At 56.3% G+C, this 57,671-nt stretch carries 50 protein-coding genes and 2 tRNA genes (1 of these 52 running past the window's edge); 33 read left to right on the top strand and 19 right to left on the bottom strand.

Features of this window, described 5'->3' with window-relative positions; all coding sequences use genetic code 11:
* The 3 genes in view from carB to CJF39_RS09320 are tightly spaced (at most 28 nt apart) and all read left to right on the top strand, a layout consistent with a single transcriptional unit that may run on beyond the window.
* Positions 1-2,994, top strand: partial view of a carbamoyl-phosphate synthase large subunit gene (gene carB / locus CJF39_RS09330; protein ID WP_094993151.1) — the 3' portion only. Its footprint begins 228 nt before the window's first position; the window shows 2,994 of its 3,222 coding nt (coding positions 229-3,222); its start codon lies off the left edge, out of view; its stop codon occupies positions 2,992-2,994.
* A gap of 2 nt (positions 2,995-2,996) precedes the next feature.
* The gene (greA, locus tag CJF39_RS09325; protein WP_047277680.1) at positions 2,997-3,473 is read left to right on the top strand and encodes a transcription elongation factor GreA; all 477 of its coding nucleotides are present in this window, start codon (positions 2,997-2,999) and stop codon (positions 3,471-3,473) included.
* Between the two features lie 28 nt (positions 3,474-3,501).
* Positions 3,502-3,906 carry an MFS transporter gene (locus CJF39_RS09320; protein WP_094993203.1) on the top strand — a complete coding sequence of 135 codons (405 nt, stop codon included), beginning with the start codon at positions 3,502-3,504 and terminating at the stop codon, positions 3,904-3,906.
* Between the two features lie 12 nt (positions 3,907-3,918).
* Here the strand turns inward: CJF39_RS09320 and yhbY are convergent, their stop codons facing one another.
* Positions 3,919-4,227 (bottom strand): ribosome assembly RNA-binding protein YhbY, encoded by a 309-nt coding sequence (gene yhbY / locus CJF39_RS09315; RefSeq protein ID WP_094993150.1) that lies wholly within the window; start codon positions 4,225-4,227, stop codon positions 3,919-3,921.
* Between the two features lie 107 nt (positions 4,228-4,334).
* Between yhbY and rlmE the strand changes: the two genes are divergently transcribed.
* From rlmE to CJF39_RS09235, 16 genes are all read left to right on the top strand, one after another.
* Entirely contained in the window at positions 4,335-4,985 is a 651-nt protein-coding gene (gene rlmE / locus CJF39_RS09310) for a 23S rRNA (uridine(2552)-2'-O)-methyltransferase RlmE (RefSeq protein WP_047277544.1), read from the top strand.
* Positions 4,986-5,177: 192 nt separating this feature from the next.
* Positions 5,178-7,085: an ATP-dependent zinc metalloprotease FtsH gene (gene ftsH, locus CJF39_RS09305; protein ID WP_047295573.1), complete on the top strand. Its 1,908-nt coding sequence runs from the start codon at positions 5,178-5,180 to the stop codon at positions 7,083-7,085.
* A gap of 8 nt (positions 7,086-7,093) precedes the next feature.
* The gene (gene folP, locus CJF39_RS09300; RefSeq protein WP_094993149.1) at positions 7,094-7,951 is read left to right on the top strand and encodes a dihydropteroate synthase; all 858 of its coding nucleotides are present in this window, start codon (positions 7,094-7,096) and stop codon (positions 7,949-7,951) included.
* 10 nt (positions 7,952-7,961) lie between these two features.
* A complete protein-coding gene (gene glmM / locus CJF39_RS09295; RefSeq protein WP_094993148.1) occupies positions 7,962-9,299 on the top strand; it encodes a phosphoglucosamine mutase in 1,338 nt (445 codons plus the stop codon).
* Between the two features lie 66 nt (positions 9,300-9,365).
* On the top strand, positions 9,366-10,121 hold the full coding sequence (tpiA, locus tag CJF39_RS09290; protein ID WP_094993147.1) for a triose-phosphate isomerase: 756 nt from the start codon (positions 9,366-9,368) through the stop codon (positions 10,119-10,121).
* Between the two features lie 4 nt (positions 10,122-10,125).
* Entirely contained in the window at positions 10,126-10,509 is a 384-nt protein-coding gene (gene secG, locus CJF39_RS09285) for a preprotein translocase subunit SecG (RefSeq protein ID WP_094993146.1), read from the top strand.
* Between the two features lie 28 nt (positions 10,510-10,537).
* Positions 10,538-10,623 (top strand) — tRNA-Leu (locus CJF39_RS09280).
* Positions 10,624-10,719: 96 nt separating this feature from the next.
* A tRNA-Met gene (locus tag CJF39_RS09275) sits at positions 10,720-10,796 on the top strand.
* Between the two features lie 142 nt (positions 10,797-10,938).
* Positions 10,939-11,397 (top strand): ribosome maturation factor RimP, encoded by a 459-nt coding sequence (gene rimP / locus CJF39_RS09270; protein WP_094993145.1) that lies wholly within the window; start codon positions 10,939-10,941, stop codon positions 11,395-11,397.
* Between the two features lie 47 nt (positions 11,398-11,444).
* Positions 11,445-12,926: a transcription termination factor NusA gene (nusA, locus tag CJF39_RS09265; protein WP_047277528.1), complete on the top strand. Its 1,482-nt coding sequence runs from the start codon at positions 11,445-11,447 to the stop codon at positions 12,924-12,926.
* A gap of 27 nt (positions 12,927-12,953) precedes the next feature.
* A complete protein-coding gene (infB, locus tag CJF39_RS09260) occupies positions 12,954-15,446 on the top strand; it encodes a translation initiation factor IF-2 (RefSeq protein WP_094993144.1) in 2,493 nt (830 codons plus the stop codon).
* A 158-nt stretch (positions 15,447-15,604) separates the two neighbouring features.
* Positions 15,605-16,006 (top strand): 30S ribosome-binding factor RbfA, encoded by a 402-nt coding sequence (rbfA, locus tag CJF39_RS09255; protein ID WP_047277524.1) that lies wholly within the window; start codon positions 15,605-15,607, stop codon positions 16,004-16,006.
* Positions 16,007-16,009: 3 nt separating this feature from the next.
* Complete coding sequence (truB, locus tag CJF39_RS09250) at positions 16,010-16,927, top strand: tRNA pseudouridine(55) synthase TruB (RefSeq protein WP_094993143.1); 918 nt, start codon at positions 16,010-16,012, stop codon at positions 16,925-16,927.
* Positions 16,928-17,082: 155 nt separating this feature from the next.
* A complete protein-coding gene (gene rpsO, locus CJF39_RS09245; RefSeq protein ID WP_094993142.1) occupies positions 17,083-17,352 on the top strand; it encodes a 30S ribosomal protein S15 in 270 nt (89 codons plus the stop codon).
* Between the two features lie 225 nt (positions 17,353-17,577).
* A complete protein-coding gene (gene pnp / locus CJF39_RS09240) occupies positions 17,578-19,683 on the top strand; it encodes a polyribonucleotide nucleotidyltransferase (RefSeq protein ID WP_094993141.1) in 2,106 nt (701 codons plus the stop codon).
* A 291-nt stretch (positions 19,684-19,974) separates the two neighbouring features.
* Entirely contained in the window at positions 19,975-20,328 is a 354-nt protein-coding gene (locus tag CJF39_RS09235) for a BON domain-containing protein (RefSeq protein ID WP_094993140.1), read from the top strand.
* A 239-nt stretch (positions 20,329-20,567) separates the two neighbouring features.
* On the opposite strand, the gene CJF39_RS09230 is transcribed toward CJF39_RS09235, so the two are convergent.
* The 14 genes from CJF39_RS09230 to dksA all read right to left on the bottom strand — a co-directional run bounded on the left by CJF39_RS09230 (position 20,568) and on the right by dksA (position 39,541).
* Positions 20,568-23,495, bottom strand: coding sequence for a DUF748 domain-containing protein (locus CJF39_RS09230; RefSeq protein WP_094993139.1), 2,928 nt, complete (start codon positions 23,493-23,495; stop codon positions 20,568-20,570).
* Between the two features lie 111 nt (positions 23,496-23,606).
* Positions 23,607-24,620, bottom strand: coding sequence for a class I SAM-dependent rRNA methyltransferase (locus CJF39_RS09225; protein ID WP_094993138.1), 1,014 nt, complete (start codon positions 24,618-24,620; stop codon positions 23,607-23,609).
* 102 nt (positions 24,621-24,722) lie between these two features.
* On the bottom strand, positions 24,723-25,904 hold the full coding sequence (locus CJF39_RS09220; RefSeq protein WP_094993137.1) for an acetyl-CoA C-acetyltransferase: 1,182 nt from the start codon (positions 25,902-25,904) through the stop codon (positions 24,723-24,725).
* 148 nt (positions 25,905-26,052) lie between these two features.
* Complete coding sequence (locus CJF39_RS09215) at positions 26,053-26,925, bottom strand: oxygenase MpaB family protein (protein ID WP_094993136.1); 873 nt, start codon at positions 26,923-26,925, stop codon at positions 26,053-26,055.
* A gap of 47 nt (positions 26,926-26,972) precedes the next feature.
* Complete coding sequence (gene pgi / locus CJF39_RS09210; RefSeq protein WP_094993135.1) at positions 26,973-28,637, bottom strand: glucose-6-phosphate isomerase; 1,665 nt, start codon at positions 28,635-28,637, stop codon at positions 26,973-26,975.
* A gap of 256 nt (positions 28,638-28,893) precedes the next feature.
* Positions 28,894-29,754 carry a pantoate--beta-alanine ligase gene (panC, locus tag CJF39_RS09205; RefSeq protein WP_094993134.1) on the bottom strand — a complete coding sequence of 287 codons (861 nt, stop codon included), beginning with the start codon at positions 29,752-29,754 and terminating at the stop codon, positions 28,894-28,896.
* Positions 29,751-30,551 carry a 3-methyl-2-oxobutanoate hydroxymethyltransferase gene (gene panB / locus CJF39_RS09200; protein ID WP_094993133.1) on the bottom strand — a complete coding sequence of 267 codons (801 nt, stop codon included), beginning with the start codon at positions 30,549-30,551 and terminating at the stop codon, positions 29,751-29,753. The genes panC and panB overlap by 4 nt, the downstream gene beginning before the upstream one ends.
* Positions 30,552-30,755: 204 nt before the next feature.
* On the bottom strand, positions 30,756-31,256 hold the full coding sequence (folK, locus tag CJF39_RS09195) for a 2-amino-4-hydroxy-6-hydroxymethyldihydropteridine diphosphokinase (RefSeq protein WP_094993132.1): 501 nt from the start codon (positions 31,254-31,256) through the stop codon (positions 30,756-30,758).
* A 3-nt stretch (positions 31,257-31,259) separates the two neighbouring features.
* Complete coding sequence (locus CJF39_RS09190; protein WP_094993131.1) at positions 31,260-32,654, bottom strand: polynucleotide adenylyltransferase PcnB; 1,395 nt, start codon at positions 32,652-32,654, stop codon at positions 31,260-31,262.
* 731 nt (positions 32,655-33,385) lie between these two features.
* Positions 33,386-34,819: a sigma-54-dependent transcriptional regulator gene (locus CJF39_RS09185; RefSeq protein ID WP_094993130.1), complete on the bottom strand. Its 1,434-nt coding sequence runs from the start codon at positions 34,817-34,819 to the stop codon at positions 33,386-33,388.
* A 22-nt stretch (positions 34,820-34,841) separates the two neighbouring features.
* A complete protein-coding gene (locus CJF39_RS09180; RefSeq protein ID WP_169965388.1) occupies positions 34,842-37,796 on the bottom strand; it encodes a sensor histidine kinase in 2,955 nt (984 codons plus the stop codon).
* On the bottom strand, positions 37,780-37,956 hold the full coding sequence (locus tag CJF39_RS09175) for a hypothetical protein (protein WP_047277492.1): 177 nt from the start codon (positions 37,954-37,956) through the stop codon (positions 37,780-37,782). The genes CJF39_RS09180 and CJF39_RS09175 overlap by 17 nt, the downstream gene beginning before the upstream one ends.
* 79 nt (positions 37,957-38,035) lie before the next feature.
* Positions 38,036-38,932, bottom strand: a complete 897-nt coding sequence (gene gluQRS / locus CJF39_RS09170; RefSeq protein WP_094993128.1) for a tRNA glutamyl-Q(34) synthetase GluQRS — start codon at positions 38,930-38,932, stop codon at positions 38,036-38,038.
* A 165-nt stretch (positions 38,933-39,097) separates the two neighbouring features.
* Positions 39,098-39,541, bottom strand: coding sequence for an RNA polymerase-binding protein DksA (gene dksA / locus CJF39_RS09165; RefSeq protein WP_047278406.1), 444 nt, complete (start codon positions 39,539-39,541; stop codon positions 39,098-39,100).
* Positions 39,542-39,863: 322 nt separating this feature from the next.
* On the opposite strand from dksA, the gene CJF39_RS09160 reads away from it, so the two are divergent.
* Positions 39,864-41,036 carry a pyridoxal phosphate-dependent aminotransferase gene (locus tag CJF39_RS09160; RefSeq protein WP_094993127.1) on the top strand — a complete coding sequence of 391 codons (1,173 nt, stop codon included), beginning with the start codon at positions 39,864-39,866 and terminating at the stop codon, positions 41,034-41,036.
* Positions 41,036-41,743: a DNA/RNA nuclease SfsA gene (gene sfsA, locus CJF39_RS09155; protein ID WP_094993126.1), complete on the top strand. Its 708-nt coding sequence runs from the start codon at positions 41,036-41,038 to the stop codon at positions 41,741-41,743. Before CJF39_RS09160 ends, sfsA begins: the two co-directional genes overlap by 1 nt.
* Here sfsA and CJF39_RS09150 read toward each other — a convergent pair.
* The gene (locus CJF39_RS09150; RefSeq protein ID WP_094993125.1) at positions 41,726-42,064 is read right to left on the bottom strand and encodes a Rieske (2Fe-2S) protein; all 339 of its coding nucleotides are present in this window, start codon (positions 42,062-42,064) and stop codon (positions 41,726-41,728) included. The genes sfsA and CJF39_RS09150 overlap by 18 nt on opposite strands.
* Positions 42,065-42,238: 174 nt before the next feature.
* On the opposite strand from CJF39_RS09150, the gene CJF39_RS09145 reads away from it, so the two are divergent.
* The 3 genes from CJF39_RS09145 to CJF39_RS09135 are packed head-to-tail and all read left to right on the top strand — an operon-like array spanning position 42,239 to position 44,915.
* Positions 42,239-43,114: a heme/hemin ABC transporter substrate-binding protein gene (locus CJF39_RS09145; RefSeq protein ID WP_094993124.1), complete on the top strand. Its 876-nt coding sequence runs from the start codon at positions 42,239-42,241 to the stop codon at positions 43,112-43,114.
* A gap of 50 nt (positions 43,115-43,164) precedes the next feature.
* Positions 43,165-44,148 carry a FecCD family ABC transporter permease gene (locus CJF39_RS09140; RefSeq protein WP_170942664.1) on the top strand — a complete coding sequence of 328 codons (984 nt, stop codon included), beginning with the start codon at positions 43,165-43,167 and terminating at the stop codon, positions 44,146-44,148.
* Positions 44,148-44,915: a heme ABC transporter ATP-binding protein gene (locus CJF39_RS09135; protein WP_094993122.1), complete on the top strand. Its 768-nt coding sequence runs from the start codon at positions 44,148-44,150 to the stop codon at positions 44,913-44,915. The genes CJF39_RS09140 and CJF39_RS09135 overlap by 1 nt, the downstream gene beginning before the upstream one ends.
* Positions 44,916-45,140: 225 nt before the next feature.
* On the opposite strand, the gene CJF39_RS09130 is transcribed toward CJF39_RS09135, so the two are convergent.
* The 3 genes from CJF39_RS09130 to CJF39_RS09120 form a co-directional block, all read right to left on the bottom strand.
* Positions 45,141-45,413, bottom strand: a complete 273-nt coding sequence (locus CJF39_RS09130; protein ID WP_094993121.1) for a TfoX/Sxy family protein — start codon at positions 45,411-45,413, stop codon at positions 45,141-45,143.
* A gap of 249 nt (positions 45,414-45,662) precedes the next feature.
* Positions 45,663-46,004, bottom strand: coding sequence for a pentapeptide repeat-containing protein (locus CJF39_RS09125; protein WP_094993120.1), 342 nt, complete (start codon positions 46,002-46,004; stop codon positions 45,663-45,665).
* An 89-nt stretch (positions 46,005-46,093) separates the two neighbouring features.
* Positions 46,094-47,650 carry an AAA family ATPase gene (locus tag CJF39_RS09120; protein ID WP_094993119.1) on the bottom strand — a complete coding sequence of 519 codons (1,557 nt, stop codon included), beginning with the start codon at positions 47,648-47,650 and terminating at the stop codon, positions 46,094-46,096.
* A gap of 116 nt (positions 47,651-47,766) precedes the next feature.
* On the opposite strand from CJF39_RS09120, the gene mrcB reads away from it, so the two are divergent.
* The 9 genes from mrcB to msrQ all read left to right on the top strand — a co-directional run bounded on the left by mrcB (position 47,767) and on the right by msrQ (position 57,583).
* Positions 47,767-50,094, top strand: a complete 2,328-nt coding sequence (gene mrcB, locus CJF39_RS09115; RefSeq protein ID WP_094993118.1) for a penicillin-binding protein 1B — start codon at positions 47,767-47,769, stop codon at positions 50,092-50,094.
* 16 nt (positions 50,095-50,110) lie between these two features.
* Positions 50,111-50,848: a tetratricopeptide repeat protein gene (locus CJF39_RS09110; protein ID WP_094993117.1), complete on the top strand. Its 738-nt coding sequence runs from the start codon at positions 50,111-50,113 to the stop codon at positions 50,846-50,848.
* Positions 50,848-51,177, top strand: coding sequence for a YqcC family protein (locus CJF39_RS09105; protein WP_094993116.1), 330 nt, complete (start codon positions 50,848-50,850; stop codon positions 51,175-51,177). Before CJF39_RS09110 ends, CJF39_RS09105 begins: the two co-directional genes overlap by 1 nt.
* A 431-nt stretch (positions 51,178-51,608) precedes the next feature.
* Complete coding sequence (locus CJF39_RS09100) at positions 51,609-53,333, top strand: acetolactate synthase 3 large subunit (protein WP_094993202.1); 1,725 nt, start codon at positions 51,609-51,611, stop codon at positions 53,331-53,333.
* Positions 53,334-53,335: 2 nt separating this feature from the next.
* Positions 53,336-53,827, top strand: a complete 492-nt coding sequence (ilvN, locus tag CJF39_RS09095) for an acetolactate synthase small subunit (protein ID WP_018609360.1) — start codon at positions 53,336-53,338, stop codon at positions 53,825-53,827.
* 48 nt (positions 53,828-53,875) lie between these two features.
* Positions 53,876-54,892: a ketol-acid reductoisomerase gene (gene ilvC, locus CJF39_RS09090; RefSeq protein WP_094993115.1), complete on the top strand. Its 1,017-nt coding sequence runs from the start codon at positions 53,876-53,878 to the stop codon at positions 54,890-54,892.
* A 143-nt stretch (positions 54,893-55,035) separates the two neighbouring features.
* Positions 55,036-55,893 carry a CDP-diacylglycerol--serine O-phosphatidyltransferase gene (gene pssA / locus CJF39_RS09085; protein WP_094993114.1) on the top strand — a complete coding sequence of 286 codons (858 nt, stop codon included), beginning with the start codon at positions 55,036-55,038 and terminating at the stop codon, positions 55,891-55,893.
* A gap of 62 nt (positions 55,894-55,955) precedes the next feature.
* The gene (gene msrP, locus CJF39_RS09080) at positions 55,956-56,969 is read left to right on the top strand and encodes a protein-methionine-sulfoxide reductase catalytic subunit MsrP (protein WP_094993113.1); all 1,014 of its coding nucleotides are present in this window, start codon (positions 55,956-55,958) and stop codon (positions 56,967-56,969) included.
* Complete coding sequence (msrQ, locus tag CJF39_RS09075) at positions 56,969-57,583, top strand: protein-methionine-sulfoxide reductase heme-binding subunit MsrQ (RefSeq protein ID WP_094993112.1); 615 nt, start codon at positions 56,969-56,971, stop codon at positions 57,581-57,583. Before msrP ends, msrQ begins: the two co-directional genes overlap by 1 nt.
* Positions 57,584-57,671 lie beyond the last annotated feature (88 nt).

Below are 57,671 nucleotides of genomic sequence, written 5' to 3'. Positions count from 1 at the left end.
ATCATCGAAAAAGAGCGTCCTGATGCTCTGTTGCCCACCATGGGTGGGCAGACGGCGCTTAACTGTGCATTGGACCTGGAGCGCGAAGGTGTTCTGGAGAAATTCAATGTAGAGATGATCGGTGCCAATGCGGACACCATTGACAAGGCGGAAGACCGTTCGCGTTTCGATAAGGCGATGAAGTCCATCGGCCTTGATTGCCCGCGTTCCGGCATCGCCCATAGCATGGAAGAAGCTAACGCTGTTCTCGAGAAGCTGGGCTTCCCGTGCATCATTCGTCCGTCCTTCACCATGGGCGGCACCGGTGGCGGTATTGCTTATAACCGTGAAGAGTTTGAGGAGATCTGCTCCCGTGGCCTGGACTTGTCCCCAACCAAGGAGCTGCTGATCGACGAGTCGTTGATCGGCTGGAAAGAGTACGAGATGGAAGTTGTCCGCGATAAAAAGGACAACTGCATCATCGTGTGCTCGATCGAGAACTTTGACCCGATGGGTGTGCACACCGGAGACTCGATCACTGTTGCGCCTGCGCAGACCTTGACGGACAAGGAATACCAGATCATGCGTAACGCCTCGCTGGCGGTGCTGCGTGAGATCGGTGTTGAAACTGGCGGCTCCAACGTGCAGTTCGGTATTTGCCCAGACACTGGCCGCATGGTCGTGATCGAAATGAACCCGCGCGTATCCCGTTCGTCGGCGCTGGCCTCAAAAGCCACGGGCTTTCCGATTGCGCGTATCGCCGCCAAGCTGGCAATTGGTTACACCCTCGATGAGCTGCAAAACGAAATCACGGGCGGCAAAACCCCTGCATCTTTCGAGCCTTCCATCGACTACGTCGTGACCAAGATGCCTCGCTTCGCATTCGAGAAGTTTGCCAAGGCTGATGCTCGACTCACCACTCAGATGAAGTCCGTGGGTGAAGTGATGGCTATTGGTCGGACCTTCCAGGAGTCGCTGCAAAAAGCATTGCGCGGTCTTGAAGTGGGCGTTTGCGGCTTGGATGAAAAGCTCGATTTGAGCAACCCGGAAAGCATGGCCGTGCTCAAGCGCGAGCTGACAGTGCCTGGTGCCGAGCGTATCTGGTATGTGGCTGATGCGTTCCGTGCGGGCATGACGGTCGAAGACATCTTCGGCATGAACATGATTGATCCCTGGTTCCTGGTGCAGATCGAGGACCTGATCAAGGACGAAGAGAAGATCAAGACGCTGGGTCTGGCCAGTATCGATCGCGACATGATGTATCGTCTCAAGCGCAAAGGGTTCTCCGATCAGCGTCTGGCCAAACTGCTGGGTGTTACCGAGAAAAACCTGCGTCGCCATCGTCACAAGCTGGAAGTGTTCCCGGTCTACAAGCGCGTTGATACCTGCGCGGCCGAGTTTGCAACTGACACCGCGTACATGTACTCGACCTATGAGGAAGAGTGCGAAGCGAATCCTTCGGGTCGCGACAAAATCATCATTCTGGGTGGTGGCCCGAATCGTATCGGTCAAGGTATCGAGTTCGACTACTGCTGTGTGCATGCGGCACTTGCGCTGCGCGCAGATGGTTACGAAACCATCATGGTGAACTGCAACCCAGAAACTGTTTCCACGGACTACGACACTTCGGATCGTCTGTATTTCGAATCCGTCACGCTAGAGGACGTGCTGGAAATCGTACGGGTCGAGAAGCCAAAAGGCGTGATTGTTCAGTACGGCGGCCAGACTCCACTGAAACTGGCACGAGCCCTTGAAGAAGCTGGCGTCCCGATCATTGGCACCAGTCCGGATGCTATCGACCGCGCTGAAGATCGCGAGCGCTTCCAGCAAATGGTTGAGCGCTTGAACCTGCGTCAGCCGCCAAACGCAACCGTACGCAGTGAAGATGAAGCCATTCGTGCTGCCAGCAAGATTGGTTACCCTCTGGTGGTTCGTCCTTCCTACGTGTTGGGCGGTCGTGCGATGGAAATCGTTTACGAAGAAGAAGAGCTCAAGCGTTACCTGCGTGACGCCGTGAAAGTGTCCAACGACAGCCCTGTGCTGCTCGATCACTTCCTCAACTGTGCCATCGAGATGGATGTCGATGCAGTGTGCGACGGTACTGATGTAGTGATCGGCGCGATCATGCAGCACATTGAGCAGGCAGGTGTTCACTCGGGTGACTCCGCTTGCTCGTTGCCTCCCTATTCGCTGCCGCTGCACATCCAAGATGAGATGCGCGAACAGGTCAAGAAGATGGCGCTGGAATTGGGTGTTGTCGGCCTGATGAACGTTCAGCTGGCGTTGCAAGGCGAAGATATCTATGTGATTGAAGTGAACCCGCGCGCTTCGCGTACCGTTCCTTTCGTCTCCAAGTGCATCGGTGTTTCGTTGGCAATGATTGCTGCGCGCGTCATGGCAGGTAAGACCCTGAAGGAAATCGGCTTCACCAAAGAAATCATTCCTAACTTCTACAGTGTGAAGGAGGCGGTATTCCCATTCGCCAAATTCCCGGGTGTAGACCCGATTCTTGGCCCTGAGATGAAGTCCACCGGTGAAGTGATGGGTGTGGGTGATACATTCGGCGAAGCATTTGCCAAAGCTCAAATGGGCGCGAGCGAAGTATTGCCGACTGGCGGTACCGCTTTCATCAGCGTTCGTGACGACGACAAGCCTTTGGTGGCAGGCGTTGCGCGTGACTTGATCGCGCTGGGTTTTGAAGTGGTTTCGACAGCTGGCACCGCTAAATTTATCGAGGCCGCGGGCTTGAAAGTACGCCGCGTCAATAAGGTGACCGAAGGTCGCCCTCACGTTGTCGATATGATCAAAAATGACGAAGTCACGTTGATCATCAATACGACTGAAGGCCGTCAGTCGATTGCTGACTCTTATTCCATTCGTCGTAACGCCTTGCAGCACAAGATTTATTGCACCACGACTATTGCTGCTGGCGAAGCGATCTGTGAAGCGCTTAAATTCGGCCCTGAAAAAACCGTACGTCGCTTGCAGGATCTACACGCAGGATTGAAGGCATGAGCATAACCAAGTACCCAATGACGGTTCAGGGCGCTAAGGCTCTGGAAGAAGAGCATGCGCACCTCACCAAGGTTGTTCGTCCCAAGCTGAGCCAGGATATTGGCACGGCGCGTGAGCTGGGCGACCTGAAGGAAAATGCTGAATACCATGCTGCTCGTGAGCAGCAAGGTATGGTTGAGGCGCGTATTCGTGACATCGAAGGCCGCATGCAGAACGCGGTCATCATCGATGTGACGACTATTCCGCATACCGGGAAGGTGATTTTCGGTACGACGGTGGAGATTGCTAACGTTGAAACTGATGAAAGCGTGACCTACCAGATCGTTGGCGAAGATGAAGCTGACTTCAAACTCGGAAAAATCTCTGTCGGGTCGCCGCTTGCTCGCGCCTTGATCGCCAAGGAGGAGGGGGATGTGGTGGCTGTAAAGACACCAAGCGGTGTGATTGAGTACGAGATTGTTGAAGTACGCCACATCTGAAAACAGGCGCCCGCTTCAAGCGGGCGCACTGGTTTGGCAGCTAGCCCAGGTATTCTGGGTTGGCGGCTTGTGGTTGATGCATTTAGGATTATTGCCGGTGCTGATCCGAATCGGATTGGCACCGCTGCTGGTCGAGGAGATCGGCAATACGCTGGGAGTGCTGCTGGTGATATTTGCAGCTGTCTGTGCAATCGTGCAGGCGTTGGTATTGGCCGGGGTGGAAGGCGTAGAAAGTGTGTGGCGCGACTTGCGTGGGCAATTATTACTGATGGTATTGCTCGGTTGCGCGTTTTACTTGGCAGGATATTTATGGCTGCCTGAGGCATTGCGCTGGCAATCGTTTTTTTACTGGGTGGTGGGTTTTTCGGGTTTGATTCTGGTGCTGCAGCCTGTTCCGGGCAAGAGTATCAGGGCGCGCGTTGCACGCCCTTGACCCTTGTCGGCATCACTTAAAGCGATGGATGTTCGACAGTTGCTTGTTTACATTGGCATTCTTGCGGTACAGAAGCGCCATTTTGCCAATTACCTGAACCAGCTCTGCCTTGCCGCTTTTGCAGAGTTCTGCAATGGCAGCCAGGCGAGATTCGCGATCCAGGATGTTGACTTTGATTTTAATCAGCTCGTGATCGCCCAATGCGCGTTCGAGTTCGGCTAAAACACCTTCAGTCAAACCATTGTCAGCCACAGTCAATACTGGTTTCAGATGGTGGCCAATGGATTTGTACTGTTTCTTCTGCTCTTGAGTGAGCGGCATAATCTGACCCCTGTGTCTGATCTTGTAAAAAGCGGCGGCCAGTTTACCCGAGCGAGTCCCAGACCGCCCAGTTAATCACGACCCGTTTATATTTTTTGAGGTGGCCCGTGGCCCGTTCCAAAACTAGCCTGAATTGGCTGAAAGAACATTTCAACGATCCTTACGTAAAAATGGCGCAGAAAGACGGATACCGTTCGCGCGCCAGCTATAAATTGCTGGAAATCCAGGAGCGGGATCGGTTGATTCGTCCTGGTATGACGGTGATTGATCTGGGCGCAGCTCCAGGGGGATGGTCACAAGTGACCAGTCGTCTGATAGGCGGTCAGGGGCGCTTGATCGCATCAGATATTCTTGAAATGGACAGCATCCCTGATGTGACCTTTATTCAGGGTGACTTCACTCAAGACGATGTGCTTGCCCAAATACTTGAGGCCGTCGGAAATACGCAGGTAGACCTTGTGATTTCAGATATGGCCCCCAATATGAGTGGATTGGCAGCTGTTGATATGCCTCGCGCTATGTTCCTGTGTGAGTTGGCACTGGATCTGGCAGGGCGCGTACTGCGTCCGGGTGGTGATTTTCTGATTAAGGTCTTCCAGGGGGAAGGCTTCGACCAGTACCACAAAGACATCCGAAAGCTGTTCGAAAAAGTACAGATGCGTAAGCCATTGTCGTCGCGTGACAGGTCCCGTGAGCAGTATTTGCTGGGCCGTGGCTTCCGCGGTATCGAAGGTTCTGCCAGCGATGAGCGTCTCTGACCAGGGCGATAGTTTTATTTGTATCGCTTTACAGATCTGGCATAACGAATATTGTGTAGTCAAAGTTTCACAAAGGGTTACAGACGGAGCCTGCAAGCCTTGTAGGCAATGTAGTAAGTTATGCCGGTGAATATCATGCGAAGCACGCTTTCAGTAGCGGAGCTTGCTTCAGAGGGTAGCTAATTGAACGATATGGCAAAGAATCTGATCCTGTGGTTGATCATCGCAGCTGTCCTTGTGACCGTGATGAACAACTTCTCCAGTCCAAACGAGCCACAAACCCTCAACTATTCCGACTTCATCCAGCAAGTTAAGGATGGCAAGGTCGAGCGCGTAGCGGTTGATGGCTACGTGATTACCGGCAAGCGCAGCGATGGCGATACCTTCAAGACCATTCGTCCGGCGATTCAGGACAATGGTTTGATCGGTGATCTGGTGGATAACCACGTCACCGTTGAAGGCAAGCTGCCCGAGCAACAAAGCATCTGGACGCAGCTCCTGGTTGCAAGCTTCCCGATTCTTGTGATTATTGCGGTCTTCATGTTCTTCATGCGCCAGATGCAAGGCGGTGCCGGCGGTAAAGGCGGCCCGATGAGCTTTGGCAAGAGCAAGGCGCGGCTGTTGTCCGAAGATCAAGTCAAAACCACGTTGGCTGACGTAGCGGGTTGTGACGAAGCCAAGGAAGAAGTGGGTGAACTGGTCGAGTTCCTGCGCGATCCGGGGAAATTCCAGCGTTTAGGTGGCCGAATTCCTCGCGGTGTGCTGATGGTTGGTCCTCCAGGTACTGGTAAAACGCTGATCGCCAAAGCGATCGCCGGTGAAGCCAAGGTTCCGTTCTTTACGATTTCGGGCTCGGACTTTGTCGAAATGTTTGTGGGTGTTGGTGCAAGTCGTGTTCGCGACATGTTCGAGCAGGCTAAAAAGCATGCACCTTGCATTATCTTTATTGACGAAATCGATGCAGTGGGCCGCCATCGTGGCGCGGGCATGGGTGGTGGTCACGACGAACGTGAGCAGACGCTTAACCAGTTGCTGGTTGAGATGGACGGTTTCGAAATGAACGATGGCATCATCGTGATCGCCGCGACCAACCGTCCTGACGTTCTCGATCCGGCCTTGCTGCGTCCCGGTCGTTTTGACCGTCAGGTTGTAGTAGGGCTGCCGGATATCCGCGGCCGTGAACAAATCCTCAAAGTCCACATGCGTAAAGTGCCTATTGGTGATGATGTTCAGCCTGCAGTCATTGCACGTGGTACACCCGGCTTTTCAGGTGCTGACTTGGCCAACCTGGTGAACGAGGCCTCTTTGTTTGCGGCGCGCACCGGTAAGCGTGTTGTTGAGATGAAAGAGTTTGAGTTGGCCAAAGACAAAATCATGATGGGCGCTGAGCGCAAATCCATGGTTATGTCGGACAAGGAGAAGCGTAATACGGCGTATCACGAAGCGGGTCACGCTATTGTCGGCCGTGTAGTGCCTGAGCATGACCCTGTGTACAAGGTTTCGATCATTCCTCGCGGTCGCGCGTTGGGTGTGACTATGTTCCTGCCTGAAGAGGATCGTTATAGCCTTTCCAAGCGGGCGTTGATCAGCCAGATTTGCTCTCTCTATGGCGGTCGTATCGCAGAAGAAATGACGTTGGGTTTTGACGGTGTCACTACCGGCGCGTCCAACGACATCATGCGTGCCAGCCAGATTGCCCGGAACATGGTTACCAAATGGGGTCTTTCCGAAAAGCTGGGTCCATTGATGTATGCCGAAGACGATGAGTCCTACCTGGGGCGTGGCGGCGGCGGTCAAGGCGCTAATGTTTCGGGTGAAACCGCCAAGTTGATCGATTCGGAAGTGCGCAGCATCATTGATCAATGTTATGGCACGGCCAAGCAGATTCTGACCGACAATCGGGACAAGCTGGAAGCCATGGCTGATGCCCTGATGAAATACGAGACGATCGATGCCGATCAGATTGACGACATCATGGCGGGTCGCCCTCCGCGTGAGCCGCGCGACTGGGGTGATGGTTCGGGGACACCGACAGCACCGACGCTGGATAAGACCGAGCGACCGGAAACACCTATCGGTGGTCCGGCAGCAGATCACTAAGGCTTGAAATGACTTCTGTTCAGTCCTCGACCCGGTTGCCTTGTGGCAACCGGGTTCTTGATTTGGCTCACACGCATGTGATGGGCATTCTCAACGTAACCCCGGATTCTTTCTCGGACGGTGGCCGGTTTGCTCGCCTGGAAGAGGCCTTGCGTCATGCGCAGGCAATGGTTCAGGCGGGGGCAACGTTAATCGATGTTGGGGGCGAGTCAACTCGGCCCGGTGCGCGTGCAGTGACTGCGCAGGAAGAGCTGGAACGCGTTGCGCCTGTTGTTGAGCTCATCAATCGTGAGCTTGATGTCATTATTTCTGTCGATACTTCTACGCCACTGGTGATGACAGAGTCAGCGCGGCTGGGTGCTGGCTTGATCAATGATGTGCGTTCACTACGTCGTGAGGGTGCTCTACAAGCGGCAGCAGCAAGTGGATTGCCTGTCTGTCTGATGCATATGCTGGGCGAGCCCGGCGACATGCAAAATGATCCGCAGTATCGGGATCTCCTGGGTGAAGTCTCAGCGTTTCTTGCGAATCGAATGATGGTTTGCGCTGCTGCCGGGATTGAGCCTGAACGGATCATTCTTGATCCGGGATTTGGCTTCGCCAAAACCCTTCAGCACAATTTGAGCCTGTTCAAGCATATGGAAGCCTTGCATGCGTTGGGGCAACCATTGTTAGTGGGTGTCTCGCGCAAAAGCATGATCGGTCAGGTCCTGAACAAGCCAGTTACTGATCGTCTGTCCGGCAGTCTGGCACTGGCAGCATTGGCAGTGACCAAAGGTGCGCGTATCTTGCGTGTCCATGATGTTGCCGAAACGGTTGATGTGGTACGGATGATCGCAGCGGTAGAGTCTGCCGACCAAGAATGATGGAGCAAGTATGACGAAGAAGTATTTTGGCACCGACGGCATTCGCGGTCGGGTCGGCGTTTATCCCATTACCCCTGACTTCATGCTCAAGCTGGGCTGGGCTGCGGGTATGGCGTTTCGTAGCATGGGCGCTTGCCGGATTCTGGTTGGTAAGGACACCCGAATCTCAGGTTACATGTTTGAGTCCGCCCTGGAGGCCGGGTTGTCTGCTGCAGGGGCGGATGTCATGTTGCTGGGTCCAATGCCAACCCCTGCGATTGCCTACCTGACACGGACTTTTCATGCGCAGGCAGGGATCGTGATCAGTGCATCACACAATCCTCATGATGATAATGGCATCAAGTTCTTCTCTGGTGAGGGCACCAAGCTCCCGGATGAAGTCGAGCTGATGATCGAAGAGTTGCTGGATGCACCGATGACAGTCGTTGACTCCGGCAAGTTGGGTAAGGTCTCGCGCATCAATGACGCATCTGGTCGCTATATCGAATTTTGTAAAAGCAGTGTCCCGAGCAGCACCAATTTCAATGGCCTGAAGATCGTTGTCGACTGCGCGCATGGTGCGACCTATAAGGTTGCGCCAAGTGTCTTTAAAGAGTTGGGTGCCGAGGTGACGGTGCTATCGGCACAACCGAACGGCCTCAATATCAATGACAATTGCGGCTCGACCCATATGGGTCAATTGCAAGCGGCTGTACTTGCTGAGCACGCTGACTTGGGTATCGCCTTTGATGGTGATGGCGACCGGGTGCTGATGGTCGATCATACGGGGGCGATAGTGGATGGTGATGAGCTGCTATTCATCATTGCTCGCGATCTGCATGAGCGCGGCAAGTTGCAAGGCGGTGTGGTCGGGACGCTAATGAGTAATCTCGGGCTTGAGCTTGCCTTGGCTGATCTGGGTATTCCATTTGTGCGCGCCAATGTTGGGGACCGTTACGTCATAGCGGGTCTACAAGAGCGCGATTGGCAAGTTGGTGGCGAAAACTCGGGCCATATTGTCTGCTTTCAGCACACAACTACCGGTGATGCGATCATTGCTGCGCTTCAGGTATTGCTGTCTTTGCGTCGTCGTGAAGAAAGCCTTGCCCAGTCCCGTCAGGCGGTCCGCAAATGTCCTCAGGTTCTGCTGAATGTTCGATTCTCGGGAGGTGTTAACCCTGTTGAGCATCCGGCCGTCAAGGACGCGTGCGCGCAAGTTACGCAAGCGATGCAGGGTCGTGGTCGTGTGCTTTTGCGTAAGTCGGGTACAGAGCCTTTGGTGCGTGTCATGGTCGAAGGTGATGACGAAACCATGGTCCGTGGGTATGCAGAAGAACTGGCAAAACTTGTAAGTGAAGTTTGTGCTTGAATTCGGCTTGCCAGCGCGGATGTGGTTGGGTAACATCTGCGCCCACTTTGACCGACGAGGTAAAGCATGCGCCGCAAGATGGTAGCTGGTAACTGGAAAATGCACGGTACCCGCGCCAGCGTCGCTGAGCTGATCGAAGGTCTGTGTAAGCTGGGCTTGCAGAGCGATGTCGAGATTGCAGTATTCCCATCTGACTTGTTTATTGATCGAGTAATCAATGGCTTGAAAGATACGCCAATAATGGTTGGTGCTCAGGATGCAGCGGTAGAGGCGGAGCAGGGTGCGCTGACTGGTGAGATATCTTCTGCCCAGCTAGCAGATGCAGGTTGCAGACTGGTCTTGGTGGGGCATTCGGAGCGACGCCTGATTCTGGGTGAATCGAACGAGACGCTCAATCGCAAGTTTGCAGCCGCTCAAGCTTCGGGCTTAAAGCCGGTGTTGTGTGTTGGGGAGACCCTGGAGCAGCGCGAAGCGGGGCAAACCCTTGAGGTTGTAGGGCGTCAACTGAACGCTGTGATTGATGAGTTCGGTATTGATGTGTTTGCGGCAGCAGTGATTGCATACGAGCCGGTCTGGGCTATTGGTACCGGGCTGACTGCAACACCGCAGCAAGCGCAAGATGTGCATGCGGCCATTCGCGCACAGCTGGCGCAGAAGAATTCTGAAGTAGCACAAGGTGTGCAGCTTCTATACGGCGGCAGCGTGAAGGCGGCCAATGCGGTCGAACTGTTCAGCATGCCGGATATCGATGGGGGGCTCATTGGTGGGGCTTCCCTGAATGCAGATGAGTTCGGTGCGATCTGTCGCGCCGCGGGAAACTGAGAAAATGCTGGAAACAGTCGTAGTCGTTTTTCATCTGTTGGGTGCATTGGGCGTAATTGCTCTCGTATTGCTGCAACAGGGTAAGGGTGCGGATGCTGGAGCATCTTTCGGAGCAGGTGCTTCAAATACTGTGTTCGGAAGCCAAGGTTCCTCTACCTTTCTTAGTAAGTTTACTGCTATACTTGCCGCAGGTTTTTTCATAACCAGCTTAGGGTTAGGTTACTTTGCTAAAGAGAAAGCTCAAGAGCTAACTCAGGTAGGTTTACCAGATCCAGCAGTTTTGGAAGCGCCAAAGCAACAACCGGCTTCAGATGATGTGCCGGTGCTTCAAGAGCAAAAGTCGGCTACTCCAGCGACTGACGTACCTCCAGCTCAAGAGCAAAAGTAAAACGGGTTTCATGTTGTAATGTAGTATTGCCGAGGTGGTGGAATTGGTAGACACGCAACCTTGAGGTGGTTGTGCCCATAGGGTGTAGGGGTTCGAGTCCCCTTCTCGGTACCAATTATCAGGAATGCCCGCAATAGCGGGCTTTCTTGTATGTGGAAGGTTGGATTGACCCTGAAAGGGATCAACCGTATACTTCCGCTCCAGCTTTGTCGCGGGATGGAGCAGTCTGGTAGCTCGTCGGGCTCATAACCCGAAGGTCGTCGGTTCAAATCCGGCTCCCGCAACCAGTTTTAGCGGAGCCCCTAATTCAGGGGCTTTTTGTTAACTGGACACTTTATAACGCCGGTATTCAACGGCGTTTCAGGGATGGGCGCTTCGCCCATTTTTTCATTCTGCATAGCATGCACAAACATGCACTAGGGGGTTCAGGTGTCGAGCAAGCTAGAACAGTTGCAGGCCTTGTTGGCCCCGGTGGTCGTGGCCCTTGGCTATGAATGCTGGGGTATTGAATTTTCGGCTCAAGGCCGCCATTCAATGTTGCGTGTGTATATCGACAAGGAAGGCGGTGTATTGGTGGACGATTGCGCCATCGTGAGCCGTCAGATCAGTGGCGTATTGGATGTTGAAGATCCTATCGCTGTTGAATACACCCTTGAAGTTTCCTCTCCTGGCATGGAACGCCCTCTGTTCACGCTTGAACAGTTTGCCAAGTATGTCGGTGAGCAAGTGAAGATCAAGCTGCGGTCGCCATTCGAAGGGCGTCGCAACTTTCAGGGCCTTCTGCGCGGCGTAGAGGATCAGGATATCGTGGTGCAAGTTGAAGACCATGAGTTCCTGCTGCCGATCGATATGATCGACAAGGCCAACATTATTCCCAGTTTTGACTGAGACGCGGATCCCGCGGATCCAATGGCTTGCGAAAGGCGAGGCGTACGATGAGCAAAGAAGTACTGCTGGTTGTTGAGTCGGTGTCCAATGAAAAGGGCGTACCGGCAAACGTTATTTTTGAAGCGCTGGAGCTGGCTCTTGCCACTGCTACCAAAAAGCGTTTTGAAGACGAAGTCGAACTGCGTGTGGAGATCAATCGCCACACCGGTAACTATGAGACGTTCCGTCGCTGGACCGTGGTCGAAGACGAAGATCTGGATGATCCAGCAATCGAGTTAGCGGTTGACCAGGCGCAGGCGAAACAGCCAGGCGCGGTGGCCGGTGACATCATCGAAGAAAAAATCGATTCCATCGAATTCGGCCGGATTGCTGCACAAACTGCCAAACAGGTAATTGTGCAAAAGGTCCGCGAAGCTGAACGTGCTCAAGTCGTTGATGCCTATCGCGAGCGTTTGGGCGAAATCATTTCCGGCACTGTCAAGAAAGTAACGCGTGACAATGTGATCGTCGATCTGGGCAATAACGCAGAAGCGTTGCTGGCTCGTGAAGACATCATTCCGCGTGAAACTTTCCGTGTCGGCGTAAGACTTCGTGCGTTGTTGAAAGAGATTCGCACCGAGAACCGTGGTCCTCAGTTGATCCTGTCGCGCACCGCGCCTGAAATGCTGATCGAACTGTTCCGGATCGAAGTTCCTGAGATTTCCGAAGGCCTGATCGAAGTGATGGCGGCCTCCCGCGATCCTGGATCTCGCGCTAAAATAGCTGTTCGCTCCAAAGACAAACGCATTGATCCGCAAGGTGCTTGCATTGGTATGCGCGGCTCGCGTGTCCAGGCAGTGTCCGGCGAATTGGGTGGGGAGCGAGTGGATATCGTTCTGTGGGATGAGAATCCGGCGCAGTTCGTGATCAACGCAATGTCGCCTGCAGAAGTGGCGGCAATTATTGTCGACGAAGATGCCCATGCAATGGACATCGCCGTTGGCGCAGACAATCTGGCCCAGGCGATTGGTCGCGGCGGTCAGAACGTACGTTTGGCTAGCCAGTTGACTGGTTGGACCCTGAACGTGATGACCGAATCGGACATCCAGGCTAAACAGCAAGCAGAGACCGGTGACATTCTGCGCAACTTCATCGAAGAACTCGAAGTTGATGAAGAGTTGGCGCAGGTGCTGGTTGATGAAGGCTTCACCAGCCTGGAAGAGATTGCCTACGTACCGGTGGAGGAGATGCTCAACATCGACGGCTTTGACGAGGATATCGTCAACGAGCTTCGCGCTCGGGCCAAGGATCGTTTGTTGACCAAAGCCATCGCTACTGAGGAAAAGCTGGCAGACGCCCATCCGGCCGAAGACCTGCTCTCGCTTGAGGGTATGGACAAGGATTTGGCGATGGAACTGGCGGTGCGCGGCGTAATTACCCGCGAAGACCTGGCCGAGCAGTCTATTGACGACCTGCTCGACATCGACGGCATTGACGATGATCGTGCCGGCAAGTTGATCATGGCCGCCCGAGCCCATTGGTTCGAGTAATTAGGCGCGGCCTGAGGAGAGAAATGCATGACGCAAGTCACGGTGAAACAACTGGCCGATGAGGTCAAAACACCGGTTGAGCGCCTGTTGCAGCAGATGCGTGAGGCAGGTCTGCCGCACACCGCCGCCGAGCAGAATGTAACCGACAGTGAGAAGCAAGCTCTGCTGACTCACTTGAAAAGCAGCCACAAGGCGAAAGTGGAAGAACCGCGCAAGATCACTTTGCAGCGCAAAACCACCAGCACCCTGCGTGTAGCTGGCAGCAAAAGCATCAGCGTTGAAGTACGCAAGAAGAAAGTCTTCGTACAGCGCAGCCCGGAAGAAATCGAAGCTGAGCGCAAGCGTGAGCTGGATGAGCGCCGCGCAGTAGAAAATGCTGCACGTCAAAAGGCTGAAGAAGAATCCAAGCGTCGCGCCGAAGAAGAAGCGCGCCGTCAGCCTGCCTCGACTCCGGCCGCCGCAGCACCTGCCGCACCTGCTCCAGCGCAAGCTGCTCCAGCAGCAGCGCCAGCCGCCGATGCACGCAAGCGTGATGAGCAGCGTCGTCCGGACAAACCACGCGCAGACGACAACAATCGTCGCGGCAGTGGTGATGGCGAGCGTAAAAACGCGCCACATCGTGCATCGGTTAAAGAAAAAGCGCCGACGCCACGTGTAGCACCGCGCACTTCTGACGAAGAAAGCGATAGCTTCCGCCGTGGCGGTCGTGGCAAGGGCAAGCTGAAAAAACGCAATGCTCACGGCTTCCAGAGCCCTACCGGTCCAGTTGTGCGTGACGTACAGATCGGCGAGACCATCACTGTCGGCGATTTGGCTGCGCAGATGTCGGTCAAGGCTGCTGAAGTCATCAAGTTCATGTTCAAGCTGGGTACTCCGGCAACCATCAACCAGGTACTGGATCAGGAAACTGCCCAACTGGTTGCTGAAGAACTGGGCCATAAAGTGACACTGGTCAGCGATAACGCCCTGGAAGATTCCCTGGCCGAGTCCCTGAAGTTTGAAGGCGAGTCGTTCTCCCGTGCTCCGGTAGTGACCGTAATGGGTCACGTTGACCACGGTAAAACGTCCCTGCTCGATTACATCCGTCGTGCCAAGGTAGCCGCTGGCGAAGCCGGTGGTATTACTCAGCACATCGGTGCATACCACGTTGAAACAGAACGCGGCATGGTCACTTTCCTTGATACCCCGGGTCACGCTGCGTTTACCGCAATGCGTGCACGTGGTGCCAAGGCAACAGACATCGTGATTCTGGTTGTGGCTGCAGACGATGGAGTTATGCCGCAAACCATCGAAGCTGTTCAGCATGCGAAAGCAGCTGGCGTGCCGCTGGTGGTTGCTGTGAACAAAATCGACAAGCCCGGTGCTGATCTCGATCGCATCCGCAGCGAGTTGTCCGTCCACGGCGTGACGTCGGAAGAGTGGGGTGGTGACACTCCGTTTGTTTCGGTCTCGGCGAAAATGGGTACTGGCGTTGACGAGTTGCTCGAAGCCGTATTGCTGCAAGCTGAAGTCCTGGAACTCAAAGCCACTCCATCGGCTCCAGGTCGTGGTGTAGTTGTCGAGTCCCGTCTGGACAAAGGCCGTGGCCCTGTTGCGACCGTACTGGTCCAAGACGGTACCCTGCGTCAAGGCGATATGGTTCTGGTGGGCTCTAACTATGGCCGTATCCGCGCCATGCTTGACGAGAACGGCAAGGCCATCAAGGAAGCCGGTCCATCCATCCCTGTCGAGATTCTCGGCCTGGACGGTACGCCAGACGCTGGCGACGAGATGAGCGTGATGACTGACGAGAAGAAGGCACGTGAAGTTGCCCTGTTCCGTCAAGGCAAGTTCCGCGAAGTGAAACTGGCGCGTGCTCACGCAGGCAAGCTGGAAAACATCTTCGAGAACATGGGGCAGGAAGAGAAGAAGACGCTTAACATCGTCCTCAAATCTGACGTCCGTGGTTCGCTGGAAGCTCTGCAGGGCGCACTGAGCGGCCTGGGTAACGACGAAGTACAAGTGCGTGTAGTGGGCGGCGGCGTCGGTGGTATCACCGAAAGCGACGCAAACCTGGCACTGGCCTCCAACGCTGTATTGTTCGGCTTCAACGTGCGTGCTGATGCTGGCGCTCGCAAGATTGTCGAGCAGGAAGGCCTGGACATGCGTTACTACAACGTCATCTACGACATCATCGAAGACGTCAAGAAAGCCCTTACCGGCATGCTTGGCAGCGACGTCCGTGAGAACATCCTGGGTATTGCCGAAGTTCGTGACGTGTTCCGTTCGCCGAAGTTTGGTGCGATCGCAGGTTGCATGGTGCTTGAAGGTGTTGTTCACCGTAACCGTCCAATCCGTGTGCTGCGTGACGACATCGTTATTTTTGAAGGCGAGCTGGAATCCCTGCGCCGCTTCAAGGATGACGCTGCCGAAGTGCGTGCCGGCATGGAGTGCGGTATCGGCGTCAAGAGCTACAACGACGTTAAAGTCGGCGACAAGATCGAAGTGTTCGAGAAGGTCCAGGTTGCTCGCAGCCTCTAAATCGCGAGCCTCAAGAGCCAGGACGTCCCGCGGCATGCAAATGCACGTGGCCCGTCCCGGACTCTAAACGCAACGCCCGGTCCGGCTTCTGTCTGGCCGGGCGTTTGCCGCTTTCAGAACGCATGGGTTTCCCATGGGTGAGTAACAGGTAACAAGACATGGCAAAAGAATACAGCCGTACCCAACGTATCGGCGATCAGATGCAGCGAGAGCTTGCACAGCTGATCCGTCGTGAAGTCAAAGATCCACGTGTGGGACTGGTCACCATCACTGCTGTTGAAGTCAGCCGTGACGTTGGTCACGCCAAGATCTTCATCACCGTGATGGGGCAGGACAACGCTGAAGATATTGCTCAGACCATCAAGGTACTGAACTCGGCAGCCGGCTTCCTGCGCATGCAACTGGCGCGTGAGATGAAGCTGCGCAGTGTTCCTCAGCTGCACTTCCACTACGATGAAAGTGTTGTACGTGGCGCGCACCTGTCTGCGTTGATTGAGCGTGCAGTGGCTGAAGACAATCAGCATCCAGATGCGACTGCTCCCGAAGACACCAAGGAGTAACCGGTGGCTCAGGTCAAGCGTATCCGTCGTAACGTCAGCGGCATCATCCTGCTGGACAAACCGTTGGGGTTCACCTCCAACGCGGCTTTGCAGAAAGTCCGCTGGCTGCTCAATGCCGAGAAGGCCGGGCACACCGGTAGCCTCGACCCATTGGCCAGCGGCGTCCTGCCGCTGTGCTTTGGCGAAGCCACCAAGTTTTCGCAATACCTGCTCGATTCTGACAAGGGTTATGAAACCTTGATGCAATTGGGCAAGACCACCACGACTGCTGATGCTGAAGGCGAGGTTTTAAAGACCCGTCCGGTGACCGTTGGTCGCGCCGATATTGAGGCGGTCTTGCCGAAGTTTCGCGGACAAATCAGTCAGATACCGCCGATGTACTCAGCGCTCAAGCGTGATGGCCAACCGCTTTATAAGCTCGCCCGTGCGGGTGAGGTGGTGGAGCGCGAACCACGTTCTGTTACTATTACACGACTCGAATTACTGGCCAGCGAAGGCGACACTGCACGCTTGGCCGTGGATTGCACCAAAGGCACCTATATCCGTACCCTCGTGGAAGATATCGGTGAAGAACTGGGCTGCGGAGCCTATGTTGCTGAATTGCGCCGCACCCAGGCCGGTCCTTTCAGTCTGGCCCAGACGGTCACGCTGGAAGAGCTGGAAGCCGTGCATGCTGAAGGTGGCAACGAAGCAGTAGACCGCTTCCTGATGCCATCGGACAGCGGCTTGCTTGACTGGCCTTTGCTGCACTTTTCGGAGCACAGCGCGTTCTATTGGCTCAATGGCCAGCCGGTTCGTGCTCCCGATGCGCCTAAGTTTGGCATGGTGCGGGTACAAGATCACAATGGTCGCTTCATCGGTATCGGTGAAGTGAGCGAAGACGGGCGCATTGCGCCGCGTCGACTGATTCGGTCGGAATGACCGGAGCCAGGCCAAGCCGGCTATTGCCTGCGAGGACTGGAACGAGGGTGGCTGTTATTAGGCACGGTCACATCTCACATTTAAATACGAGGATTTGTCCTCGGCCTATTGGATCTGTTTGCTTGCAGACAGACCCCTGAAGAAAGGAAAGCCACATGGCACTTACAGTTGAACACAAAGCAGAAATCGTAGCTGACTACCAGCGTGCTCCAGGTGATACAGGTTCTCCAGAAGTGCAAGTTGCACTGCTGACCTTCAACATCAACACGCTGCAGGGTCACTTCAAGGCCAACGGTAAAGATCACCACTCCCGTCGTGGTCTGATCCGCATGGTAAACCAGCGTCGTAAGCTGCTGGACTACCTGAAAGGCAAAGACATCAGCCGTTACGCTGCGCTGATCGCTCGCCTGGGTCTGCGTCGCTAATAGCGATGTTGCTGGAGGCTGGTTGTTTGTCGTCCACCTGCGCGTTTCTCGCGGGTGGGCGGCGGGCTTCCAGCCTCAAGTTTTATCTGGACTAACCGGATATTTACGAAAACGCACGCAGTCGGCCGTTTTCGTAAGCATCTTGATCGGGCCAATGCCCGGCATTGCACACGTATTTCGCAAGAAACCCGTTCCCCAAGAGCCACAAAGAGAAGGTAGGACACCGTGAACCCGGTTATCAAAAAATTTCAGTTCGGTCAGTCGACCGTAACCCTCGAGACTGGCCGTATCGCCCGTCAGGCCTCCGGCGCAGTATTGGTCACCGTTGACGACGACGTCAGCGTGTTGGTGACTGTCGTCGGCGCCAAGCAAGCTGATCCAGGCAAGGGCTTTTTCCCTCTGTCGGTTCACTATCAGGAAAAAACCTACGCCGCAGGTAAAATCCCGGGCGGTTTCTTCAAGCGTGAAGGTCGCCCTTCCGAGAAAGAAACCCTGACCTCGCGCCTGATCGATCGTCCGATCCGTCCGCTGTTCCCGGAAGGCTTCATGAACGAAGTGCAGGTTGTCTGCACCGTTCTGTCCACCAGCAAGAAAACCGATCCTGATGTAGCTGCAATGATTGGTACGTCGGCTGCGCTGGCCATCTCCGGTATTCCTTTCGATGGCCCGATCGGCGCTGCCCGCGTTGCATTCCACGAGAGCACCGGTTACCTGCTGAACCCGACTTATGAGCAACTGGCTGCATCCAGCTTGGACATGGTGGTTGCCGGTACTTCGGAAGCTGTCTTGATGGTTGAGTCTGAAGCCAAAGAGCTGACCGAAGACCAGATGCTGGGCGCAGTACTGTTCGCTCACGATGAATTCCAGGTTGTCATCCAGGCTGTTAAAGAGCTGGCTGCCGAAGCTGCCAAGCCGACGTGGGACTGGTCTGCTGCTCCTGAAGCTACCGAACTGCTGGGCGCGATTCGTGCCGAGTTCGGTGAAGCGATCTCCCAGGCTTACACCATCACCGTCAAGCACGAGCGTTATGCGCGTCTGGGCGAGTTGCGTGACCAGGTTGTTGCCAAGCTGTCGGGCGAAGAAGGCCAGCCTTCGGCGTCTGAAGTCAAAGCCGCTTTCGGCGAAATCGAATACCGCACCGTTCGCGAAAACATCGTGAATGGCAAGCCGCGTATCGATGGTCGTGACACCAAGACTGTTCGTCCTCTGAACATCGAAGTGGGCGTTCTGCCGAAGACTCACGGTTCTGCATTGTTCACCCGTGGCGAGACCCAGGCGCTGGTTGTCGCGACATTGGGTACTGCCCGTGACGCACAGCTGCTGGACACGCTGGAAGGCGAAAAGAAAGACCCGTTCATGCTGCACTACAACTTCCCTCCGTTCTCGGTAGGCGAGTGTGGTCGCATGGGGGGTGCAGGCCGCCGCGAAATCGGTCACGGCCGTCTGGCCCGTCGTTCCGTTCAGGCCATGCTGCCTGCTGCAGACGTGTTCCCGTACACCATTCGTGTTGTATCGGAAATCACCGAATCCAACGGTTCCAGCTCGATGGCATCGGTGTGCGGTGCTTCCCTGGCACTGATGGACGCCGGTGTACCGATGAAGGCACCTGTTGCCGGTATCGCCATGGGTCTGGTTAAAGAAGGCGAGAAGTTTGCTGTACTGACCGACATCCTGGGTGACGAAGACCACCTGGGCGACATGGACTTCAAAGTAGCCGGTACCTCCAAAGGTGTGACCGCGCTGCAGATGGACATCAAGATCAAAGGCATCACCGAAGAGATCATGGAGATCGCCCTGGGCCAGGCCCTGGACGCTCGTCTGAACATCTTGGGTCAGATGAACCAGATCATTGGTCAGTCGCGTAACGAATTGTCGGCCAATGCGCCAACCATGATTGCGATGAAAATCGACACCGACAAAATCCGTGATGTCATCGGTAAAGGTGGCGCAACCATCCGTGCGATCTGTGAAGAAACCAAAGCTTCGATCGATATCGAAGACGACGGTTCGATCAAGATCTTCGGTGAGACCAAGGAAGCAGCAGAAGCAGCGCGTCAGCGCGTTCTGGGCATCACGGCTGAGGCCGAGATCGGCAAGATCTACATCGGTAAGGTTGAGCGCATCGTCGACTTCGGCGCATTCGTGAACATCCTGCCAGGCAAAGACGGCCTGGTTCACATCTCGATGTTGAGCGATGCCCGCGTTGAGAAAGTGACTGACATTTTGAAAGAAGGTCAGGAAGTGGAAGTGCTGGTACTGGACGTGGACAACCGCGGCCGTATCAAACTGTCCATCAAGGACGTAGCTGCCGCCAAGGCTTCGGACGCTTAATCGCGGCCTGAGCGTCTGTTGAAAAAAGGATCCTTCGGGATCCTTTTTTTATGCGCGCCTCAAAAGCAGGGTCGCAGTGGGCTAAAGGCCATGAGAGAAAAGCTGCAACTTGCATGCAATCAAACAGGCCGGCCATGCATTTTGCACGAAGGAGGAAGTTGACATAACTTATAAGCTATTGATTTTAAAGGGTTTTATTTTTTTAAAAAGTTGGCACAGCGCCTGCAATAGTACTGATAACCCTGCAGCCGCACGCCGGCGCAGATTTTAAAGAAGACAGGAGTAACTCGTATGAAGAAGTTCGCTATCGCTGCTGCAACTGCCACCGCTCTGACCCTGACTATGGCCAACGCAGCATTTGCTGCTCAATCCACTGCTCAGGCGCCTATGGTCGTCGCTGCTGGCGAAGTTACTAAAGCCAAAGAAGCTACTTCTGATACCTGGATCACCACCAAAGTTAAATCAGACCTGCTGACCGAAAAAGGCATTCCAGGCACTGACATTAAAGTAGAGACCAACAAGGGTGTCGTATCTTTGTCCTCCACGGTTGCTGTAACTGACGCGCAGAAAACAACTGCCGTAAACATCGCCAAGAATGTCAAAGGCGTAAAAGCCGTATCGGCTGACGGCTTGAAAGCTGAGTAAGATTATTTTCTCGTAGAACCGGGGGAAAGCCGGAGCAGATGATCTGACCGATCATCTGCAGCTTTCAAAATTGGTTCATGCGACGGCCACATGGATGTGGTCATTACAGCCCTCGACGCTTGCGTCGGGGGCTGTTCTATTTGGGCGGGGTAACTTCGGTGAAGTTTGGTCACCCATCAAGCTCAACGGGCAAGCCGCTCAAAGCCTGCCTCGCATTTGTTTTCATGGCTGAGCAACGATTATTCACTGTCCAGATGCAGAGGTGAAATCACGCGACCATCGCTTTCTGCTTGACCGAGCGTAGCGTCCACAAAGTACACGCGCTCATCAGCCAGCTGGCCTTTGTCCACCAGGAAGTCCTTGATGCTGCTGGCGCGCTCCTGCCCCAGCTGACGTAACAGCACCTCACTTTTGCTCCAGAAGTCGATCAGCGCATCGCTCATTTTTTGCGCACGTTCATCACGGCTCAATTTCGCCCACTCGGCGGGAGGCTGCTGTTTGAGTCGGGTGCGATAAATACCTTCCAGTAACGGGCCTTTCTCGTCATCAGGGACGTTAAGCAGTGACGCTTGCGCAGGCACTTTGTCGCCCCGGCGTTGCAAGATTTTGTAGTAGTTGTATTGGAACTCACGCTCCAGCCGCTCTTTTGCAATGAAAGGTCCATCGCTGCTTTGCGCCGCCGTGCCTTCAATCTCCAGGCGCAGGGCAGGGCGCTCCTTGAGAGCCGCTGCGAGGGTTGTCAGAGCCTTCTGTGCATCAGCGTTCAGCTCGCTGGAGCCTGGCGCGAAGGACACCGTGCCGAGGTCTTCGGCACCACCGCCGCTGATCAGCCCGCCAATGAACTTGAAGGGCGCTTGTGCGGCGCGTAACACAAGATTGCGCAAGGTTTGCCACACAATCGGCATCACGCTGAACTGCGGGTTGTTCAGGTCACCTGTTACCGGAAGCTCGATGGAGATCTTGCCGTCGGTGTCTTTAAGCAACGCGATGGCCAGTTTAATGGGCAGATCCACGGCATCAGGGCTGTCGACTTTCTCGCCAAGCTGCAACTGCTCAACCACCAGTTTGTTTTCGGCCTTGAGTTGGCCTTTGGTGATCAAGTAATGCAAATCCAGATTCAAACGTCCTTTGCGAATGCGATAGCCCGCGAACTTGCCCGAGTAGGGCGTTAACGTGGTCAGCTCTACGCGTTTGAAGCTGGTTGCGATGTCCAGACTCGCCATCGGGTCGAAAGGGTTGACGCTGCCCTTAATGGTGACGGGCGCATAGCGGTCCACCTTACCGGCCACGTTGACGCTCGCGGGTTTGGCCTGTCGGCTATCGATGGTGCCAATCTGACCATTTAGCTGCTGAATCGCTGTGGCAAAGTTAGGGGTCAGGCTGAAGTCGGCAAAGTTAGCCGAGCCGTCATTGATTGCGATGCCGCCCACGTGAATGCCCAAGGGCTTCTCTTTGCCAGCAGCGGGCTTGGCGTTGCTTTTACTGGCGCTGCCAGCGGGTTGCGGAATCAGCAGGTCGTCAATGTTGGTGGTGCGATCATCGTTGATCATGAAGCGCACATACGGCTGCGCAAAGTTGACCTTGGCAATCGACAGGCTGTCGCCGTGTTGATAGTTCAGCTTCTCCAGTTCCAGACGCTGCCACTTCAGGAAATCGCGGCTTTTCATGGTATCGAGGGTATGTAACTGAGCTATCTGCACGTTGCCCTGCACAGTGAAGGTCAGCGGGTCGATGCGTTTAAGGTCGACAGCAAGGTCGCTGTCCAGCATGCCGCTGCGCAGCTCCAGGCGGATAAACGGGTCGATGTAAGCCTGTGCCACACGCAGGTCTATGTCTTTGGTGGTGACCTTCAATTTGGCGCTGACCGGGTTCAGGTTCACGTCACCGCTGGCGGTGAGCTTGCCTTGTTTGCCGATGCCGGTATCGAGCTTCAGGTTGAAGGGCGACTGGTTCAGGCTGTCGAAATTCTTCAGGTTCAGATTCAGCGGGCCGACTTCAAGTGCGACAGGTGTTTTGGGCTCTTTGTCGGCCAGGTGTAAGCGATAATCGCGCAGCTCAACGTCCTTAAGCAGCACTTGCCAGGGTTTGCTCGGCGCGACCGGGCCGGGCTTAGGGGCTTCAACCGTCACCGGGTCGTTGGCTTTTGGCTTGGCCCGCGAAGCGGGCTGGCTGGCGAACAGTTTTTGCCAGTCCAATTGGCCGTCTGCTTCGCGGGTAGCCCAGGTTTCAAGGTTCTTACTGTTGATCTTGCCTACCACGACTTGCTGTTTGGCGAGATCGACCGTGGTGTTACTGACATCCAGGCGTTCAAGGCGCGCCAATGGGCGGCCGTCGGGCGCGTTGAGCTTGAACGGCGCAATACTGGCCGAGGCATTGCTCAGCACCATCTCGGTTTCTTTAGCCAGGTTCAATTTATAGTCGGTACTGAAATTGAGTACGCCGTCTTCCAGCACCAGCGGCAAAGCATCACGGACGTAAGGCCACCAGACTTTCATTTTGCCATCGGTGACTTTGAGAGTGCCTTCGGACGCAATCGGCACGATGCTCAAGGTCCCGGTCCAGTCGATCCGGCCGCCTTCGGGTCCTGCTGCGACCAAGGTCATGTCAGCATTGTCGTCGGGGAGTGTGCTGAGGTTCTTCAATTCCAGATTCATCGAGTCATACAAAAACTCGATCGGCTCGCTAGGCCGCACGTCAGCAAAATGCAGATAGCCGTCCGCCAGCTTGATGCGATCTATGCGCAGCGGGAAAGGCTTGCTGTCAGGGGCGGGAGGCGTCGGTTCGCTGGCGGGGAGTTTGAACAGCTGCGTCAGATTGAGCGCTCCCTCCTTGCTGAACACCAGTTCTGTCTTGGGCTTGTCCAGTTGCACGTCGGCAAGGTGCAAGGCTTTGGTCCACAGGCTGTCCGCCTGCAAATTGGTGTACAAACGTTCAAACCCAACCTGTTCCTTGCCCGGCTCGCCGATCTTGAGTCCCCACAGCGTCAACTCAAGGCTGAAGGGGTTGAACTCAAGGCGATCAAGGCGGGCGGGGACAGTGGCATAGTTGGCCAACTGCTGGTTGATGATGCGCAAGCCGATGCCGGGTACGATCAAAAAGCCGAGCAAGCTATAAAGTGCGAGGGCAGTCAGCACGGCGCCAATGGCGCGAATCAATCCTTTGGGCATGTGAGGCGTCGTCTATTACAGTCGGAGGTGCCTTGGAGTATGGCACGCGATTCTGGTTCCGAGACGATCGCCTTATATTTGATCAGGGTTTTACCGAGCAGGATGAGGGACTTAGAACTGCAAAACCAACGTCTTGAGCGGTGGTTGGCGGTCCATTGACGGGAAATCGCTGGCCGGAGCCAGCACCTGCCAGTCACGTACCGGGCGTCCCGCTTTTTCGGCACAACGCAACACGCTTTCACGCCAGTCGTCCATGTTGACTTTCGCCAGGTTGTTGCAGCAAATCAGCACGCCGTCCGGCGCGGTGGTTAACACGGCGGGTTTTAGCAGGCTTTGATAGTCACGCAGCAGGTCCACCGTGCCAAAAGCACTTTTGGCCCACGCGGGCGGGTCCAGCAAGACCAGATCGTATTCGCGTTGCTCCATGCGCGGGTAAGCCGGCAGCTTGTGGCGGCGCTGAATAATCGGCAAACCGGCCAACTGGCGAATCGCTGCGAAATAGTCCGACTGCACGAAGGTCATGGTGGGCAATTCGGGGTTCAACAGTCCGTTTTCACGACCTACTGCCAGATTGCCTTCTGCGAAATCCAGGTTGCAAACCTCACTCGCTCCGCCTGCCGCAGCGCTCAGGCCAACCCCGCAGGTGTAGGCGAACAGGTTGAGCACGCGCTTGCCGGCACTGTGCTGTTTGACCCAGCCGCGCGCGTTGCGCAGGTCGAGAAACAACAGCGGGTCTTGACCCGCATGGCGCCCGCGCACCCTGTAGTTAAGGCCCCATTCGTGGCCAATCATGTCCTGAAGAGCAGCCTCGTCAGCGCGGTAGACCGTGTCTTCTCGATCAATACGGGAATTGCCCTGGGAACGGTCGTTGTAGACCAGCAGCAGTTCCAGCCCCAAATGACGATTGATGGCGTCATGCAGTTGCAGCAAATCATTGCGTTCAAGCCGCTGGTGGAAGCTTTGCACCAGTAACTGCGGGCCGTAACGGTCGATGGTCAGCCCGCCGGCGCCTTCCTGGCTGCCATGGAACAGGCGATAGCAATCCGTGCCCTGAGCGTGCAGCTCGGCCAGCAGGTCGTGACGGTTATCGAGGGCGGCGCGCAGCGCCTGATTCAAGGAAGACATGCGTTGCGCCTTAGGGGACAGAGAAGGCGCGGGAGTTTAACAGAACAACGCAGGTGATTTTGTGCAGGAGCGAGTCGGATCGCTCCTGCGATGCGACGTTTCTTACGCGCGCTCAATCGCCAACGCTACGCCCTGACCGCCACCGATACACAGGGTCGCGAGGCCTTTTTTGACATCGCGCTTGAGCATTTCGTGGAGCAGGGTGACGAGTATCCGGCAGCCTGACGCGCCAATCGGGTGACCAATGGCAATGGCGCCGCCATTTACGTTGACCTTGCTCGCATCCCAGCCCAGTTCTTTACCGACCGACAAGGCTTGCGCGGCGAAGGCTTCGTTGGCTTCGATCAAGTCCAGTTGTGCCAGCGTCCAGCCAGCTTTGGCCAGGCAGCGTTGGGTCGCACTCACCGGGCCGATGCCCATGATGGCCGGGTCCACCCCTGCGTTAGCGTAAGCGGCAATTTTTGCCAGCACAGGCAAACCCAAGGTTTTAGCTTTTTCGGCACTCATCAACATCACGGCTGCTGCGCCGTCGTTGAGTGAGGATGCATTACCTGCTGTGACAGAACCGTCTTTTTTGAATGCAGGGCGCAGTTTTGCCAGCGATTCTTCCGTGGTCCCCGCGCGGGGTTGCTCGTCAGTGGCAAAGGCAATCGGATCACCTTTGCGCTGCGGGATCAAAATTGGCGTGATCTCATCGACAAAGCGGCCGGTTTCGATGGCTTCGATGGCCTTTAGTTGAGAGGCGGCGGCAAACGCGTCTTGAGCTTCGCGGCTGATGCCGTACTTATCGACCAGGTTTTCGGCCGTAATACCCATGTGGTAATCGTTGAAGGCATCCCACAAGCCGTCGCTGATCATGGTGTCGACGATTTGACTGTGGCCCATGCGCAGTCCGGTACGGGCGCCCGGCACGATGTAGTTGGACAGGCTCATGTTCTCCTGACCACCGGCAATGATGACATCAGCATCCCCGCAACGAATGGCCTGCGCAGCAAGGTGCAGCGCCTTGAGACCAGAGCCGCAGACCTTGTTCAGGGTCATCGCAGGCACTGCAAATGGCAGGCCGGCCTTGATCGCGGCCTGACGGGCCGGATTCTGACCGGCGCCTGCGGTCAGCACCTGACCCATGATGACTTCATCGACCTGAGCCCCGTCCAGGCCGGTCTGCTCAAGCAGTTGACGAATCACCGCCGCCCCCAGATCAACTGCGGGGACGTGGGCCAGTGAACCTTGGAAGCTGCCGACGGCAGTGCGAGTGGCAGCAACGATGACGACGTCTTGCATGGCGCGAATCCTCTTTATTATTGGCGTTTGTCGCTCGGAATCAGGCGCGCATGGTGTCACAAATATCCTTCCCTCGTGTAGTCGCTGCCGAGGGCAGCAAAGGGTCAAGTTATACTGCAACCCTTAGCGCTCGCCCGCGGGAACGGTGTTAATTCATTAATCCCATTCGCCGCCGCGCCCTTTGTACTGAGCCATTGCGCACAGCCCAGCGCAAAAGGGGGGCCGTGCGATTGACGCTGGCGCGAATCAACGTACGGGTCAGAGGACGTTGATACAGCCCTAGATGATCGCTGGCCCAATCGGGTAGCAAATCGATTCCGGCCTGCATCATCAGGGCGCCAAACGGTTTGGCCAGCACGCTGGGGGAGGGCGCATTGAGCAGCAGGCGAATGACTTCATGGCTGCGCTCGTCACATAACAACTGGGGACGAACCTGTTGCAGGTAATCAGCGATTTGCTGGCGCGAGCGCGGCACATCAGTCGCGCCCAGTCGCTCAGCGACAACAGCAATTTCGTCGTAGTACCGGTCTTGATCTGCGGCTGATAAATCGGGGTTTCGATAGCGTAAGTGTGCGGCCAGAAAATTGCTGACCTCAGCGACATGCACCCAAGTCAGCAACTCGGGGTCGCTGGCAACATAAGGGCGGCCATCGAGGCCGGTGCCGGTGACCTGCAGGTGAATGGTGCGCACCTTGTCGATCAGCCAGTTGGCGTCTGCGGTCGAGCCAAACGTGGTGCCGGAAATGAACTGCCCGGTGCGACGCAGCCGCCCGAGCATGTCTTGTCTGAAATTGGAATGATCCCACACCCCGGCCAGTGCCAGCGGGTGTAAAGCTTGCAGCATCAACGCGCTGATACCGCCAATCAGCATGCTGGTGAAATCACCGTGCACTTGCCAACTGATGGAGTCGGGACCGAACAGGCCGGGATCGCCTTTTGGGTTTTCGAGGTCGAGCTGGCCGAGTGAAAGCCCGGTCAGGCTCATGATTTGGCGTTCGATGGGGCGACGAATGATTTCCATGCTGTCTCGGTTGTGCCAGCCAGTCGGGGAGACTGGCTGGCGCTCAATCAACCGCGATGGCGACCGCGGAAGTAGTTGATCAGGCCTTGGGTCGAAGCATCATCGGCCGGCTCTTCCAAGCTGCCGGTGAGGCGATAGTAGACGCCCTTGCCCAGCTCTTTGCCTAACTCTACGCCCCATTGATCGAAGGCGTTGATGCCCCAGATCACGCTTTGCACGAACACTTTGTGCTCGTACAGCGCCACCAGCGCGCCGAGACGGCGAGGGCTGATGCGTTCGACCACCAAGGTGTTGCTCGGACGGTTGCCCGGGATCACCTTGTGCGGTGCGAGCTTTTGCACCTCGTCTTCGGGCATGCCTTTTTCGCGCAGTTCGGCCTCGGCCTCTTCACGGGTTTTACCCAGCATCAGAGCCTGGCTTTGGGACAGGCAGTTGGCATATAGCCACTGATGGTGGTCGGCTACTGGGTTGAAGCTGACAATCGGCACGATAAAGTCGGCCGGAATCAGTTGTGTGCCCTGATGCAATAACTGGTGATACGCGTGCTGACCATTGCAGCCCACGCCGCCCCAGATCACGGGGCCGGTGTCCGTGGACACGGGGGTGCCGTCCTGGCGCACGCTCTTGCCATTGGATTCCATGTCCAATTGTTGCAAATGCTTGGTGATGTTACGCAGGTAGTGGTCGTACGGCAGGATTGCATGGCTCTGCGCACCCCAGAAATTGCCGTACCAGACGCCCAGCGCGGCCATCAGCACAGGCATGTTTTGCTCGAACGGGGCGGTCTGGAAGTGCTGGTCCATGCTGTAGGCGCCGGACAGCAATTCTTTGAAGTTGGACATACCGATGGCCAGCGCGATAGGCAAGCCGATAGCCGACCACAGCGAATAACGACCGCCGACCCAGTCCCACATCGGGAAAATATTTTCTTCGCGAATCCCGAACGCGACTGCCGCCTCGTTGTTGCTCGACACGGCGATGAAGTGGCGATGCAGTTCGGCCTCAGAGCCGCCTTGTGCCAGATACCAGGCGCGGGAGGCTTGGGCGTTCTTCAGGGTTTCGAGGGTGTTGAAAGATTTGGACGAAACAATGAACAGGGTGGTTTCAGCGCGGATCTTGTGCGAAAGCTCGTGGAATTCACTGCCGTCGATATTCGCCAGGTAATGGCAGCGAACACCTTTTTGTGCGTAGGACAACAGCGCTTCAGACACCAGTTCGGGGCCCAGGAAGGAGCCGCCGATACCGATATTCACGATGTCGGTGATGGGCTTTTCGGTATAACCACGCCACAGGCCTTCATGTATGCGCCCGACCAGTTCGGTCATCTTGTTCAGGACTTTATGCACCTCGGGCATGATGTCCGCACCATTCACCATCAGCTTGTCGGCCACTGGGCGGCGCAGCGCCGTGTGTAAAGCCGGCCGGCCTTCAGAGGCGTTGACAATCTCGCCAGAGAACAACGATTTGATTGCGCCCTTGAGGTCGACTTCGTTGGCCAGATCGACCAGTAGCGAGCGGGTTTCGTTGGTGATCAAGTTTTTCGAGTAGTCCAGGAACAGCCCGCAGCTGCTCAGGGTGAAATCTTCAAAACGTTTGGGGTTGCTGTTAAACGCGTCGCGCATGCTGAAATTTTGCATGCCTGCGCGGTGTTGCTTCAACGCTTGCCAAGCGGGCAGAGCGGTAACGTCATGAGGAGTGCGGTAGTACGCCATCGCTGCGGATATCCTTTTTTGCTTGAACTGCCTGTTGGACACTGAATACACCGAAACCTCCACATTAATGACGGGAGGAACTCGGTTCGCCTGCTTAAACGCATCAGACACAAGCAGGGCGATCACATTAACCCTAGTGCCTGCATCTGTCTCGGCTTTGTCTGACACGTAACGGTAACTTTTGTCACCGCTACGTGACGCCAGGTGAAACGTTTCAGTGTTTTGTAGCGCTTGCAACGCAGGGAGCGCCTGCGGCTTACAGTGCGGTATTAAGGTTCAAATGCACGTTGTCGATCAGGCGGGTGGTGCCCAGGAAGGCAGCGACCAGAATCACCAGGTCACGATCACTGGCGTGCGCTGGCAGCAACGTCAGGGCGTGACGCACCTCAAGGTAGTCCACGCGCAACCCGAGTGCTTCCAGCTGAGCCGCATGCAGGCTCGACAAGGCTGGATAGTTGCGTTCGCCGTTCTGAATGGTATTGGCCATTTCGCACAGATGGCGATACAGGGCCGGGGCCAGAGCGCGTTGTTCCTCACTCAGGTAGCCATTGCGCGACGACAGCGCCAGGCCGTCTTCGGCGCGCACCGTGGGCTCACCGATGATTTGAATGGGCATGTTCAGGTCATGAACCATCGCCCGGATGACCGCCAGCTGTTGATAGTCCTTCTGGCCAAAGATCGCCAGGTCGGGCTGAACCATGTTGAACAGCTTGCTGACCACAGTGGTCACGCCGTCGAAGTGCCCCGGACGACGGCTGCCGCACAGTTCGTTGCTCAGGGCGGCAGCGGTTACGCGGGTCAGGCCCGTCATGCCGTTGGGGTACATTTCTTCAACAGTCGGTGCAAATAGCAGGTTGCAACCCGCTTGCAGGAGTTTTTCCTGATCGGCAGCGAGCGTGCGCGGGTAGGTGTCCAGGTCTTCGTTGGCACCGAATTGCAACGGGTTGACGAAGATACTCGCGACCACGAAATCGACTTGTTGCGCTGCCTTGGTCACCAGTGCCGCGTGGCCGCTGTGCAGGTTGCCCATGGTCGGTACCAGGCCGACTTGCTTGCCTTCGCTGCGTGCGCGGGCGACGGCTGCACGCAGCTCGCGGACGGTTTTAACAGTGTTCATGCGGAGAATCCGTGTTCAGGGCCAGGAAAGCTGACGGCTTTGACTTCAGTGACGTAAGTGCTGAGTGCCGATTGGATGTCCGGTTGCCCTGTCATGAAGTTCTTCACGAATTTGGGCACGCGTCCGGTGAGGGACAGGCCGAGCATGTCATGCAGTACCAGCACTTGACCGTCTGTGTCGCTGCCAGCGCCAATCCCGATAACCGGGATCTTCACGGCGTGGGTGATTTCTTTCGCCAGTTCACTTGGCACGCACTCAAGCAGCAGCATGGCGGCGCCCGCTTGCTCAAGGGCGATCGCATCAGCGCGCATCTGGCGCGCCTGGTTTTCATTGCGGCCCTGAACCTTGTAACCGCCCAATACGTTGACTGTTTGCGGCGTCAGGCCCATGTGCGCGCACACCGGAATACCGCGCTCGGTCATCAGGCGAATGGATTCGGCCAACCAGACAGCGCCTTCGACCTTAACCATGTGCGCACCCGCTTTCATCAGTTGGGCGCTGTTGTTCAAGCTTTGTTCAAGGGTCGCGTTCGCCATGAACGGCATGTCAGCGAGAATCAGGGCGTCCTGGTTGCCACGTTTGACACAGGCCACGTGGTACGCCATCTCATCATTGGTAACTGGCAGTGTGCTGTCATGCCCTTGCAAGACCATGCCCAGGGAGTCGCCCACCAGTAACACCTCAACGCCAGCCTGATTACAGGCGTGCGCGAAGGTGGCGTCATAGCACGTCAGCATGGTGATTTTTTCACCTTTTTGCTTAAGGCTTTGCAGGGTGGTCAGGGTGATAGCTGGCATGAAAAGGATCCTCGTCAGGCAGTGCGATAACCACTGCGAGCAACGCGCGTGATTCATCGTTATAAGCAGGCGCACCTTTATAGCGGTGCTTTGAATGCCGGCTTTTCACAGGGCGCCGCCGGGTAGGCGGCAGCGGGATGCCTATAGTCGTGACGAGGACACGGGAAGTCAATTAGAGGTGTTACCGCGGGTGTGTTACCGCAGTTATTGATTCGATTCAGCAGGGGGCACCAGGCGCTCAAGACCGACATACGGGCAGTCGTTCAAGAGCTGCTTCAGGCTGCGGCCATCGGCAAGCACCAACGATGCGGGGGCCAGCTCGGCGAGCGGATACAGTACGAAAGGGCGGGCCTGCATGTGGTAATGCGGGACCTTGAGGCGGGGCTCGTCGATCAGACGCTCGCCAAACAACAGGATGTCGAGGTCGAGCGTACGCGGGCCCCAACGTTCAAGGCGCTCGCGGCCCTGATCGTTTTCGATGGCTTGCAGCGTATCGAGCAGCTCAAGCGGCGCCAGCGCAGTCTCAATGGCGGCTACAGCGTTTGTGTAGCGCGGTTGGCCCGGCAGTAACGAATCGCTTTGGTAGAAGGCTGACACCCCGACCCAGCGGGAGTCGGGCAGGTGCGCGAGCGCTTCGACAGCGCTGCGCAGTTGTTCAGCCGGGTCAGCCAGATTGCTGCCCATTCCAATGTAGACGCGGTCCATCACTTACTCGTCAGCAGCTGCGCTGCGTTTACGTTTGTTGGCGCCTGTACGACGGCGTTTGCGGGGCGCGGGGCCAGCGCCGTCCTCCTTGGCGTTGCTCAAGTCGCGGATCATGTCGCGGCGGCCACTGTCGTTGGCGTCTTGATATTCCGTCCACCACTCGCCCAGGCCGTTCGTCTGTTCGCCTGCGCTTTCACGCAACAGCAAAAAGTCGTAACCGGCACGGAAGCGCGGGTTGTCGAGCAGCATGTCGGCGCGTTTACCGCTACGACGCGGCAAGCGCTCCTGCATGTCCCAAATCTCGCGAATGGGCAGGGTGAAGCGTTTCGGAATGGCAATGCGTTGGCACTGTTCGCTGATCAGTTCGTGCGCGGCTTCCTGCATGGCAGGGATAGGCGGCATACCTTGGTCTTGCAGGCGCAGAATCCGCGCGGGCAGTGCCGGCCACAGCAGTGCAGCAAACAGGAACGCCGGGGTCACCGGTTTCCCCTGTTTGATCCGCAGGTCTGTGTTGCGCAAGGCTTCGCTGATCAGGGTATGGGTGTACGTTGGGTTGTGTTCCAGTGCTTCGGCGCTGGCCGGGAACAGCGGATCGAACAACTCAAGGTCAACCAGCATTTCGAATGTGTCAGAAGCATTCCCCGAGAGGAACAGCTTGAGCACTTCTTCGAACAGCCGCGCAGACGGGATTTCACGCAGCATTGGCGCCAGTTCGCGGATCGGCGCCGCTGTGTGCTTCTCGATGCCGAAGTCGAGCTTGGCGGCAAAACGCACGGCCCGCAGCATGCGGACGGGGTCTTCCTGATAGCGCTGTTGCGGATCGCCGATCAGGCGCAGCAAGCGATTGCGGATGTCGTGTACACCATTGGCGTAGTCGAGAATGCGCTCGCTGACCGGATCGTAATACAGGGCATTGATCGTGAAGTCGCGACGCTGGGCGTCTTCTTCCAGCGTGCCATAGACGTTGTCGCGCAAAATGCGCCCGCTTTCGTTACGCGAGGACTGGTTGCTGTCTTCCTCTTCGTCATTTTGCGGGTGATTAGCGCGGAAAGTGGCGACCTCAATGATCTCGCGACCAAAGTGGATGTGTACCAACTTGAAGCGTCGGCCGATGATGCGCGCATTACGGAATTCCGCACGCACTTGTTCAGGCGTGGCGCTGGTGGCGACGTCAAAGTCTTTTGGGGTGATGTTGAGCAACATGTCACGAACGCAACCGCCAACCAGATAAGCCTGGTAACCGGCGTTTTGCAGACGCTCGACAATGTTGACCGCGTAACGGCTGAACTGGGCACGTTGCAGCGAATGTTGGCTGCTGTTGAGCACTTCAGGGGTGCTGCGCAGTTGTTGCGTACGACGCTTGGGAGAACGGAATGACTGGAACAGCTTCTTCAGCATGGGATGCACTGTTTGAAGGAATGTTCGGCCAAAACGAAGAATGACCGCATGATGGGCGGGGATTCTAGCATTTAGTCAGGGGATGGTGTAGGACGCTTGACCTGTCGATTGCCCATGGCGCTCTGAACCTGCGCAAGAATACCGGGCTAGAGAGGTTAAAGGATTTTATTGAATCGCAGGAACCACAAGGGGAGCCGAAGCTCCCCCAGAATTAGTTGCGTGCTCTATTTTTATTATTGGTTGCGGGCTTCTTGTTTTTGTTAATCGCCCTGGTTACCCGGTTTTGCCGGTGTAACCCTCCCAATCGGGAGATAAGAGCAAACGGATTGCTTTGGTCGCTGTGTTGATGTGATCAGTGATCCAACTAGTTCAGGCTCTGCTTTAAGTGCAGTTTTTGTTGTTCTCTGCCTAGTCGTGGGGCAAGCCCCAATGACAACACCTCTCCAAAAGAATCAGTTAGCTGCGCCTCCGCCGTGTTGTTTTTGTTATGCGTGAGCCGATACGTCTTATTTTTATTGTGTGTTGCTGTGATTCTTATTGTTCTTGTACGAATACATATAGCAGGTGTCGTGCCAACTTTTGTCAGGCCCAATAAAAACGGGCTATTTCACAGGTTTGACGAGTTTAAGGCCAAAAAAAAGCCGGGCCTTCGTTACCGTAAGACCCGGCTTTTGTTACGTGTTTAGCGAGAGGTAACAGTTTTTTCACAAGCTTCAGTGTTACCTGAAGCGTTACCCCTCACTCGCAACCCCTGTTTTTCTGCGAGGGATACCCAGGCGCTGGCGGCGTTCCCATAGGCACTTGCGGCTGACACCCAGTTTGCGAGCCAGCTCGGTTTCAGTCATGTGGTCCTGGTGCTCAAGCACGAAGTGCTGGAAATAGTCTTCCAGCGACAAATCTTCTGTCGGATCCAGGCTGGTGTTACCGCTGCTGATGCCCTGTTGTGGGGCAAGCCCCATAAAATCGTCGTCTTGTAGATCACCCAGTTCGATATCGATGCCCAGCAAGTCGGCGGAAATCTCCGGGCTCTCACACAGAATCACCGCACGCTCTACGGCGTTTTCCAGTTCACGCACGTTACCTGGCCAGGAATAATGTCGAATGGCTTGTTCAGCATCCGGCCCAAATCTCAGGTCTGTGCGGCCCGCGCGAGCGCTTTGGCGGGCCAGGAACGCGTGGGCAATTTCGTTGACGTCTGCGCCGCGCTCTCGCAGCGCGGGCAACTTAAGTGCAATCACGTGCAGGCGGTAGTACAAGTCTTCGCGGAACTGGCCGATCTTGGCGAGGCTTTTAAGGTCGCGGTGAGTCGCGGCAATCAGGCGCACATCGACCTTTTGCGATTGCACTGAGCCAACGCGGCGGATTTCGCCTTCCTGAAGCACGCGCAGCAAACGCGCCTGAGCTTCGAGGGGGAGCTCACCGATTTCGTCGAGGAACAGGGTGCCGCCATCCGCGGCCTCGACCAAACCGGCCCGGCCCGCGCTGGCGCCAGTGAAGGCACCTTTTTCGTGGCCGAACAGTTCCGACTCGATGAGAGATTCAGGAATCGCCGCACAGTTAACCGAGATCATCGGTGCCTTGGCGCGTTTGGACAAATTATGCAGGGCACGGGCGACCAGTTCTTTACCCGTACCCGATTCACCTTGAATCAGTACGTTGGAGTCCGTGGGCGCCACTTTGCGGATCTTGCTGTACAGATCTTGCATGGGCGGGCAGGAGCCAATGATGCCGATTTCGCCGTTGCTGTTATCCACAGCATTTTTGTCGGCAGCGGCAGCTTTGGCCGGGCGTTCGGCAGATTGGCTTTCGGCGTTCTGACGATCACGCAAAATGCGCGCGACGGCTTGCAGCATTTCGTCGTGATCGAAGGGTTTGGCGATGTAATCGACCGCGCCCATTTTCATCGAGTCGACGGCCGAGCGCAGGCTGGCGTAACTGGTCATGATCAGCACCGGTTTGCCTTCTCCGAGCTTGATCAGCTCGGTGCCCGGAGCACCTGGCAGGCGCAGGTCGCTGACAATCAGGTCGAACGAGGGAATGCTGAAACGCTCTTGCGCTTCCTGCACCGAGCCCGCTTCGCTGACCTGGTACTGATTACGCTCCAGCAAGCGGCGCAACGCGGAGCGGATGATGGTTTCGTCTTCGACGATCAAAATATGCGGCATTGATTCGGTTCTCTCGACGGTCTCAGTTCACAGCGGACGTCGCTTCGACATGGCGTGGTAGTGTCACCCGGATACGGGTTCCGCGCTGGCTTTGAATGTCAGCCGGGCTGTCGATGGTGATTTGTCCATAATGCTCTTCAACGATGGAATAGACCAGTGCAAGGCCCAGACCGGTGCCTTCGCCGGGGTCCTTGGTGGTGAAGAAAGGTTCGAACAGGCGGTCCATGATGTTCTTCGGAATACCTGAGCCTTCGTCCTCGACGATCAAGTCGACGGTGTGCTCGCTGGCTTCCGTCTTGACCCGTACTGCACTCCCGGCCGGGCAGGCGTCACGGGCGTTGGACAGCAAATTGATCAGTACTTGCGCCAGCCGCTGCGGATCACCGTCGACCCAATGATCGGGGTCGCACAGGTTATAAAACTGCACTTCAAAGTTGCGACGGTTGAGGGCCAACAGACCGATGGCATCCTGTGCGACTTCGGCCAGACAGACAGGTTCGTCATTGTGTTGATGGCTGCCCGCGTGGGCAAAACTCATCAAGGACTGCACGATGCGCGAGATGCGTTTGGTCTGTTCGAGAATTTGGCTGCTGATTTCCGTCAGCTCGCTGTCGTCTTCGCGTTCTTCGCGCAGGTTTTGCGCCAGACACGCAATGCCGGTCACCGGGTTGCCGATCTCATGAGCCACGCCAGCGGCAAGACGACCGATGCTGGCCAGTCGCTCGGAGTGGACCAGTTTGTCTTCGAGCATCTGGGTTTCGGTCAGGTCTTCCACCAGCAGCACGAGGCCACTGTTGCCGGGCGCCAAGGGCTCATCAATGGCGGCCTTGTGCAGGTTCAACCAGCGCGTCTGACCGTCCAGGGCCAGATGCTGTTTGTGCAAATGTTCATCCGGCAGCTCGATAAACCCTTGCAACAGCTGGCGCCACGGATCACCCAGGGTGTTGAGGCGTGAGCCCACGACCCGTTGCGCCGGGATGCCTGTCAATTCTTCCATGGCTTTGTTCCACATCAGGATCTCTTGATCCTTGGCCAGTGAGCACACGCCCATGGGAAGTTCCTGCAGGGTCTGGCGGTGGTAGCGTCGCAGGGCATCAAGTTCGGCTGCCAGCCCCGTCAGGCGGGAGTGGTAGTCCTCAAGCCGGCTTTCGATGAAGTGGATGTCTTCGGTGACGTAGTTTTCGCCACCAGACTTGTAGGGCAAAAAGGTTTCAACCATGTCTTGGGCGACACTGGGGCCCATCAGGCCCGAGAGGTTGGCTTCGATGCGATCGCGCAGGCGGCGCAGGGCGTATGGTCGGCGTTCATCGAAGGGCAGGTAGAGGTCGCGCAAGGCTTGCTCGACTTCCTTTTGCGCGGCCTTGGCCCCCAAGGGTTTGGCCAGTTGCGTGGCGAACTCTTGCGGTGAGGCGGCGTGCAGTTCACGTCGTTGCGGGCGACGCACATTGTCCACCGCGCAGGCTTCCGCAGCGCTGGCTTCTTCAGTGCTGGCATTGGTGAACAGGGAAATCAGGGTGAACATCAGGACGTTGGCCGCCAGCGACGCGATGGCTGCCATGTGCCAACTGGTGTCATCCAGCACGTAAATCATGTCCAGCCACGGGATGTAGAAACCCTGGAAGTTGCCGATCAGTGGAAACAGCATGCTGATCATCCACACCACGATCCCGGCCAGCAAACCGGCAATGAAGCCTCGGCGATTGGCGGTAGGCCAGTACAGCACGGAGAGCACGCCCGGCAGAAATTGCAGCGTGGCCACGAACGCCACGATGCCCAGGTTAGCCAGATCCTGCTCGGCGCCCAGCAGCAGGTAAAAGCCATAGCCGGCCATGATGATGGCAACGATCAGTGCGCGGCGGGTCCACTTCAGCCAGCGGTAAATATTGCCTTCGGCCGGTGGCTGATAAAGCGGCAATACCAGATGGTTCAAGGCCATGCCTGACAGTGCCAGCGTGGTCACGATGATGAGCCCGCTAGACGCCGACAGCCCACCGATATACGCCAGCAAGGCCAGGGACTTACTGTTGGCCGCGATCCCGATTCCGAGCGTGAAGTATTCCGGGTTGGTGGTGGCGCCAAGTTTAAGCCCGGCCCACAGAATCAGCGGCACAGCGAGGCTCATCAGCAGCAAGAACAGCGGCAGGCCCCAACTGGCGCTGACCAGAGCCCGCGGGTTGAGGTTTTCAGTGAAGGTCATGTGATACATGTGCGGCATCACGATGGCTGAGGCAAAAAACACCAGTAATAATGTGCGCCACGGCCCTTCTTGAAGCGGTGTGTGCAACGAGGCAAGCGCCGTCTGATTTTGTTGCAACCACACTTCGAGCTGTTGCGGCCCGTCGAAGACGCCGTACAGCGCGTAAAGGCCCACGCCACCAATAGCGGCCAGCTTGATCACGGATTCGAAGGCAATGGCGAACACCAGTCCTTCATGTTTCTCGCGGGTCGCAATATGCCGTGAGCCAAAGAAAATGGTGAACAGCGTGATCATGGCGCAGAAGCTGAGGGCCACACGGTGTTGCACGGGCTCGCGGGTGAGAATGCTGATGGAGTCCGCCACGGCCTGGATCTGCAAGGCCAGCAGCGGTAACACGCCGATCAGCATGAAGATCGTGGTCAAGGCGCCCGCCCACGTGCTGCGGAAGCGAAACGCAAACAAGTCGGCAAGGGAAGAAAGCTGGTAGGTGCGAGTGATCTTCAGGATCGGGTAAAGCAGCACCGGGGCCAGTAGAAAGGCTCCCGAAACCCCGAGGTAACTGGAGAGAAAACCGTAGCCGTATTCGTAGGCCAGGCCAACGGTGCCGTAAAAGGCCCATGCGCTGGCGTAAACGCCCAGTGACAGGGTGTAGGTCAGCGGGTGACGGATGATCGCACGCGGGATCATGCCCCGTTCGCTGATCCACGCCACACCAAACAGCACCAACAGGTAAGCGGCGCTGACGAGCACCATCTGGGTCAGGCTAAAGCTCATCGGCATCTTTTTGGCTCTGAAGAATAAAGGTCACCACGATCAGAATCAGCCAGAGCAGATAAGGCCGGTACCAGGCGCCCGTCGCGTTGATCCACCAATCCATGATGGCGGGGGAAAACAGGTAGATCCCGACAACCAGCAACAGGACCAATCGATAGATGTACATCCCGCCCTCACTTTATGGGCCGCATGCCCCAAAAAACGTGCGGCGATGGTAACGGATGGCTGGCAACCTGCAAGGGCTGTCAGCGTAAATGCGCTTCTTGCAGCGTGTGCACGCGCGGTATCAGCCCGGCGTCCCAGTGCGCTATTCCCCAGTCTAGAACCTCGCGCGGACTCGCGTGTTCAAGGCTGTCGTCAGTCGGTTGGCCCAGCGTGCGCAGGGCGCGTAGTAGCAAAGGCGTGGCTTGTTCGGGCGTCAGCGGTGGCGAACGATAGGATTTGCCGAGTTTATGGCCATCGGGCTGCACGATCAGAGGCACATGTAAGTAGCGCAGTTGCGACAGGCCCAGTAACTCTTGCAAGTAAAGCTGGCGCGGCGTGGAGTCCAGCAAATCGGCGCCGCGCACGATATCAGTTACACCCTGGGCGGCATCATCGAGAACCACAGCCAACTGATAGGCGTAGAGCCCGTCCCGGCGCCGGATGATGAAATCCCCTACGTCGCGGCCCAGGTGCTGCCGGTACTCGCCCTGAACACGGTCAGTGAAGGTGTATTCCAGCTCGGGCACCCGCACGCGTATGGCGGCGTTTTCCATGGCGTGACCGGCGTTGCGGCAAAACCCGGGATAGACCCCGTTATAGCCTTCAAGCTGTTTGCGCGAGCAGGTACAGGCATAGGCCAGGCCTTGACTGAACAAACGATCCACAACCTGCGCGTAGGCGTCATGTCGATCACTCTGGCGGATCCACTCCCCGTCCCACTCAAAGCCATAGCGCTCCAGCGCATCCACAATCGCGGCCTGCGCGCCGGGCATCTCGCGCGGGGGATCAAGATCTTCCATGCGCAACAGCCAGCGGCCACCGACCGAGCGGGCGTCCAGATAAGAAGCAAGGGCCGCCACCAGAGAGCCGAAGTGCAAATGGCCGCTGGGAGTAGGGGCGAAGCGTCCGATGTACGAGGGGGTTGAAACAGCCGTCATGGCATGGATCCTGTGACCGCGGGCGCAAGCTGCGTGGGTGAGCAGCCATGCTCGTGTTGTCAGGCCGTCCGGACCTTGTCGCAGCTTGAGTGGCGACAGGCCGCGTGACCTGATTTCAGAAACGAAAATGGGGCGTTAGCACGCCCCATCTGGTCAAGCCGGTGATTACTTGCCGACTTGTTTTTCCTTGATTTCAGCCAAGGTTTTGCAGTCTACGCACATGTCGGCGGTTGGGCGGGCCTCAAGACGGCGAATACCGATCTCGACACCGCAGGACTCGCACCAGCCGTATTCTTCGTCTTCGATCAATTGCAGCGTCTTGTCGATTTTCTTGATCAGCTTGCGCTCGCGGTCGCGGGCACGCAGTTCCAGGCTGAATTCTTCTTCCTGGCTAGCGCGGTCGGCCGGGTCAGGAAAGTTTGCCGCTTCGTCTTTCATGTGATCAACGGTGCGGTCAACTTCCTGCATCAAGTCCTGTTTCCACTTTTGCAGAATCTTGGTGAAGTGTTTGCGCATGGGCTCGCCCATGTACTCTTCACCCTTCTTTTCAACGTAGGGCTCGAAGCCGCTAAGCGTTTGAGTATTCTGTTGCTTTGCTTCTGTGGGCATGAAATGGACCGCCTCTCATTCTTCTAATCCATTGCGCAGGATTGCAACATCACCGACACCTGCCGGCCCTGCGGCTGCAAGCGGCCGAACTTACCAGATCAAATCGGGCCGCGCTACTCCCTGTTGTCTGGCCTGTGGCCGGTGGTTGTGTACAAAGCCTGTAGTGCTTGAGATTAATGGCTGAATATTAATTTTAGTCGAGCTATGACCGGGGCTTGCGCCGTTTGGTTCTACCGGCATGAGTGCTCAGACCTTAATTAACTCTCTCTCCTGCATGGGCTTCGGTAGAATCGGCCTTTTGCTCACCCAGGAAGGCAGGCTCATGGCTCAGTCTTACAGTGCGCGCAGTCGCGCAATCGAACCGTTCCACGTCATGGCGTTGTTGGCGCGTGCCAACGAATTGCAAGCTGCGGGCCACGATGTGATTCATCTGGAGATCGGTGAGCCTGACTTCACCACTGCCGAGCCTATTATCGCGGCCGGGCAGGCGGCGCTGGCCGCCGGCAAAACCCGCTATACCGCTGCCCGCGGGCTGCCCGAGCTGCGAGAAGCCATTTCAGGCTTTTATCGACAACGCTACGGGCTGAGCATTGATCCTTCTCGCATTCTGATTACTCCCGGCGGTTCCGGTGCACTGCTTTTAGCCACAAGCCTACTGGTCGATCCGGGGAAACACTGGCTACTTGCCGATCCGGGCTACCCCTGTAACAGACACTTCCTGCGACTGGTGGAAGGCGCTGCACAGTTGGTTCCGGTGGGGCCAGATGTGCGCTACCAACTGACCGCTGACCTGGTGGATCGCTATTGGGATCAGGACAGTGTCGGTGCACTGGTGGCTTCGCCTGCCAACCCGACAGGCACCCTGTTGAGCCGTGACGAACTGGCCTCACTGTCGGCCGCCATCAAGGCACGTAACGGGCATCTGGTGGTGGATGAGATTTATCACGGCCTGACGTATGGCTGCGATGCGCCAAGCGTGCTGGAAGTGGATGACAGCGCGTTTGTACTCAACAGTTTTTCCAAATACTTCGGCATGACCGGCTGGCGTCTGGGTTGGCTGGTGGCGCCGCAGGAAGCTGTCGCGGATCTCGAAAAGCTGGCGCAAAACCTCTACATCAGCGCCCCGAGCATGGCGCAATATGCCGCGCTGGCGTGCTTCGAGCCCGAAACACTGACCATTCTCGAAACGCGCCGCGCCGAGTTCGGCCGCCGTCGCGACTTCTTGCTGCCTGCTTTACGCGAGCTGGGATTCGGGATCGCGGTCGAGCCAGAAGGGGCGTTTTATCTGTATGCCGACATCAGCGCGTTTGGCGGCGATGCCTTCGCCTTTTGCCAGCACTTCCTTGAAACCGAGCATGTTGCCTTCACGCCGGGTCTTGATTTCGGCCGCTTTCAAGCCGGGCATCACGTGCGCTTTGCCTACACGCAAAACCTGCCGCGTTTGCAGGAAGCGGTAGGACGCATTGCCCGTGGTCTGCAGAGCTGGAATCGCTGATGCAGTTTTCACCCGCACTGGAAGAAGGGCGTTTGATCAAACGCTATAAACGGTTTTTGGCCGACATCGAAACAGTCAGTGGCGAGCTGATGACCATTCACTGCCCGAACACCGGGTCCATGCTCAATTGCATGGTCGAAGGCGGACAGGTTTGGTTCAGTCGTTCCAATGACCCCAAGCGCAAGTTGCCGGGGACGTGGGAGATCAGTGAAACCCCGCAAGGTCGGCTGGCTTGCGTCAACACTGGCCGCGCCAATCGTCTGATCGAAGAAGCCTTGCTGGCAGGGGTTATCACTGAGCTCAATGGCTTCACGGCGCTCAAACGTGAGGTGGCTTATGGTCAGGAAAACAGCCGGATTGATTTTCGACTGGAGTACCCCGACGGGTTTGCCTTTATTGAAGTCAAAAGTGTGACGCTGGGGTTTGACGACTCGCCCATTGCTGCCTTTCCCGATGCGGTGACGCAACGCGGCGCCAAACACTTACGAGAACTTGCGAGTTTGGCCCGCGACGGCGTACGTGCGGTGCAGCTGTATTGCGTCAATCTCACCGGTATTGATGCCGTAAGGCCGGCCGCGGAGATTGATCCCGGCTATGCCGCAGCTTTAAAAGAAGCGGTCGCTGCGGGCGTACAGGTGTTGGCGTATGGCGTACACCTGGCATCGACTGCTGTGGTAGTGGACCGCCGTTTAGAGGTCATCCTCTGACGTTCCAATGCGTAGCCAGATGCCTTGGCTGTCTTCATGGCAGTCAAGGCGAGTCAGGAATTGCCCGGCGCAAGGCCCGGCAACGCACTCGCCGGACTCGATCAAAAATAGGGCCGCGTGGGTGGCGCATTTAATCAGGCTGGCGCTGTCGTCGAGAAACCGGTCGGGCTGCCATTCCAGCCGGACACCCCGGTGCGGGCAGCGGTTCTTGTAGGCATAGACCCGGCCCTCACGTCGCACGACAAGCAGGTCTGATTCGTCTATTTGAAAGCCGCGACTGTTGCCTTCCTTCAGGTCCTCAGATGGGCATAACCACTTCATGGCATTCCTTAATGGCTGCTGATACTCGCGTTGATGACGCAGGTGGCAGGGTGTTAATAGGTTGACGTGCAAATGCAAACAATTATCAAATAGCTGGCTGCTCCGCGATGCGCTGTGTACACGGTGCTGGATGTTACGGTTCCCGCCGACCCACTTACTAAGGAACGCCTCTGTATGCGCTTGAGACTCCGCCTGATTACGCTCTTTGCGGGCCTTTTGGTCAGTCACGTCAGCTCGGCTGCCGAATTGCCACAACGTTGGGTCAGTGCCGGAGGGGCGCTCTCTGAATGGGTCAGTGCGCTGGGGGCGGAGTCTAAATTGGTTGGGGTCGATACCACTAGCCAACATCCTGAATCACTTAAATCCCTGCCCAGTATCGGCTATCAGCGTCAACTCTCGGCCGAGGGCATCTTGAGCCTCAAGCCTGATGTGTTGATTGGTACGCAAGAGATGGGGCCAGCGGAGGTCTTAAAGCAGATTCAGGGGGCTGGAGTGCCGGTTGAACTGTTCTCGGCACAGGCTGATCTGGCGACGCTGCAGGCGACGCTTTTGCATTTAGGGCAGTTACTTGGGGATGACGTGAACGCCAAGGGCGTTTTTGACCGTTTTAAGCAGCAAATGGATCGCCAGCGTGTTCAGGTCAAGCAAATACAAGCAACGCACAAGGTGCCGGGCGTTCTTTTGTTACTGGGGCATGCGGGTGGCAAGCCGATGATTGCGGGTAAAGAAACGGCTGCGGACTGGCTGATCCAGCAGGCCGGCGGACGAAATCTTGCCACACATTCGGGCTACAAACCGTTTTCGGTTGAGGCATTGGCGGGCTTGAACCCGCAGGTTCTGGTATTTGCTGATCGCAGCCTGAGCGGTGAGGCCGCCCGCGCCGCACTGTTGAAAGAAAACCCGGTGCTGGCATCGATTCGTGCAGTCAAAGCAGGTCAGGTCTATGAAGTGGACCCGACCCTGCTGGTTGGCGGGCTGGGACCACGGTTGCCGGAGCGTCTCAAGCAGCTCACGGCTGAGTTCTACCCCGAGGCTGCGGGCACTCAATGAAAACGCTGGTAAAACCCCGTGCTTTGTTTATGAGCCTGGGCCTCTTGTGCCTGCTGGCAACATGGTTGTCGCTGGCGCTTGGGCCGGTGAGTTTGCCTCTGTTCGATACATTGCGCGCTGCCTTGCGGTTGATGGGGCTGCCTGTGCAGGGCGAAGGACTGGAACAGGCGGAATTGATTCTGGGGCAGATCCGTTTGCCGCGGACCTTGCTGGGGTTGGCAGTGGGTGGTGTGCTGGCGCTGTCGGGTGTTGCAATGCAGGGCTTGTTCCGCAACCCGTTGGCCGATCCCGGGCTGGTCGGTGTCTCCAGCGGTGCAGCCTTGGGCGCGGCAATTGCCATCGTGGGCGGCGCTGCGTTGGGTGGTTTGCCGGACTTTATCGGGCCGTACTTGTTGTCGCTCTGTGCGTTTTTGGGGGGCTTGGGAGTGACTGCGCTGGTTTACCGGCTAGGACGGAAAAATGGCCAAACCCAAGTGGCCGTGATGTTGCTGGCGGGGATCGCACTGACGGCGTTATCGGGTTCCGCAGTAGGGCTTTTTACTTATCTGGCGGATGACGCGACGCTTCGTACGCTGACGTTCTGGAATCTGGGCAGTTTAAATGGCGCCAGCTATGCACGGTTGTGGCCACTGCTGCTGGTCACTGTCGGTGTTGCGCTGTGGCTGCCACGCCGTGCAACGGCGTTGAATGCGTTGTTGCTGGGCGAATCGGAAGCCAATCACTTGGGAGTTAATGTTGAGGGTCTGAAGCGTGAACTGGTGTTTTGTACTGCTTTGGGCGTCGGTGCGGCTGTAGCGGCGGCGGGGATGATTGGCTTTATAGGGTTGGTGGTGCCGCATCTGGTACGGCTGTTGGCGGGGCCAGATCATCGCGTTTTACTGCCCGCGTCAGTCTTGGCAGGGGCAAGTTTACTGCTGTTTGCTGATCTGATTGCGCGTTTGGCACTTGCCCCCGCTGAGCTGCCCATCGGTATTGTGACGGCCTTTCTGGGGGCTCCGTTCTTCCTGTATTTACTGCTGCGAGGCCGCCACTGATGTTGCGAGCGGAAAATCTGCAGATCCGTCGTGGGCAAAAAGTCGTGTTGTCGGGTATTACGCTTGAGGTCCGCCCTGGCGAGGTTCTCGGTGTGCTGGGGCCTAATGGTGCAGGTAAGAGCACCTTATTGGCGGGTTTGTGTGCAGAGTTGGCGCCTACCGAAGGCGACGTCTGGCTCGATCAGCGCCCGCTGAGTCAATGGAAGGGCGTGGAGCGCGCTCAACGGCTGGCCGTATTGCCACAAACGTCAACGCTTGATTTTGCGTTCCGCGTCGAGGACGTCGTCGGCATGGGGCGCTTGCCTCATCAGACAGGCCGAACCCGCGATGCCGAAATTGTTCAGGAGGCATTGCACGCAGCGGATGTTGAACACCTGGCAGGTCGCAGTTACCTCGCGTTATCGGGCGGTGAGCGTCAGCGTGTCCACCTTGCCCGCGTGCTGGCGCAATTATGGCCGGGGCAGGGTGGGCAAACACTGTTGCTGGATGAGCCGACCTCCATGCTGGACCCGTTGCATCAGCACACCACGTTAAAGGCTATCCGGGCGTTCGCAGACAGGGGCGCCGCGGTCTTGATCATTCTGCATGACCTTAATCTGGCCGCGCGCTATTGCGACCGATTGTTACTGCTGGAAAACGGTCGGCCGCGTGCGCTGGATTGTCCGCAGGCAGTGTTGCAGCCTGCGTTGCTCCAGGCGGTATTCGGGCTTGAGGTATTGGTACACCAGCACCCTGAGCTGGGGCATCCGCTGATCATTGCGCGTTGAATTCCTGACTTTTGAAAGGCCCGACGCTTTTGTGCAGGCAAAAAAAAGACCCGGCAAAAGCCGGGTCAAATAACCGTGATTAGCCTGATGAGGAGATTTTCTGAGAGTCCGAACCAAGGGCCTTTCAGAAGATCGTCTGGCCTCGCGACCAGATGGTGTAATAATAACAATTCTCATTATCGAGTCAACAGCAGTTTGTCGCTTTTTTAAGAGCAGGGCAAAGTTTCAAACTTTTCGTGCCGTCAACGCGCTCTCAACTTGTTTGTTGAGTGCTTCTTTACGCTCTGCGGGAACATCGTTCCAGTGGACATCCAGCAAGGCACCCTCAATTGCATAGAGCAAGACTTTGGACGCTCTGAACCCTCGGGCTTTCACCGCACGATAAGCATCAGCTGCGCCAAGCCGTTTCAAGTCCGAAAGGTTATGAATACCCACAGCGTGCAGCCATTGCGCCGACGTCTTTCCAAGATTTCTCAAATGCTGGAGTTCATCGTTCATCAAGCCTCCTTGCGACGGCGCAAGCGCAGTGTTTGCTGGACCAAGTCTGTCTTTCAGGAGTGTAGCGCTCTGTAGGAAAACCGCCGTTCTTTAGTCGGTTTTGGAACAAGCAGGGCTATTTAAGGGCGAAATCTATAGGTTGGAGAGGGTCGCAGAGGGGATTGAAACGATGGGAATAGAGCTGCTGGACAGGATCGACAAGCCGGGTTTGCGCCGACGCAGGTGCGCGTGCCCGGATGTCGCATTTTGCTACTTTGTGCGGTAACGCAGTCGAGTGCCGAAGTTGACCGACATCAAAATCTCATCCGCCGTCAATTCAACAGGGAAGTAAGCCCCTGAGATCTGAGCATGGGCCAGGCTGGCACCTTCAATGCACGCTGTGCGCAGGTCGAGCCCCCGAAGGTCCGCAGAGCGAAAGTAACCATCGGTGAAGTCCACGTCCTGCGCATTCAACTGACGCAAATCCAGCCCTCGAAAATCCCCGCCGCGCATATCAATGGGCCCTTGCGGGCGTTCTTGATTGAAACCGGCGATATCGTCCTTGTGCAGCAGCGCGTACAGCGCCGAATCAAGCAATTGTGGGCGGCTCATGAGGCGTCTCCTGTTGGATTTATGATGCCATTATAGTGCCACTATTGAGTGACCGCGAACCCTTGCCGCCTCACGGTCACTCGGGTGCGTTACAGCCCTGGCAGTCGCTGACGAATGTCTGCGATCAAGGTGTCCAGACTTTTACTGTTATTGGTTTCAATATGCTTGCTGCGCAGCACTTCGTCGGCGCCCAGAGGCTCGCGACGGGCACGTTGAGCGCGCACCACATCAAGGGTGGCATCAGACGGGTCAGTGCCTTGGGCCTGACGATGAGCCAGCCAGCCTTCGATTACGGCGTCCGGTGCATCGCAATCGATGATCAGGCACGGCACACCGGTGGACTCGGCCACACTGGCAGCGGCGTCACGTTGTTCGCGTTTCAGGTACGTGGCATCAATGATTACCGGGAAGCCTGCACGCAGCACGGTCGCGGCCAGCTCATGCAACTTTTTGTAGGTGCTGTCGCTGGCATCGGTGCTGTAGATACCTTCACCTACAGCATTTTCACGCTGCTGTGCACCGAACAATTGTTTACGGATGACATCGGAGCGCAGGCGGATGGCGCCCAGTGCTTCGACCAAACGCATGGCAACCGAGCTTTTACCCACGGCTGATACACCGTGAGTGATTGCCAGAAAGCGCGATGGAATGGTGCTGTAGCTTTCTGCAAGGTTCGCGTAATTGCGGTATTGGCGCAGGGTGGCAGCGCGTTGAACACCACTGGCTTCGGCGGGCATGCTGAACAGGCTGACTTTGGCGCGTACCAGCGCACGGTAGGCTTTGTAGAAGTTAAGCAGCTCTAGCCCCTGATAGTCACCGGTCAATTCCAGATACTGGCTGACAAAGCGCCGGGCCAGGCATTTCAGCCCGCGGTCTTCAAGGTCCATGGCGAGGAAACCGACATCACCATAGACGTCGGTGAAGCGGAAGGGCTCGTTAAATTCGATGCAGTCGAAAATCACCACTTTGCCATCAATCAGCGTGGCGTTACCCAAGTGGATGTCGCCATGGCATTCGCGAATGAACCCTTCGGCTTTACGTTGTTTGAGCAAGGGTTCAAGGCGGGTGAAGTTGCTTTCTGCCCAGGCTTGAAGGGCATCCAGTTGCTGCAAGTCTGTTTTATCAGTCAGAAACGGCCGAATCTGGTCGAAGTTTTGACGCACGGGTTCCATGACGGCTTCTGGCGTGCCTTGGTAGTGCTCAAGCGGTACGTGAGGTGCATTAATGTGGAAATGAGCGATTTGCTGCGCCATTTCATCAATGTGTGCGGCATTCAGCTCGCCGTTGGCTTGCAGGGTGCTGAGCAATTGGCTCTGCGGAAACTGACGCATTTTCAGCGCGTATTCGATCACAGAGCCGTCGCCGCCCAAGACCGGGGCATCTGGAGATCCAGTGATCGGCAGTACGGCGAGGTACAGCCCTTCAGTCAGGCGCTGGTTCAAGCGCAGCTCTTCGTTGCAAAAGAATTTGCGCTGATCAAGGTCGGTAAAGTCGAGAAAACCGAAGTTGACCGGTTTCTTCAGCTTGTAGGCATACGGGCCGGTGAGGATTACCCAGGAAATGTGCGTTTCGATAACCTGAAACCCATCGACGTCATGCGGGTATAGGCTCGGGTTCTGTAGCGCGGCGATCAGGTTCTGGCTCACGGTTGGTCCTTCAAGACGGGGAAAATTCAATGCGCCATTATGGCTGCTGACGGCGGTACTGCAAACCGCCGGGCTGCGCATGATGATCGTGAACAAAGTGCGTATAATCCGCCGCCATGACTCGTACCCGATCCCCCCGTTCCCGTTCCAAACGTCCCTCCGGTGGCGGCCTTCGCCCATGGCTGGGCTGGGCGCTCAAGCTCAGTCTGGTCGGCCTGGTTGTGCTGGCAGGTTTCGCCGTCTACCTCGACGCTATCGTTCAGGAGAAGTTCTCCGGCAAACGCTGGACCATCCCGGCCAAGGTTTACGCCCGGCCGCTTGAGCTGTTCGTCGGCCAAAAGCTGAGCAAGAACGATTTTCTCACTGAACTCGATGCTTTGGGCTATCGCCGCGAAAGTGCGGTCAGTGGCCCAGGCGCTGCGTCAGTCAATGGCAACACGGTTGACCTCAATACCAGGGGGTTCCAGTTTTATGAAGGTGCCGAGAAAGCCCAGCCTGTGCGTGTGCGTTTCTCCGGTGATTACGTTGCCGAACTGTCGACCTCCAATGGCGCCAAGTTGCCCGTAGTGCGCCTTGAGCCACTGCTGATCGGTGGTCTCTACCCGAAAAATCTTGAAGACCGCATTCTGATCAACATTGATCAGGTGCCTCCGTTCCTGCTGGAAACCCTGGTAACGGTGGAAGATCGCGATTTTTACCATCACTTGGGGGTGTCGCCGAAGTCGATCGCCCGTGCCATTTGGGTCAACTCGTCTTCCGGGCAAATGCGTCAGGGCGGCAGTACGCTGACTCAGCAGTTGGTCAAAAACTTCTACCTGACCAACGAGCGCAGTCTGAGCCGCAAGCTGACCGAAGCGATGATGGCAGTACTGCTGGAATTGCATTACGACAAGCGCGAAATCCTTGAGGCTTACCTCAACGAGGTTTTTGTCGGGCAGGACGGCCAACGGGCTGTGCATGGTTTTGGTCTGGCCAGCCAGTTCTTCTTCAGCCAGCCATTGTCTGAACTCAAGTTGCATCAAGTGGCTTTACTGGTAGGGATGGTCAAAGGGCCGTCTGCTTATAATCCGCGGCGCTACCCGGAGCGCGCGCTGGAACGACGTAATCTGGTCCTCGACTTGCTTGAACAGCAGGGTGTGGCCACTTCCGAGCAAGTGGCGGCAGCTAAAAAAATGCCGCTGGGCGTGACCAGGCGCGGGAGTCTGGCAGACAGTTCGTTCCCGGGTTTCCTGGATTTGGTGAAGCGTCAGTTGCGTGAAGACTATCGCGATGAAGACTTGACCGAAGAAGGTCTGCGGATTTTCACCAGCTTCGATCCGATCTTGCAGATGAAGTCCGAAGCCGCTGTCGGAGAAACCTTCAAGCGTCTGGCCGGGCGTAAAGGCTCCGATGAAGTCGAAGCAGCGATGGTGGTGACGAACCCTGAAACGGGCGAAGTGCAGGCGCTGATTGGCAGCCGCTTGCCCGGTTATGCCGGCTTCAACCGGGCGCTGGATGCGGTACGGCCGATTGGCTCGCTGATCAAACCGGCGGTTTATCTCACCGCGCTGGAGCGTCCAAGCCAGTACACGTTGACCAGTTGGCTGTCAGACGAACCCTTGTCGATCAAAGGAGCAGATGGCCAGATCTGGAGGCCGCAAAACTATGACCGCCGTTCACACGGCACCGTCTTCCTGTATCAGTCGATGATGAACTCCTACAACTTGGGCACTGTGCGACTGGGGCAGGAAGTGGGCGTTCCCAACGTGCTCAAGACCTTGGCGCGGCTGGGGGTTGAACGTGAGTTCCCGGCATTCCCTTCCATGTTGCTGGGGGCAGGGGCCTTGAGTCCGATGGAAGTGGCGACGATGTATCAAACCTTGGCCAACGGCGGCTTCAATACCCCGATGCGCGGGATTCGCAGCGTGCTGACGGCTGAAGGTGAGCCGCTCAAGCGTTATCCGTTCCAGATCCAGCAGCGCTTTGATCCAGGGTCGATCTACCTGATTCAAAACGCCATGCAGCATGTAATGCGTGAGGGTACAGGTCGTTCTGTTTACAACGTGTTGCCCAAGAGTTTGGCGTTGGCTGGTAAAACCGGTACCAGTAACGATTCCCGCGACAGCTGGTTTGCCGGGTTCAGCCAGGATCTGCTGGCTGTCGTCTGGCTGGGGCGTGATGACAACGGTAAAACACCTTTCACGGGTGCAACGGGTGCCTTGCAGGTGTGGACCAGTTTTATGAACAAGGCTGACCCGCTACCGCTCGACATGCCGCAACCGGATAACATCGTTCAGGCATGGATTGATCCGCATACCGGGCAAGGTTCAGATGCCAACTGCCCGGGCGCGGTGCAGATGCCGTATATTCGCGGCAGTGAGCCGCCCGCCGGAGCCAGTTGTGCAGCTGAAACACCTGCAACCGGTGAGGCGGTGATGGACTGGGTCAAGGGCTGGTTGAATTAAGCAAAGAGGAATTGACGTGAATAAGTGGTGGGTTCCGGCTGTAACAGCCTTGGCTTTGCTCAATGGTTGCGCCAGTGTTCCGCAGGGCTCTATTCCTGTGGTCGATGCAGGTGTTCCAGTGTCCAATAACGAGCGTGTTTCTGCTCAGCGTACGGCGGGTAATTACCCGCAGGCGACTGCTCCGCGCACTGCGCAGGCTCAAGCCATTCCTCAAGACTCTGGCGTAGTAGTGATGATTCCGGGTGGCGCGGCGGCAGTCTCTACACCGATCAGTGCCGAGCCGTTCACGCCGGGGCCGATTACCCCAGGCCCGGCGGCTGCGCCAATCAGCACTGGCAGCTATACGCCGGGCGCTGCTTACAGTGCGCCGACCCCGGTGACGCCAAGCGGTATTCCGTCCAGCAGCGGTGGACTGGCGGCTGATGAGCAATTGGATGGCCCGGTGCTGGCATTGCTGACCACCGCTCAGCAACAGCAAGCAACGGGTGATTTGAATGGCGCATCGTCCAGCCTTGAACGAGCGCAGCGTGTAGCGCCCCGTGAACCACAAGTACTCTATCGTCTGGCGCAGGTGCGCATGGCCCAAGGTGATGCTGCGCAAGCGGAACAGTTTGCACGTCGCGGTCTGACATTCGCTGGCGGCCGTCCGGATCTTCAAGCCAGCCTGTGGGGTTTGATTGCTCAGGCGCGTGAGAAACAAGGTGATGCAGCTGGCGCTGCATCGGCACGTCAAAAAGCCAAGGTGAGTCTGTAATGGATACACGCTTCCCGGCTATTGCCGAACAGTTATTGCTGATTGAGCGCGAATTGCGTGTGCAGGGCTGGTGGGACGACGTGTCGCCCTCCGCCGAGGCGTTGAGCAGTGTTGAGCCCTTTTCAGTGGATACGCTCGACTTCCATCAATGGTTGCAATGGATCTTTCTGGTGAGGATGAAACACATCCTCGAGCAGGATCTGCCGCTGCCCAATGCGTCGGGCATTCTTGAAATGGCTGAAATGGTGTATGCCGATAGGCCTTTAGAGAGTCTTAGCCTGCGTAATGCGCTGAAAAAGTTCGACCAACTGATCGTCGACGCTCGTTAATTGCCTGGCTGCCGGTTTTTCCGGCAGTCGTGCGCATATTTCTACCGCTTTGCGCCATTCAGGCGAGTTTTATCCCTCATCAAGCCCGTTTCTTTTGTGTTCAGATGCGCGTAGTTGGAAAAAAGCGCAATTATTGCTTGACTTGGGTGGGGTGAATGAGAAGAATCGAAAGTCCGCTGTAGAGGGACTGCCAGAAGCAGACTCTCTCAGCAGATCATGAGGCGCACACCCGCGCCGACCTGCTACACCCGCAACGCGTTACCTCGCGCTGGGTGGGAAACCCCCGCAATACTTGGGGAGCTCCCAATACTTGCTCAGTCAGTGCTGACGTAGTCGGCGACCACCGTCGCTCATGCTCTGCTGAAAAGTAAACCTATTAAGACCCGTTCGTTTTTTGCGATCGGTATTCTGGCGTTTTAGAGGTGAACAACGTGGAGCTTTTATCTGGCGGTGAGATGCTCGTCCGCTTTTTGCGCGACGAAGGTGTCAAACATATCTACGGGTACCCTGGTGGTGCTCTCCTGCATGTCTACGACGCACTGTTCAAAGAGCCGGAAGTGTCACACATCCTGGTTCGTCACGAACAAGCTGCTACTCATATGGCTGACGGTTATGCCCGTGCCACCGGTAAAGCCGGTGTAGTACTGGTCACGTCCGGCCCCGGTGCTACCAATGCCATTACGGGTATTGCGACCGCCTACATGGACTCTATTCCGATGGTCATCATCTCCGGTCAGGTGCCTAGCACAATGGTCGGGACCGATGCTTTCCAGGAGACCGACATGATCGGTATCTCCCGGCCCATCGTTAAGCACAGTTTCATGATCAAGCATGCTTCGGAGATCCCGGAGGTCATGAAAAAGGCGTTCTACCTGGCACAGTCCGGTCGTCCTGGCCCTGTGGTGGTGGATGTTCCCAAGGACATGACCAACCCGGCTGAAAAGTTCGAATACGTTTTCCCGAAAAAAGCCAAGCTGCGTTCCTACAGCCCGGCGGTTCGTGGTCACTCCGGCCAGATCCGCAAAGCGGTGGAAATGCTGCTGGCGGCCAAGCGTCCGGTGGTTTACGCAGGCGGCGGCGTCATTTTGGGCGGCGGCTCTGCTCCGTTGACCGAGTTGGCGAAAATGCTCAACGTGCCAGTCACTAACACGTTGATGGGCTTGGGGGCTTACCCTGGCACAGACCGTCAGTTCATCGGCATGCTGGGTATGCATGGCAGCTTTACGGCCAACATGACCATGCATAACGCAGACGTGATCCTGGCAGTCGGGGCGCGCTTTGATGATCGCGTGATCAATGGCCCGTCCAAGTTCTGCCCCAATGCCAAGATCATCCATGTGGATATCGACCCTGCGTCTATTTCCAAGACCATCAAGGCGGATGTACCCATCGTCGGTCCGGTCGAAAGCGTGATGACCGAAATGGTCTCGATCCTCAAGGACATTGGCGAAACACCCAATGCTGAAGCGGTCGCTACGTGGTGGAAGCAGATCGATGAGTGGCGCGGTGATCGCGGTTTGTTCCCGTACGACAAGGGCGACGGTAGCAAAATCAAGCCGCAAGCCGTAATCGAGATGCTTTGCGAAGTGACCAAGGGCGACGCGTATGTGACGTCCGATGTGGGTCAGCACCAGATGTTTGCGGCTCAGTATTACCGCTTCAACAAGCCTAATCGCTGGATCAACTCAGGTGGTCTGGGCACGATGGGCTTTGGGTTCCCGGCTGCCATGGGGGTCAAATTAAGCTTCCCGGATGCTGATGTAGCCTGTGTGACAGGTGAGGGCAGTATTCAGATGAACATTCAGGAATTGTCGACGTGTTTGCAGTACGACTTGCCCGTGAAGATCATCAGTCTCAATAACGGCGTACTGGGAATGGTGCGCCAATGGCAGGACATGAACTACGGCAGCCGTCACTCGCATTCCTACATGGAGTCGCTGCCTGACTTCGTGAAGCTGGCAGAGGCTTATGGCCATGTAGGCATTCGGATCACGGACCTGAAAGACCTGAAGCCAAAAATGGAAGAAGCGTTCGCCATGAAAGACCGTTTGGTGTTCCTGGATATTCAGGTCGACACCAGCGAGCACGTATACCCGATGCAGATCAAAGATGGCTCCATGCGAGACATGTGGCTGAGCAAGACGGAGCGTACTTAATCATGCGGCACATTATTTCTTTGCTTCTTGAAAACGAACCGGGTGCCTTGTCTCGCGTTGTAGGGCTTTTTTCGCAACGTAACTACAACATTGAAAGCCTGACGGTAGCGCCCACCGAAGACCCGACTTTATCGCGTCTGACGCTGACGACCGTGGGGCACGATGAGATCATCGAGCAGATCACCAAAAACCTGAACAAGCTGATTGAAGTGGTCAAGCTGGTCGACCTGTCGGAGAGTGCTCACATTGAGCGTGAACTGATGTTGGTTAAGGTCAAGGCAACGGGAGCGCAGCGCGCAGAGATCAAACGAACGACGGACATCTTCCGTGGCCAGATCGTTGATGTGAGCGCCAGTGTTTATACCGTGCAATTGACGGGTACCAGTGACAAGCTCGACAGCTTCATTCAGTCGATTGGAACCGCTTCGATCCTGGAAACAGTTCGCAGCGGTGTCACCGGGATTGCCCGTGGCGACAAAGTACTCAGCATCTAAAACTAATAAGTGCTAATGGCCTGAATGGCCTGGATATAAGGGAAAATCATGAAAGTTTATTACGACAAAGACTGCGACCTTTCGATCATCCAGGGCAAAAAAGTAGCCATCATTGGTTACGGCTCCCAAGGTCACGCTCAAGCCTGCAACCTGAAAGACTCAGGTGTAGACGTGACTGTCGGTCTGCGTAAAGGTTCGGCCACTGTCGCTAAAGCTGAGGCTCATGGCCTCAAAGTAACCGACGTTGCCAGCGCTGTTGCCGCAGCGGACCTGGTCATGATTCTGACCCCGGACGAGTTCCAGTCGTCGCTGTATAAAAACGAAATCGAGCCGAATATCAAGAAAGGCGCCACTCTGGCGTTCTCCCACGGCTTTGCGATTCACTACAACCAGGTTGTACCGCGTGCCGATCTCGACGTAATCATGATCGCGCCGAAAGCCCCGGGCCACACCGTCCGTTCTGAATTCGTAAAAGGCGGCGGTATTCCTGATCTGATCGCTATCTATCAGGACGCTTCGGGCAACGCCAAGAACGTTGCACTGTCTTACGCTTCGGGCGTGGGTGGCGGCCGTACCGGTATCATCGAAACCACATTCAAAGACGAGACTGAAACCGACCTGTTCGGTGAGCAGGCAGTTCTGTGCGGTGGTACTGTCGAGCTGGTCAAAGCTGGCTTCGAAACACTGGTTGAAGCAGGCTACGCGCCCGAGATGGCGTACTTCGAGTGTTTGCACGAACTGAAGTTGATCGTTGACCTCATGTACGAAGGCGGTATCGCGAACATGAACTACTCGATCTCCAACAACGCTGAGTACGGCGAGTACGTGACAGGTCCGGAAGTCATCAACGCCGAGTCCCGTCAGGCAATGCGCAATGCGCTCAAGCGTATCCAGGATGGCGAATACGCCAAGATGTTCATCAGCGAGGGTGCCACTGGTTACCCGTCGATGACCGCCAAGCGTCGCAACAACGCTGCACACGGTATCGAAGTGATCGGTGAGCAACTGCGTTCGATGATGCCTTGGATCGGCGCGAACAAGATTGTCGATAAAGCCAAGAACTAAGTTTGTAGCGTGAAGAAAAACGCGGCTTCGGCCGCGTTTTTTCGTTTAAAGGGTGGCTTCTGGTATAAAGCATCACTGTTTGCGTGTCAGTGTTGGCCGTGAACCTTTATCGAAACTTTCCATATCGTTGCAAGGTAATGTCCATGAGCGAACGTCCCGAAGAGCCAAAACAGGCCTCTGACGCCGATAGTCTGCTGCCTATCGATGAGCATGTCGAAGAAGGACATGACGCCGAAGGCCGTAAAGTCCGGCATCGTGGTATCTATCTGCTACCCAACCTTTTCACGACGGCGAACCTGTTCGCGGGTTTTTATTCGATCATCAACTCGATGAGCGCGCAAAGTGCCATGAGTGCAGGTGATGCTGCTGGAGCGAGCAAATACTTCGCTTTTGCCGCGATCGCGATCTTTGTGGCCATGGTGCTTGACGGTCTTGATGGTCGGGTTGCACGCATGACCAATACCCAAAGTGCCTTTGGTGCTGAATACGATTCCTTGTCTGACATGGTTGCCTTTGGCGTTGCCCCCGCTTTGTTGGCATTTGGTTGGGCGCTGGGGGATATGGGCAAGGTCGGCTGGATGGTTGCCTTTATTTATGTGGCTGGTGCAGCATTGCGTCTGGCGCGTTTCAACACTCAAGTAGGCACAGCGGATAAGCGGTACTTCATCGGCTTGGCGAGCCCCGCTGCAGCGGGTGTTGTGGCGGGGATCGTGTGGGCATTCAGCGATTACGGTATCCAGGGCTCCAAGATGTCGTTTCTGGTAGCGTTACTTGTCGCTGCTGCGGGCATGTTGATGGTCAGCAATATTAAGTACAACAGCTTTAAAGAGTTGGACTTGAAAGGTCGCGTACCTTTTGTCGCCATTCTGGCTGTGGTGCTGGTCTTTGCAGTGGTCTTCAGTGATCCGCCGCGTATTTTACTGCTGGTCTTTCTTGCTTATGCGGCATCCGGACCCGTTCAGTACCTGTTGCATCTGCGTCGGAACAAAAGCGCCGAGTGATGTAATTTCTCGCATACTCCGTAGTCTATTGGGCATCAGTCTTCCAATACTACGGAGTTGCCATGCTCATCAAGCTCCCCAAAGCGTCCGCCAGTAAAGAGTCGGATGTCACGCCTGAAGCTTTCTATTTGTCGCGCCGTGCATTGCTGGGGAGTTCGCTTGCCGGGCTTGCCGTGAGTGCGCTTCCTCGTTTAGCAAGCGCACAGGAGGGCGGGATGTATCCTGATGCCGACGCTGGCGCGCCACCCGCATGGTTTTCCGAAAAGCTCCCCAACACTAAATGGCAAGCGGTGAACGTCCAGGGAGAGGCAATCACCCCCTTCAAAGATGCTACTCACTACAACAATTTCTATGAGTTCGGCACCGACAAAGGCGATCCAGCGCAAAATGCTGGTGCATTGAAGACTGAGCCATGGACCGTGGTTGTTGATGGTGAGGTCGGTAAGCCGGGCCGATATGCGCTTGAAGACTTTATGAAGCCATATCAATTGGAAGAGCGGATTTACCGGCTTCGCTGTGTAGAAGCATGGTCAATGGTGATTCCTTGGTTGGGTTTCCCGCTTTCAGCATTGCTTAAGCAGGTAGAGCCTACGTCAAAAGCAAAGTTCATCCGTTTTGAGACGTTGCAGGATCCGAAGGTCATGCCGGGGCAGCGTTCTGGATTCGCTTTGATTGATTGGCCTTATGTAGAGGGGTTGCGGTTGGATGAAGCGATGAACCCATTGGCAATTCTGGCGGTAGGGATGTACGGGCGAGAGTTGCCTAATCAAAACGGCGCGCCATTGCGGCTAGTGGTGCCTTGGAAATACGGCTTTAAAAGCGTGAAGTCCATTGTACGTATCAGCCTTGTTGAAGATCAGCCGAAGACGACTTGGCAGAGTATTGCGGCAGATGAATACGGCTTTTATGCCAACGTTAATCCGCAAGTGGACCATCCGCGATGGAGTCAGGCGCGTGAGCGTCGTCTGCCTAGTGGCCTGTTCAGTCCGAATGTACGCGAGACTCAGATGTTCAACGGTTACGGTGAAGAGGTGGCCTCTTTATACAGTGGGCTAGATCTGCGGAAAAACTACTGATGCGATTCCCTTATTGGCGTTCGTTTGTTTTTGTATTGGCGATTATTTGGCCGCTGCTCTGGGTGTTTCAGGCGTGGAGCTCAATGCTCGGGCCTGATCCGGGCAAAGTTCTGGTTGATCGCTTGGGGTTAGGAACGCTTATCTTATTGCTGATAACGCTTTGCATGACACCTTTACACAAGGTCACAGGATGGGCTGGCTGGGTTGCTGTTCGACGTCAAATCGGCTTGTGGTGTTTTGCTTATGTAATGCTGCATCTGTTGGCTTACCTCACTTTTGTATTGGGGTTCGATTGGTCACAGTTGGGGATGGAGTTGCAAAAGCGCCCTTACATTATTGTGGGCAGCCTTGGTTTCTTGCTGTTGTGCGTACTTGCCATAACGTCCAATCGTTACAGTCAGCGTCGCTTGGGCGCACGCTGGAAAAAACTGCACCGCCTGATTTATGTGGTGTTAGGGCTGGGGCTGGTGCATATGCTGTGGATCGTTCGTGCAGACCTCAAGGAGTGGTCAGTTTATGCGGCGATAGGAGCGGGGTTGATGGTGCTGCGTATACCGTTTGTGATGCGTCGCTTACCACGTCTATATAAGAAGAAATCGCTATCTGCCTCTTGAGTCAAAATAAAGGCTTGACTCAGAATTCCATCGGCCTATAATTCGCCCCACTTCCGGCGCAGTCGAAACGGAAAACTCCTTGAGATTC

This window comes from Pseudomonas lundensis, assembly GCF_002269125.1.
GTDB classification, from domain to species: domain Bacteria; phylum Pseudomonadota; class Gammaproteobacteria; order Pseudomonadales; family Pseudomonadaceae; genus Aquipseudomonas; species Aquipseudomonas lundensis_A.
The sequence above is the reverse complement of the archived record's forward strand: the minus strand, read 5'-3'. Positions and strand labels throughout refer to the sequence as shown.

Bases quoted from the DNA above. Each gene is read 5' to 3' on its own strand.
- yhbY (WP_094993150.1), bottom strand. From the start codon at position 4,227: ATGCCGCTCACTCAAGAGCAGAAGAAACAGTACAAATCCATTGGCCAC.
- ftsH (WP_047295573.1), top strand. From the start codon at position 5,178: ATGGCAAAGAATCTGATCCTGTGGTTGATCATCGCAGCTGTCCTTGTG.
- folP (WP_094993149.1), top strand. From the start codon at position 7,094: ATGACTTCTGTTCAGTCCTCGACCCGGTTGCCTTGTGGCAACCGGGTT.
- glmM (WP_094993148.1), top strand. From the start codon at position 7,962: ATGACGAAGAAGTATTTTGGCACCGACGGCATTCGCGGTCGGGTCGGC.
- tpiA (WP_094993147.1), top strand. From the start codon at position 9,366: ATGCGCCGCAAGATGGTAGCTGGTAACTGGAAAATGCACGGTACCCGC.
- secG (WP_094993146.1), top strand. From the start codon at position 10,126: ATGCTGGAAACAGTCGTAGTCGTTTTTCATCTGTTGGGTGCATTGGGC.
- nusA (WP_047277528.1), top strand. From the start codon at position 11,445: ATGAGCAAAGAAGTACTGCTGGTTGTTGAGTCGGTGTCCAATGAAAAG.
- infB (WP_094993144.1), top strand. From the start codon at position 12,954: ATGACGCAAGTCACGGTGAAACAACTGGCCGATGAGGTCAAAACACCG.
- rbfA (WP_047277524.1), top strand. From the start codon at position 15,605: ATGGCAAAAGAATACAGCCGTACCCAACGTATCGGCGATCAGATGCAG.
- rpsO (WP_094993142.1), top strand. From the start codon at position 17,083: ATGGCACTTACAGTTGAACACAAAGCAGAAATCGTAGCTGACTACCAG.
- CJF39_RS09235 (WP_094993140.1), top strand. From the start codon at position 19,975: ATGAAGAAGTTCGCTATCGCTGCTGCAACTGCCACCGCTCTGACCCTG.
- CJF39_RS09230 (WP_094993139.1), bottom strand. From the start codon at position 23,495: ATGCCCAAAGGATTGATTCGCGCCATTGGCGCCGTGCTGACTGCCCTC.
- CJF39_RS09225 (WP_094993138.1), bottom strand. From the start codon at position 24,620: ATGTCTTCCTTGAATCAGGCGCTGCGCGCCGCCCTCGATAACCGTCAC.
- CJF39_RS09220 (WP_094993137.1), bottom strand. From the start codon at position 25,904: ATGCAAGACGTCGTCATCGTTGCTGCCACTCGCACTGCCGTCGGCAGC.
- CJF39_RS09215 (WP_094993136.1), bottom strand. From the start codon at position 26,925: ATGGAAATCATTCGTCGCCCCATCGAACGCCAAATCATGAGCCTGACC.
- pgi (WP_094993135.1), bottom strand. From the start codon at position 28,637: ATGGCGTACTACCGCACTCCTCATGACGTTACCGCTCTGCCCGCTTGG.
- panC (WP_094993134.1), bottom strand. From the start codon at position 29,754: ATGAACACTGTTAAAACCGTCCGCGAGCTGCGTGCAGCCGTCGCCCGC.
- panB (WP_094993133.1), bottom strand. From the start codon at position 30,551: ATGCCAGCTATCACCCTGACCACCCTGCAAAGCCTTAAGCAAAAAGGT.
- folK (WP_094993132.1), bottom strand. From the start codon at position 31,256: ATGGACCGCGTCTACATTGGAATGGGCAGCAATCTGGCTGACCCGGCT.
- CJF39_RS09190 (WP_094993131.1), bottom strand. From the start codon at position 32,654: ATGCTGAAGAAGCTGTTCCAGTCATTCCGTTCTCCCAAGCGTCGTACG.
- CJF39_RS09185 (WP_094993130.1), bottom strand. From the start codon at position 34,819: ATGCCGCATATTTTGATCGTCGAAGACGAAACCATCATCCGCTCCGCG.
- CJF39_RS09180 (WP_169965388.1), bottom strand. From the start codon at position 37,796: ATGCCGATGAGCTTTAGCCTGACCCAGATGGTGCTCGTCAGCGCCGCT.
- CJF39_RS09175 (WP_047277492.1), bottom strand. From the start codon at position 37,956: ATGTACATCTATCGATTGGTCCTGTTGCTGGTTGTCGGGATCTACCTG.
- gluQRS (WP_094993128.1), bottom strand. From the start codon at position 38,932: ATGACGGCTGTTTCAACCCCCTCGTACATCGGACGCTTCGCCCCTACT.
- dksA (WP_047278406.1), bottom strand. From the start codon at position 39,541: ATGCCCACAGAAGCAAAGCAACAGAATACTCAAACGCTTAGCGGCTTC.
- CJF39_RS09160 (WP_094993127.1), top strand. From the start codon at position 39,864: ATGGCTCAGTCTTACAGTGCGCGCAGTCGCGCAATCGAACCGTTCCAC.
- sfsA (WP_094993126.1), top strand. From the start codon at position 41,036: ATGCAGTTTTCACCCGCACTGGAAGAAGGGCGTTTGATCAAACGCTAT.
- CJF39_RS09150 (WP_094993125.1), bottom strand. From the start codon at position 42,064: ATGAAGTGGTTATGCCCATCTGAGGACCTGAAGGAAGGCAACAGTCGC.
- CJF39_RS09145 (WP_094993124.1), top strand. From the start codon at position 42,239: ATGCGCTTGAGACTCCGCCTGATTACGCTCTTTGCGGGCCTTTTGGTC.
- CJF39_RS09135 (WP_094993122.1), top strand. From the start codon at position 44,148: ATGTTGCGAGCGGAAAATCTGCAGATCCGTCGTGGGCAAAAAGTCGTG.
- CJF39_RS09130 (WP_094993121.1), bottom strand. From the start codon at position 45,413: ATGAACGATGAACTCCAGCATTTGAGAAATCTTGGAAAGACGTCGGCG.
- CJF39_RS09125 (WP_094993120.1), bottom strand. From the start codon at position 46,004: ATGAGCCGCCCACAATTGCTTGATTCGGCGCTGTACGCGCTGCTGCAC.
- mrcB (WP_094993118.1), top strand. From the start codon at position 47,767: ATGACTCGTACCCGATCCCCCCGTTCCCGTTCCAAACGTCCCTCCGGT.
- CJF39_RS09105 (WP_094993116.1), top strand. From the start codon at position 50,848: ATGGATACACGCTTCCCGGCTATTGCCGAACAGTTATTGCTGATTGAG.
- ilvN (WP_018609360.1), top strand. From the start codon at position 53,336: ATGCGGCACATTATTTCTTTGCTTCTTGAAAACGAACCGGGTGCCTTG.
- ilvC (WP_094993115.1), top strand. From the start codon at position 53,876: ATGAAAGTTTATTACGACAAAGACTGCGACCTTTCGATCATCCAGGGC.
- pssA (WP_094993114.1), top strand. From the start codon at position 55,036: ATGAGCGAACGTCCCGAAGAGCCAAAACAGGCCTCTGACGCCGATAGT.
- msrP (WP_094993113.1), top strand. From the start codon at position 55,956: ATGCTCATCAAGCTCCCCAAAGCGTCCGCCAGTAAAGAGTCGGATGTC.
- msrQ (WP_094993112.1), top strand. From the start codon at position 56,969: ATGCGATTCCCTTATTGGCGTTCGTTTGTTTTTGTATTGGCGATTATT.